The sequence below is a fragment of the Nocardioides caldifontis genome (assembly GCF_008087345.1).
Taxonomy (GTDB): domain Bacteria; phylum Actinomycetota; class Actinomycetes; order Propionibacteriales; family Nocardioidaceae; genus Marmoricola_A; species Marmoricola_A caldifontis.
In genome coordinates, this window is the sequence record NZ_ML701737.1 from 417,210 (window position 1) to 474,322 (window position 57,113).

A 57,113-nucleotide genomic window follows, 5' to 3' on the forward strand; every position below is an offset into this window, starting at 1 on the left:
CGCCTCCAGTGCTCCCCCCTGGCACCCCTCCTCGAGAACAGAGGCGCGCTCGGTTCGCACCGAGCGCGCCTCCAGGCGTTCGGTTTCCCGACCTCCCAGTAGTCGGAAAACCCCTGTGCTGCAGAAGTCGGGGGGTGAGCTCCTGCCGCCGTTCAGTTGTGCGGTGCCGCCCCGAGCGGCCAGTCCTCCCAGAACTGACAACCGTGGCGCTGCCAAGTGTGAACCTGGTCGCACGTTCAGGTCAAGCGACCAACACAAAGTCCCTGGTCGGACGATCTGGACAACCGTCCCACTGCGCTCCACCCCGCGCAAATGTGGACCGGACCACCGGGCTAGAGTGCCCGGCGGTCGTCTGCCCTGAGGGAGGAACAGCATGCAGGTCGAAGGCTCCGCTGCGATCGTCACCGGAGGCGCCTCCGGGTTGGGGGCGGCCACCGCGGCCCGGCTCGCGGCGAAGGGGGCCCGGGTCTTCGTGCTCGACCTGCCTCAGGCGATCGAGAGCGCCCCCGCCGTGAGCGGTGTCGACTACGTCGCGACCGACGTCACCGACCCCGAGAGCGTCCAGGCCGCGGTCGACGCCGCCTCCGCCGGCGACGCCCCGCTCCGCGTGGTCGTCAACTGCGCCGGGATCGGCCCGTCCGCCCGGATCCTCAGCAAGCGGGGCGTCCACGACCTGGCGCTCTACGCGGAGGTCGTCCAGGTCAACCTGATCGGCACCTTCAACGTGATGGCGCTGGCCGCCGAGCGGATCGCCCAGGCCCCCGAGCTCGAGCACGGGCAGCGGGGGGCCGTGGTGAACACCGCCTCCGTCGCGGCGTACGAGGGGCAGATCGGCCAGGTGGCGTACTCCTCCTCCAAGGGCGGCATCGTCGGGCTCAACCTGCCCGCCGCCCGCGACCTGGCGCAGTACGGCATCCGCGTGAACACCATCGCCCCCGGCATCGTCGAGACCCCGATGCTTGCCACCGTCTCGGAGGAGTTCCGCGCCGGGCTGGCGGCCGGGATCCCGTTCCCGAAGCGGCTCGGCCGCCCGGAGGAGTACGCCGACCTCGCGCTGTTCCTGGTCGAGCACGACTACATCAACGGGGAGGTCGTCCGGATGGACGGCGCCCTGCGGATGGCCCCGCGCTGACCTGACCTACCTCCCGAGCCGCGCCACCGCGTCGACGAGCCCCTGGTAGGCGACGTCGCCGAAACCGACCAGCACGGCCTTCGTCACCCTCGTCGGCGTGCTGGTCAGCGTGGAGACCTGCACGTCGATGGCGTCCTCGCGCGGCCAGCCGTAGATGCCGGCCGACACCAGCGGGAACGCCACGGTGAACGACGTCAGCGCGTGCTCCTCGATCAACGAGTCCGCGACCGCGAGCGCGTTGCGGTAGCAGGACTGCAGCAGGTGCCGGTTCCCGCCGCTGCCGTCGTAGACCGGCCCCACGACATGGATCACCCACCGCGCGGCGAGCCCGTGACCGTGCGTCCACCCGGCCTGGCCCGTCTCGAGCCCTGAGGGGAACCGCTCGACGCACTCCTCGAGGAGGGCCCGTCCCGCGGCGGCGTGGATGGCGCCGTCGACCCCGCCTCCGCCGCGCATCCGGGTGTTGGCGGCGTTCACGATCGCGTCGACGTCCAGCCTGGTGATGTCGTCCTGGACGACCTCGAGCTGCATGGGGCCTCCGGACCTGAGCGAGGTCGCCGGCGGGCCTCAGGTCGGGGTGCGGGGCGTCATAGGCTGCGGCGCCTCGATCCTGGTGCTCCCGCCGCGCGCAGTCCGTTCCTCCGCGAGGAGGTTGCCGTAGAGGGTAATCAGGAGCAGCACCATCCAGAAGATCTTGAACTCCATGCTGGACAGGAAGATCAGCGCGAACGCCAGCCCGAGCAGGGACGCAGCAGCCGCGCCCCGGTGTTCAGCGGGCAGCCGCAGCGCCTCGCGCAGCCCGAGCAGCAGCCCTCCGGTGAACAGCAGCGTGCCAACGACGCCCGTCTCGACGAGTGTCAGCAGCCACAGGTTGTGCGGCTGGTAGGACCCCTCGTCGCCGGTGAGCACCCGCGCGCCCGGCACGCTCGCCTGCTGGTCGGCGTACACCTCGGGGAAGGTGCCCCACCCCGAGCCGATGATGCACATCTCCGGGCAGGCCGACAGCCCGACCTCCCAGATGTCGCTGCGCCCCGAGGACGACGTCGCGCTGTCGAAGCTTCGCTCCGTCAGCCCCAGCGGCTCGAAGACCCAGATCGCCCCGGCTGCCACGACGCCGAGCGCGAGCGCAGCCACGAGCCGTCGTCTCGTCCCGCGCGGGCTGGTGAGGATCAGCCCGAGCAGGACCACCGCTGCTCCGAGCGATCCCGTGCGCGACCCGGTCATGAGGATGCCGAGCAGGGCCAGGGCGGCGACGCCGAGGGAGGCCAGACGGGTGGCGCGGCGCGGCTCCACCACGGCCCGCTGGAGGGCCAGGGCCAGGGGAAGGAGCAGGGTCACGGACTGGATGTTCGGACCGAGCATGCCGTTGCCGAACCGCCCGCCCTCCTCGACACCGCCACCGGGCCTGTCGCTGAAGAACCCGCCGAGGACGACCAGCTGGTAGAGCCCGTAGCCGACGACGGCGACGCCCCCCATGAGGATGCCGTTCTCGGTGCGGCGGACGACCTCCCGGTCGACCTGGGCGCAGGCCACGAGGGCGAACACCACGACGAGGGGCCCGAGCACCAGCAGCCCCCGGACCGTCTCGGCACGGTCGACGGTCCACATGCTCGTGGCCATGGCGAGCCCCAGGAACAGCAACCAGACGGTCACCGCGGGCGGCCAGCGGGCTGCTGCCCGACGCCCGGCCAGCAGCTGGCCGGCCACCCCCACCGCGACGAGCAACCCCAGCAGGGACGAGGCGGACCCGTACCGGGACGGCCCCAAGGACAGGGCACCTCCGAACGGGATGACGGCCGCGTACAGCGGGAGCCCCACCCGCAGGGGCTGCCTCACCACCACGACACCGACGACCACTGCCACCGGCGCCAGCGCGAGGACCACCAGCCAGCTCATCTGCGCCCCCGGTTCCGACGGTCGCGGGTCGGGTCGAAGCCCGGGTCGACGACGTCCCAGTACCTCGACGTGAACGGCAGACCGCACAGCGCGTCCGCCGGGACCCTCCACAGCTGCCCGCGGCCCTCCGCCACGGTGTTCTCCAGCTTCAGAGCGGTCGTCCCGCCGGAGTCGCCGATGTAGAAGCCGTACCTCTGGAGGGCGCGGGCGATCACCAGCGCCTCCGGCGGCAGGTCCAGCGAGTCCAGGTCGACCGACGTCCTGATCCGCAAGCGCAGCCCCTGCGGCGGCACGGAGGGGTCGCTCCCCCGGTAGTCCCCGTCCGAGCCGACCATAGGGAACACGAAGTCATGGGAGACCTCGGGGCCGGCGGCGACCTTGAGCACGTGCCGGACCGCGCCCTCGCGCACCTCGTCCCACGAGACCGCGGCCACGGCGCCGTTGTTCCCGCGGTGGGACCCACGGTTGCGTGGTTCGTCCGACCGTCCGGTCTCCACGTGGAGGCCGTTGGAGTCGAGGTAGGTGACCGATGCCCCCGCCGCGCTCCAGGTGTCGGTGTCCGGGTCGTACTCGGCGCCGGTGAGCATCACCACGAACCCTGCGCGCGGGTCGAACACGGTCATGCTGCCGTCGCTGTTCGCGGCGGCGCGCGCACCCACCGGGATCCGCAGCCCATCGAGCTCCGGCAGGTCACCCGCGAAGGTGCTCCGCACGTCGTAGCGGGGGTCCTTGCGCGTCACGGTGTACATCGGCTGTCCCCACGGGCTGTCGCCCGCCCCCGCGAGGACGAGGCACCCCTGGCCGCTCTCGGGAGCGGTGCGGAGGTAGTCGAGGATCCCCTCCGCGTGCGGGTGCAGCGGCGTACGACGCGGCAGGGGCGTGTTCCACCAGGAGCCGTCGTGGAAGGGACGCGCACGGTCGTTGGGGAAGAAGGAGCCTTCCTCGTCGGCCGCGGCGTCCTCCACCGTGTCGCGAGCGGCGCGGAACCCCACGGCGAGCAGGACGAGCGCGGCGACGAGGACCGTGACCACCACGGCCGCCGCACGTCCCCATCGACTCCGACTGATCGCCCTGCCCCCACGCTGCGACGGCGTGTCCAGGGTCCCGAGACGACTCCGCCACCGCTCTCGCGTCCACGATAGGCCGACCGCGTGCCCTGGTCACCGGACGGCACGGCATGGTCTGGCCCTGCGGTTGCGGAGGTCGTGGACGCGGCGTATAACGGCCCCACCATTGGCTCGAGGGTCTTCGATCGGGGGGAGGCCGGACAATGTCCGAGGGGCGGCTGCCGAACCTGCTGGTGATCGGCGTGCCGAAGGCGGGCACCGGCTCGCTCTACGGCTACCTCTCCCAGCACCCTGACATTTGTGCCTCTGACGAGAAAGAAGTGGGCTACTTCAACTACTTCAACCCCGCCCGGAACCAAGGTCCTCCCCCACCGCTGTCCGACTACCGCAGGCACTTCGCGCACTGCACCGGCGCGCGCTACGCATTCGAGGCGACCCCGACGTACTCCTACGGCGGCAGGCCGGTCATCGACGCCATCGCTGCGACGCTGGACCGTCCGCGGATCGTGTTGTCCCTGCGCAACCCGGTCGACCGCCTGTGGTCCGCCTACACCTTCCAGCGCGAGCTGGGGAACATGACCCGGTACCCCCGGTTCGAGGACTACCTGGAGGCCTGCGAGCGGCGAAGCCCCGACGGAAGCGACCTCGTGCCCCGCGACCACCTGCACGGCCTCTACATCGGGCACTACGCGAACTACGTGCCGCACTGGCTCGACGCCTTCGGCTCCGACCTGCACGTCATCTTCGCGGAGCGGTTCCGAAGCGACCCGCACGCCGTCGTCGCCGGGATCTGCCGCTGGCTGGGCATCGACGACGCGGTCGTGCGACGGCTCGACCTCCAGCCCCGCAACACGACCCAGCACCCGAGGAGCACTCGTGCTGCCCACCTCGCCTACTCCGTGAAGCGGGCCGCGGAGCGCCGTGGGTTGCTGCCGCCAAGGCTCAAGTCGTCGCTCCGGGGGGTGTACCAGAAGGCGAACGCAGGCGCGCCTCCCGAGGCCATGAGCGACGAGGTCCGCCGCCACGTGGAGGAGCTCTACCGCTCGTCGAACGAGGTCACGGCCCAGGCCCTGCTGGCCCACGGCTACGCCGACCTGCCGACGTGGCTGCGGGTCTCGGCCGGCAGCAGCTGAGACCGTTCACCGCACGAGCCTGCCGACCAGGGGGAGCCGCTGCAGCTCCGGGAACGTGGCCGAGAGCTGGAGTGCGGGCTGGCTCCCCCACAGCACGAGGAGCGACACGACCGCGGCTGCGACCACGCTGGCGACGATGCCCGGCGCGACGAGCCACTCGAAGGCCGCGAGCAGCGCTGCTCCGCCCACGATGAGCGCGTAGCAGGTCCAACAGCTGCGGTCCACGCACGCCGTCGCGATGCTGCCGCGCAGCGCCCACTGGTTGAGCAGGTTCTGCGACGTGAGCGCGATGCAGTTGGCCGCGGCGATGCCGACCGCCCCGAGCTCCGGCGCGAGTGCGAAGCAGAGCCCGATGTTGAAGACGGCGACGAAGAGGTTCACCCCGACCAGCCACCGGATTCGGCCGCACACCTGCAACGCATAGGTGTTGAACCCCAGCACGACGTTCAGGTAATAGCCCACTGCCAGGACCGAGAGGACGGTGGCCGACCCGGCGTACCGCTCGCCGAACATCGCGACCGTCGTTGCCGGCGCAAGCGGGCCTGTGAGGGCGAAGATCGGGAACGTGAAGACGGCGACGAAGGCCGCCGTGTTCCAGTAGGTGCTGCGCAACCCGTCCATGTCGCCACGGGTGTGCAGCCGCGCGATGATCGGCAGGAACAGGGTCGCGAACGAGGCGGTGATGGACGTGTTGAGCCGTGCCGGGCCGAAGGCGACCCGGTAGTCCGCGACCTCGACCATCGAGTGCAGGTGCGCGAGCACCACCACGCCGCCCATCTTCAGGGAGAGCAGGCTCAGCTCTCCCGTGATGAGCGGGAACGAGAACTCGAAGACGTCCCGGAACGGGAAGACGATCTCGCGCAGCCGGAACTTGCCAAGCAGGTCGCGTTCGCGAAGCGCCGCCACGAACAGCACGACGTAGAGGCCGATCCCCGCGGCGGCCGCGAGGAGGTAACCGACGGCGAGGAACATGACGCTGGCGTTGCTGAGTGCCAGGACGAGCACGACGACGAACCGGAGGCCGGGAGCGAGGAGGTACTTGCGGAAGAAGATGGCTGTCGGCTTGGTGAAGACCGCGAACAGGGAGACGAAGACCTGGTCGAGCGCCTCCAGCGGCGAGAGGAAGATCAGCAGGAGGACGAGCCGCGTCCCGTCGTCGCCGTCGACCGCGGAGCCGATCAGCTCGTCGGGGAAGAGGTAGAGCGCGGCGATGAGCGGGACGCTGGTGGCGACGATCGTGCCGACGGCCAGGAGCATCGCGCCGAACATGCGAGGGTGGTCGCCCTGCTCGTCGTACGTCGCCATGAACCGGCTCAGCAGCCGCCCCTGGCCCAGGCTCAGCAGGATCCGCGCCGATCCCGCAAGGGTGATGGCGTACTCGAACGCACCGAAGTCCGACTTACTGAGCGAGCGGACCATGATGACCTGGGTCGCCAGCGCGATCACCAGCGCGAGCACGCGCCCCAGGACCAACAGCGCGGAGCCGCGGATCTGGCGTTGCTGGGCGCCCTCGACGTGTGCGTCGCCAGCTCCAAGCCCCGGCCCCGCCGCGTCCCCACGCGCTTCACCCATGCACGCCTCCCCGAGATGGAGTACGCCGCACCGGAACCCCACCAGGTCCCGCGACCTGAATCCCGGGAACGCCGGTCGTCGCTCCCTTGACCTCAGCCCCCGTGACGGTCAGCCTCGAACTCTATCCGGCCCTTCCTGCGTTGAGAAGGGACCGATGACGGGCCAAGGAGTGGGGCTATGTCCGACGTCAGCAGGGTTCCGAACTTCCTCTACATCGGCACCAGCAAGGCTGGTTCCACCTGGCTGTTCAACGCCCTGGCGGTGCATCCGCAGGTCGCGCTGGCGTCGGACAAGGGGCTGTACTACTTCGACCAGCACTTCGACCGCGGAGAGAGCTGGTACCTCTCCCAGTTCGCCGGGTTGCCCGATCGTCCGGCGATCGGCGAGATCTCGCACTCCTACCTCTCCTCGCCGGAAGCTCCGAAACGCATCGCAGCGCTGAACCCGGCGGTGCGTCTGCTGGTCTGCCTGCGGGAGCCTGTCGACCGGGCGTTCTCCGACTACCTCGACCTGGTGAAGAACGGCCAGTTCGACGGCCCGTTCGAGCAGGCGCTCGAGGCATACCCCCGGCTGCTCGATCGTGGGAGGTACGCCACCCACCTCGGCCGCTACCTCGAGGTCTTCCCGCCCGAGCAGCTGCTGGTGCAGCTCTTCGACGACCTGCGTGCCGACGCTCAGCGGTACGCCGACGAGGTGACGCGTTTCCTGTCGCTCGATCCCATGGCCCTTCCGGCGAGTGAGCTGCGGAGCCGGATGCCCGCCGGCGTCCCTCGCAACGCGACGGCCGCGTCGGCTGCCAAGGCGGCCTCCCGGCTCGCGAAGAGGGTGGGGCTGCGGCGGTTGCGGTCGCGGGTCAAGCGCTCCGTCAGGCTGCGGAACGCGCTCTACCGCCCCTATCGCGACGACCGGCCGGTCATCGGCCCGGGGCTCGAGGCGGAGCTCCGCCAGGAGATGGCGGACGAGGTGAGCGCGCTGAAGCCCTTGCTGGGCATGGACGTGGCGCGACGCTGGGGTTACGGCACTCGCGAGGCGGACCAGCCCACCGGCGTGTGACCAGTCAGTCCTCGGCGGCCTGGAGCAGCCGGTCGACCTCGCCCCGCAGATGGGACGACGCGAGCCGGAGCGGCCCCCTGCGCAGCCGCCCGAGGCCCGTGCGGGAGGACGCCACGAGGGCCGTCCACTTGTCGATCAGGATGAGCAGCCCGTAGGCGCGGAGCTGCTCGCGCGCGGGATCGCCGTCAGGCGCATAGCCACGGATGACGGCGGTCTCGATCGCCTCGAGGTGGCCCGACGGGTGGGCCAGCCCGTGGCTGTGCAGCGCGAGCCCCGAGAGCCGGAGCCCGACGAGGAAGCGGCAGAGGTCCTCGTGCCGCGGCACCGCCCAGCGGAACAGTGGGTCGAACACCGCGACGCGACCGTCGTCCAGCGCGAAGACGTTGCGCGGCGCGAAGTCCCCGTGGCCGACGGCGAGCTCGAGCGTCGCAGGCAGGGCAAGCGCCACGAACCGGGAGGCACGCGCGACCACGTCTCCGACCGCCCGGGTGCCGAGGTGCTGGTCGAGGAAGCCGCCGCACGCCTCGAGGTGGGCCAGCACCGCCTCCCGGGTCTGCTGCCGTGCTGGGAGACCGTCCGGAGGGACCGCCCGCTGGTGCAGCGCCAGCCAGCCACCGACGGCCGACCAGACCTCCATGGCGGTCGGCTCCGTGGCCCGACGGTGGGCGAGGCGGTGGACCCGGCTCTCCCGGACCAGGCGGTCGCGCAGGGTGTCAGCCTCGACGTACTCCATCAGGACGGTCCGGTGCTCAGGGAGGTGGGCGACCGGCCGAACCGCCGCGAAGCGGTCGTCGCCGCTGACCTGCTCGGCGATGAGGCACAGGCCGTCGTGCTCGAGGGCGCTCAGCTCGGCCGCCGACAGCACGCCCGTGGCGAGCGTCGGCCGGCCGGCAGGCTGGGGCGCGGCGTCGCGACGGACCTTGGCGAGCAGCTGGGGGACCGCCGCGTCACCGACCGTCACCGTGAGCATCCGGCACCGCGGCCGATCACTGAGCTCCCTCAGCCGCACCTCGGAGCCGCCGGCGAGCCCGGGTAGCCACTCGTCGCGGTGCTCGACGACGATCTCGCGGATGGCCCGGTGCAGGACCGGGTCACCGCGACGCCGTTGCCCCGCCATCCGCGCCACGCACCATCGCGTAGGCCTTGCGAAGGTCATGGAGCGAGCGCCCGTGCTGCACCGTGCGGACCGCGTCGGCGAACCGCACCGCCCGACGAGAACGCGCGCGTGCCAACGCCTGCTCGACCTTGAGCAGCCGGCGCGCCAGCTCCACGGGATCACCCTGGGCCATGAGAACTGCGTTGTCGTGGGCCACAGCCGTCGCAGGCGTCGGGGGAAGCTCGAGCTTCCCACCTCGCCGCAGCCAGCGCTGGTCCCCACGGGATCGAGGGAGCCCCCGCACGATCGGCTCCTCGACCGAGTAGCCGAAGCAGGCTGCCAGCTCTGCCACCCGGTCGAGCGACCTGCGGTCCTCGATGCTGATGTCCGACCACCAGTGGTCGGCCCGGCCGGCGTCGATCGGGTCGGTGGTGACCGTGCTGCCCTCGACCGCCCTGGGCGCCCCCTTTTCCGGCTGCACCTCGTGGTGGTTGAGCATCGACGGCGACCAGGGCGCGCCCAGGAACTGGACCAGTTCGTGGAGCACGGCCTCGCCGTGCCGCACCAGGTCCTCGTAGCGCAGCAGCGCGAACCGGTCCCCGACGGCTCGTGCTCCCTCGACCATGCGAGTGTTCGTCGCGCCCCAGTAGGAGACGGCCTCGTCGAAGCCGTAGTGGAACCTCCGGCAGAGAGAGGTCGCCACTCCTCCGGGGTGGCGCACGATCCCCACGAAGAGCGCCTCGGGGAACACCTGCGCCATCTCCTGGACGTGCTCGGTGTGGAACGGGGTCTTCTCCGCCCAGCGCGACTTGCCTTCCTGCCGTGCGAAGCGCTCGAAGATGCCGGCGTAGAAGTCGTGCAACCGGACGTCCAGCTCGGGCTCGGTCCAACCGACCCGCTCGTACCAGCCGCGACCGGACTTCCAGCCGGGTACCTCCTTGACCGCACGCAGCCCACCCATGAACCCAGTCTCGCCTGGGCTCGCGATGTCCGGGTGGCTGTCGAGGATCAGTCTGAGCAACGTGGAGCCCGAGCGCATCGACCCGACGACGAAGATCGGGGCTGTCCCGGCTTCTGACACGGTCCTCACCTCCCCACCAGCGTCCGCGGTCACGAGAGGCACACGGTAACCCCGTCGCAGCGTCACCGCGAGGGCCCTACGGGCAGCCATGCTGACCTCCAGGCCCTTGCCTGGCAACGGCCGGCTGGCCTAGCGTCGGAGGAGCGCCCGCCATCGGGGGCGGGCGCATTCTTGTAGGGGCTACAATCATGCGCCGACCTGCTCGGCTGCCGCTGGTGGTCGCTGGTGCCGCCGCCGCCGCATTCGTCCTCACGGCCTCCCCTGCGCACGCAGAGCTGTCGCCGACGCCTTCGGGCCCGACCGGTTGGACCCCCGACGGCGCGGTGCTGGCGACCGTGGCGACGGGCAGCACGGTCTATGTCGGCGGCGACTTCACCGGCGGCGTCGCGGCGCTCGACGCGACGACCGGCGCCCTGAAGTGGACCGGCTCGACCAACGGTCCGGTGCGTGCCCTGGACCTGACCGACGACGGCAGCAGGCTCATCCTCGGCGGGAAGTTCACGACCGTGGGCGGCGCCACGCACCGGCAGCTGGCGGCCCTCGACGCCGCGAGCGGTGCCGTGGTGCCGAGCTGGCGGGGCGCCGCGGGCGGAGTGGTCCGCGACGTCCTGGTCGTCGGCGAGACGACCTACTTCGCCGGCACGTTCCTCAAGCACGGCGGCATGGCGCAGCGAGGGCTGGGGGCGGTGACGACGAGCAGCGGCGCGCTGGTCACCTCGTTCACCCCCTCCGCCGACAGCGGCGTCTTCGGCCTGGCCAGCGACGGTTCGAGGCTGTTCTTCTCCGGCAAGTTCACGGCTGTCAACGGCATCCCGCGCAACCAGGTGGCGTCGGTGGACCTCGCAACGGGGTCGCTCGACCCGTGGCTCACGTCGCGTCCTTGCACCGGATGCAACGTGTACTGGGACGTGGCCGTCGACGACGACCGGGTCTACGTGGTCGGGCGCAACGCCTGGGCGATCCAGGCCCTCGACAAGGTGACGGGGCTCCGTCGGTGGCAGCAACGGGTCTACGCGAACGGTGACGCGCAGGCCGTCACCTTCGGTGCCGACGGGCTGCTCTACGTGGGCGGCCACTTCGTCACGGTCATGGGCCAGCCACGGAGCCTGTTGGCCGCCCTCGACCCGGCGACCGGCAACCTGCAAGGGTTCTCCGCCCGGTTCGTGACGAGCTACCCCGGTATCTGGGCTCTGGCAGCGAGTCCCAGCCGGTTGTACGTGGGTGGCTACTTCACCGCGGCGGGCCCCGCACCGAACCGGTTCCCGTACTTCGCGATGTTCCCCTGGGTGACCTCCTGAGATGGGGACCGCGCGCCACCCTGCCCGCCGCCGCTCCAGGCTCACCACGTGAGCGCCTTCACCACCCTTCTGCGGGGAAGGCGGGGAACGGTCGTGGCGGGTTTCCTCGGGCTTCTCGTGGTGACCGGGACGGCACGCGTGCAGCTCGACAACTGGGTCCCCCCGCAGGCCGTGCCCCCGCCGACGCCCGACCGGTCAGTGCAGGCCTTCCGGTCCGACTCCTGGTGGAACACCCCATTGCCCGCTGATGCGCCGTCGCACCACGCGTCGGAGGCCATCCTGCACTACCTGTCGACCGGCCCTGAGAGCGGCAACGGCTGTCTCGCCCTCGCCGGCCTCGGCGACAGCCCGTGGGGAACGCCGATCTACTTCGCCGGCCGGGGAGACCCGACGTACCTCGTGCACCGGACGGCGATGCGGCTGCCCCCCGAGCTCGACGAGCTGCGCATCCCGCGCAACGCCCGGCCGTCGGTGCCCGACGGTGGCACGCTGGTCGTCTACGACGTGGACAAGAACTACGTGGTGGCACTGTCCGACGCGGTGTACGACGCCGAGAACGACTCCTGGAGCGCCCGCGGCGCCACCGTGTCGTACCTCGACTCCAACGGCCTCGACGTCCGCACCGGCCAGGCCGACGCCCGCAACACCGGCAACCTGCGGGGCGGCAACGCGGCCGTCATGGTGGTGTCGTGGGACGAGGTCGAGGGCGGGGAGATCGACCACGTCCTGTCGATGTCGTCGGGCCCGACCCTCTCCTCCCGGCACGTCTTCCCGATGGTCGGGTCGGACGGTGCCTACGAGGGCAAGGACCCTGCCGTACCACCCCAGGGGTTGCGGCTGCGCATCAAGGCGTCCGTGGACCTCGCGGCCTTCCAGCTCGACCCGCAGGCACTCGTGATCGCTCGCGCACTGCAGGAGTACGGCGTGGTGGTCGGCAGCTCGGGAGGGAGCACGGCACTCAAGCTGGAGAGCACCGTCGTCGAGGGCCGCGGGGACCTCTGGAACCTGAAGCGCGATGCCCTCTGCCGCTTGCCGTTCTCGCCCCGCTATTGGGACGTGGTCGCGGAGTCGTTCACCCCCGGGGCGCCCTGAGGACCGGCGCAGACCGACTTCCAGGGTTCGGCCTGCGCCGGCGGTTCAGGGGAGGCGGCTCAGGGAAGCGGCGTGAACGCGATGGAGTCCCTCACGACCCCGGCGAAGCGTCGCCCGTCAGAGCCGAACCAGATCCCGGTGCTCGTCGCGTAGATGAACTTCGTGCCCACACCCCGGGTCTTCCCCGGGTTCCAGGACAGAGCCCGGCCGTCGACGGGGTTCAGTGCGGCGATCCCTGGTCGCGACACGGCGCCGACGCTCGCGCTGTCACGGCCGAACGGGTTGTTCATCCACCGCTGGTGGCCACCGACGTACACGGCCGCACCGGTGACCGTGACGGAGTGCAACGTGTCCCCGCCCGTGTAGTTGATCCACACCGGACGCGTCGGGTTGGGAACCGTCGTGTTGAAGCGTGCCGCGGCGTCGCAGATGTCGCGCCCGATCCCGGAGGTCGAGGCGGGGACGTAGCCGGTGGCGGCGATGACGAAGTAGGACCCGTCGGGGCTGAAGTCGACGTCACGCAGCTGTGCGCGGAGTGCGCCGGCAGCGCAGTTGTTGACCAGCGGCTGGTAGTACCAGGGTGCGACGGTGGCAGCCGTCGGACCGAGGTCGGCCATGAACGCCCTCGCCCGTCCCAGGCCTCCGACCGTAGTGAAGTTGCCGACGGCCACGAGCCGTGTCCCGTCCGGTGACACCGCGATCCGGAAGACCTCCGTGGGGCCGGCGCCGTTGACCTTGACCGAGCCGCTGATCCCGAGGGCGATGTAGCCGGAGTCGCGTCCGTTGGCGGGGTCGAGCGCGATGAGCCTGTTGCGGAACGACCCCGCGACCAGCAGGCGGCCGTTCACGAACTCGAGGTCATTGACGACCCCGTTGATCCCCCGCGGCACCCATCCGGCGTCGATGACGGGGGTCGGTCCGTCCACGCGGTAGCGGACGAGCCGGCTGGCCACGCCGTCGGCATCGGTGAACGCACCGCCGACGTACAGGTAGGGCGCGACGTAGAGGGTCCGCCACACCTCGCCGTTCACCGCGGGCGTCCAGTCCGTGGGCGCGCCCGTCGCCACGTCGAAGGAGAACAGGTTGTCCCGGACGAGCGTGCTGCGCCGGTTCGGCGGCTGGACGCTGTGGAACTTCCCGCCGGCATACATGACCGACCCGACCTGCGCGAACGTGTTCACCGCGGCGTTCGCCACCACCGCGTCGTCGATGGCGTGCGGCGTCGACGGAGAGGGCACGGCGCTCACCACGGTCGGCTGCGCTGTCGATGCCGTCGACGGCGCGCCGACGGTGACGAGCGCTGCGGTCAACACCAGGGCGGCAGCACGCCCGTACCTCGACGATCTCATGGGGGTTCTCCTGTTCGTTCTCTACTCGTGGCGGACGCTCAGGCCCGTCTGGTGACCAACGCTCCGACGCCCGACAGGCGCAGGAGCGACGTGCGGAGCCCGCTCGTGCGGCGGACGAGGACGACGGCGGTGGCGCCGGGGATGACGTGGTGCTCGGCGTGACGCACGACGGCACCGAGGGCGGCACCGAGGGGGACGACGATCAGCGTGAACGCGTCCTCGCCCCTGGTAGCCAGCTCGGGGGTCGTGGGGTCGTCGACGATGCGGGGATGCGTGACGGGCTCGCCGTTCGGGAGCCGTACCGGGAGGCTCTGGAAGATCTTGAACAGCTCGGCGACCAGCCGGCGACGTTCGGCGGCTGCCGAGTCGGGCCCCGTCACGAACACGACCCGGGCGTCCTGGTGCAGGAGTCGGTGGCAGACCTGCGCCAGCCCCGGCACCTCCCGGCTGCCCTTCTTCAGCTCCACGCTCGCCAGGACCGGCACCCCGGCCGCCCGCGAGGCGGCCGTCGGCGACAGGACCGGCCGCCGTACCGCCATCAGCAGGGTGACGATGCCGACACCAACCACGACTCCCGCCGCGAGACCGGCGAGCACGAGCGGCAGCCACCGCACGGTGGCCGCGGGCCGGACGGGGACGGCAGCGCTGCGCTGGACCGCGAACGTCCCCATCGGGTCCTCGTACCGGTTGAGCTCCTCGGTGAACGTGCCCGCGGCGGCGTTGGCCGCGTTGGCCGCGGCCTGAGCCGTCTTGCCGTGGCCGATCACCGTGAACACGAGGTTGTCCTGCGGGGCCACGAGCTCGACGTGGTCGGGGACCACCCGTTGGGTGCTCTCCAGCCGTAGCTCCCGGCGGACGGCGTCCTCGACCGCCCCGTTGGCGAACACCGTCTCGCCGGAGCGAGGCAGCGCATCGAGGTTGGGGATCGTCAGTGCCGTGACGGGCCCGACCTGGGCCTGTGCGTCGTAGCGATCCGCGGAGCTGCGGTGCAGCACCTCGGGCACGAGCACCCCGAGCACCACCATCGTGGCCAGCACGATCCACGCGTAACGGCGCAGCCCCCAGCCCAAGGCCGAGAACGCGTCCCCCTCCGAGGCGTGCATTCCGGTGTCCCTCATTGATTCCCCCCAGTTGTCGACCTGACCAGAATTCGGCTGCCACGCGCAGTGGCCCTCAGCACGTCGGCCACGAAAGGCAACGGGTCACGTGCCGACCAGATCGCGTGCGCCTTGTGCCCGCGCATCCACCGGAGCCAGTCACCAGCCGACAGGGTGCCCCGGCGCCGCGCGACTACTGCGGCCTGGAGGTCACGTCGTACGTCGACCCACTTGGCGTCGCCGTAGTGCTGCACCCGGGCTGCGGGCAACGGAAGGCCCATGGCGTCGCGGTAGGCCGTGTCCAGCAGCTCGACACCCCCGGCCTCCGCGATGGCGGCACGGCCCGTCGGGCGACCGACGTTGGGCTCGATGATCACCGCTCGCCCCGTGCGCGCGTCGCACTTCATCTCCAGGTACGCGAATCCGTGGAACCCCAGCCCGCCGAACAGCTTGAGCAGCGTGTCGAGCACCTCGTCGTTGCGGCACTCCTCTCCCGAGGCGCTGGTGCCGACGTCCGGCGGCCACTGACGCACCTTGCGAGCGACGAACGTGACCAGGGGGCTGCCGCCCTCATCGAAGTACGCGTTGCACGAGTACAGCCCGGTCTCCGAGCCACTCACCCACTCCTGGACGAGCAGCACCGGCGTCCAGGCCTCGATCCGGTCGTAGACCGCGAGCAGCTCGGCCGCGTCGTGCACGGGGATGGCTTTCGCGCTGGTGCGAGCGAGCCACCCCGGGGCCTTCATCGGGGGTTTCAGCACCGCCGGGAAGTCATGGCAAGCCGCCGCTCGGACGGCGTCCGTGCGGTCCCTCAGCACCGTCGTCCTCGGCACCGGAAGCCCCGCCGACGCGGCGTGCTCGGCGAACCGCACCTTGTCCAGGAGCAGCTCCACCGTGTCGTGCGACGCGAGCGGGAGGACCATCCCGTGCGGCAGCCGTTCGCGATGCAGGGAGAGGAACTCGACGGCCTCGTCGGTGCATGGCAGCAGGAAGAGCTGCGTCCCCCATCGGCGGGTCATGCCGCGAAGCGCCGCGAGCAGAGGCTCCCCCGACAGCGGGGCCGTGACGATCTCCCGGCAGGAGCGGGTCCGGGTGGCCCAGTGCCGGGAGTCGGCGACCACGCCCACCACCGGCACACCCCTCGCGGCGAGGATGCGCGCGCTCTGGAGGCCGGTGATGCAGTCGAGCCCGATGACGACGGCCGGCGCTGCGGTGCCGCTCATGTCGCTCCGTGCCGACGTCTCATCGAACCTCGGCCTCCTCGGCCTCGATCGCCTCACGGGTGTGGACGAGCTCGAAGATGTGGTCGACTGCCGCGATCGCGCTGTCGACGTCGGCGGCGCGTCCGTCACCTGACAGCTTCGCCAGGGTCTCCTCCATGGCTTGGACGGATGCCCGCATCGGGTGGTTCGCGAGGATGACCATCGCGAACCCCTTCTGCTTGAGCTCGGTCGCGGAGAAGTCAGGGAAGAGCGTCGGGACCGCGACCAGGGGGACGTCCAGCCCGGTCGTGCCCCACGCCTCGAGGAACCCCTCGATCTGCTGCAGGGTCTTGTCCTTGGAGTGGATGAGGATCGCGTCGCACCCGGCCTCGGCGTACGCCACCGCCCGCTCGCAGGCAGCCTCGACGCCGTGCCCGGCGATCAGCGCCTCGACCCTGGCGATGAGGACGAACCCGTCGGTCTCCTGGGCCTGCTTGGCCGCGCGAAGCCTCCTGGCCTGCTCCTTCGTCGGCACGAGCTCCCGGATGGCAGCGCCCTGGTACAGGCTGTTCCGCTTGGGGAACAGGTTGTCCTCGATGCAGACCGCAGCGACCCCTGCCCGCTCGAACTCGCAGACCGTGCGGACCACGTTGCCGAAGCCGCCGTAACCGTTGTCGCAGTCGACGACGACCGGGAGAGACGTGACCGCGTCGATGCGCCTGGTCACGTCCAGCGTCTCGCTCATCGTCACCAGGTTCAGGTCCGGCAGGCCGTAGGCCATCGCGGACACCCCGAAGCCGCTGACCCAGACGGCGTCGAAGCCGCTGACATCGATGAGCCGAGCGCTCATCGCGTCGTGGGCGCCGACCGCGATCAGCGGCTCCTCGCCCACGAGTCCTTCCCGCAACGCCCTCCGCTTCCGATCTGCCGGCGGAACACGCCCCCCGAGCTCAGACGACCAGCTCGCCATCCTGCACCTCCTGCTCCAGCCTCTCGGCCTCGAACGCGTCGATCAGGTCGACGACGCGGCTTCCGATGATCTGCTGCGCCTCGAGCGCCATGGCTCCGATGTGCGGCGTGAGCACGACGTTGTCGAGCCCCGCCAGTGGCGACAGCACGCCTTCCCCTTCGTTCTCGTGGACGTCCAGCGCCGCTCCGACGACCGTCGTGCGCTCCTGGAGAGCCCGTGCCAGCGCTTGCTCGTCGACCACCCCGCCGCGGGCCATGTTGACCAGCAGCGACCCCGGCTTCATGCGCGCCAGGAGGTCGGCGTCGACCAGGTAGCGGGTGGAGGAGCAGAGCGGCACGTGCAGACAGAGGAAGTCGGCCTCGGCCACGACCGTGTCGAGGTCGGTGAGGGTGACACCGCGTGTCGCCAGGGCGCGCCGCGCCTCGTCCCGGGGGTCGGCGACGCAGCCGAGCACGCGCATCCCCCAGGCGTGGGCCATCTCCCCCACCAAGCCGCCGATGCGCCCGGCGCCGACCACCCCGAGCGTCTTCCCCCGCAACATTGGGCCACCCAGCAGCGGCTTCGGCCAGTGGCCGGACCGCAGCTCGCGGTCCGCGACGACGACGTTGCGGGCCAGGGCCAGGAGGAGCGCGAAGGTCATCTCGGCAACGGGCACCGACGACACCCCGTTCACCCGGACGACCCGCACCCCCCGCTGCCGTGCGTGGCCGAGGTCGATGTTGTCGAGCCCGGAGCCGGCGCGCACGATGATCCGCAGGTCGGGGGCGGCCGCCATCACCTGCTCGTTCAGGACGACGCCGCTGCGGACCGCCACGGCTTGCCGGTCCGCGATCGAGGCGCAGAACTCTGCCTCCCCCGGGCTGGGCACCACGCGCAGGTCGTGCCTGCTTCCGAGGAGGTCGAGCGCGCCCGGGTCCAACGGGCTCGCCACCAGCACCCTCATCGGGCCACCTCCCAATGCTGGCACACGGTCCGCACGACGTCGGCGAGCACGACGTCGAAGGGTCGGGTGGCGTCGAGGACCACCATGGTGCGGGACTGCTCGGCCAGCGCGAGGTACTGCTGGCGGCGCTCCTCCAACCACTCGGGATTGGACTCGGGCTTCCGCGCGTGCAGCACGGCGGCCGGCGCGTCGAGGCAGATCGTGAGGTCGGGCTTCGGGTAGAGGTGGAGCAGCATCCACCCGTGCAGGCGAGCGCAGCGGCTGCGCGGCCGCTGCGTCGGGGCGATGTCGGCGTCCCAGTAGTCGGCGACGAAGTGCCGGTCGAAGACCACCAGCCGTCCGCGCCACCGGAACCAGAGCGCGATGGCCACGCGCAGCCACTCCTCCATCGCCCAGACCAGGAAGCGCACGACGTTCCAGGACGACCGCACGAATCTGGCAGGCAGCGGCGAGTCACCGGGCTCGACCGCCCGGAGCGGGCTCGCGACGAGGTCCGGGCGCCCACCGCGCCACCTCTTGACCGCCACGAGGAGGCGCGTCGTCGGCAGCATCAACGAGCTCGCCTCGAGGTTGACCCCCATGTAGAGGGTCCGGACCGGGCCCGGGAGCGGCGCCGCCCGCAGGGCGCGGGTCATCGTGCTCTTGCCGGCTCCGTCGGCGCCGACGAGGGCGACAGTGAGCCCTCGTCGGCGGACGACGGAGACCGCCGCGTGCCAGCCAGGCACCCGTTCGGCGGCATGGAGCCCACCCCCGGTCATACGGGTTCCCGGGAGACGGCGGACCCACCCGAGACGAGGTCCGCAGCTGCCGTGAGCACCGCGTCACCGAGGGCGGCGATGTCACAGGGGTAGGGGTGGGTCACGACGGCGGCGGGGCGCCGACCCATGAGCCGTGCCAGGAGCCGTGCCTCCTGACGGGGTGCCCCCTCGAGCGCGGCGCACCTGCGGTCGGGGAAGGCGAACCGGAACTGACGGTAGTGCGCCAGCAGCGGTGCGCGCTCCTCGCGGAGCGAGGCAAGCATCCGGCGTCCTACCTGCGCCGCCGTGGCCGGGGTGGTGGTGATGGCCTCACCGGTGGAGCTGAGGACGAGAACCACGGCGTCGAGCGAGCCGCTGAGGTCCACCTTCGCCTCGCCCACCAGCCCCGCCGGCGGCACCTGCACGTAGGCCTGACGCTCGAGCACCGGCGCCGCCTTGCGCGCCAACCCCGACGCCGGGGTGTTCGCGGTCGAGGCGACCTGCGCAGCCGTCGCGAACGACCGCCAGGCCCTCACCCGTCGCCGTTCCCCGCGCGACCGCGCGGACCGCACCTCCGGGAGCTGGTCGAGGTGCCAGCCCCAGAGCCGGATCCGCTCGGGCAGCCCCCACATGGTCCCGTCGGGGGTCAGGAACACCCACTCGTCGCCCACGTAGTGGGCCCCACGGGTGGCCGCCGCGAGCAGCGCTTCGGTCTTGCCGCCTTTCGACCACCCGGTGACCAGGACACCGCGCCCGTCCACGTTGAAGGCCGACGCGTGCAGCGGCAGGACGTCCTTGCCCAGCAGCACGAGGTTGAGGACGGCGAGGAGGTGCGGCACGGAGGTCGTCCCGCGCTGGCACTCCAGCATCGGAACCCCGCTGAGCGACTCGAACGGCAGCACCATCCTGGTCGGCTGCCCGCCGTTGCCGCGCAGCACCACGAACGACTCGTCGTCGAACCCGCAGTCCTGGAGCCCCACGTAGGTGAGAGGCCCGGGTGCGACCCGGTCGGCGAAACGCACTACTACGTCCGCCTCACCCTCCGGCGACGAAGGCGGCAGGCCGAGCTGCCGGCGCACGACGGCGACGTCACGCACCGTCGCCGACTCCACCCGGATCCTGGCGAAACCGTGCAGGTCGAAGTCGACCGTGGTCAGCTCGCGCGCCGCCGGGGTCACCGGTCGCCCCTGGTGACGAAGCCGACGGCAGTGCGGAGCAGGATCTTCACGTCGGTCCACAGCGACCACCGCGTGATGTACGCGTTGTCGAACCAGGCGCGCTCGGCGATGTCGGTGTCGCCGCGCAACCCGTTGACCTGGGCGAACCCGGTCAGCCCTGCGGGCACCCTGTGCCGGGCGGCGTAGTGCGGGTACTGGCTGCTGAACTGCTGCACGAAGTACGGGCGCTCCGGGCGTGGCCCGACGAGGCTCATGTCTCCGCGGAGCACGTTCCACAGCTGCGGAAGCTCGTCCAGCGACAGCGTGCGGAGCACCCGACCCACCGGCCCGAGCCGGGGATCACCCTGGATCGACCACTGCTGGGCGGACTCCTCGGCCGTCGTGGGCGTGAGCGAGCGGAACTTCAGGATCTCGAAGCGGTGCCCGTCGAGCCCGACACGGACCTGGCGGAAGATGACCCCCGGTCCGCCCTCGAGGTAGACGCACAGCGCGCACAGGGCGAGCACCGGCGAGAGCAGGACCAGGGCGACGACGGCCACCACCACGTCGACACACCTCTTGAGCCGCCAGGCCGGGCTGCGGTGGGCCGCCCGCCGCAACCGCACCAACGGCAGCGAGCTGACCGTGTGCATGGCGGCGTCGCCGTGAAGCGGGTGCAACCGCGGCAGGACGTAGATCTCACCCGAGCAGCGGTCGCACCTCTGCAGCGCCTCGGCGACCGCGCGGTCGTCCGCCGAGGTGTCGGCGACGACGATGTCCCAGTCGGGGTGGCTCGCCATGAGCGTGGGCAGCTGGCTCAGGTCGCCCAGCCAGGGCAGCGACCGCCCGCGGAGGGGCAGCATTGCGAGCTCGGTGGGGGTGGTGCTCTCGTCATCGATCCAGCCGACCGGCTCGCGGCCGCACTCGGGGTGGTCGAGCATCGCGACCGCGACGTGACGTCCCGCGGGTCCGATCCCCACGATCATCGTGGGGCGCCCCTGGCGAGCCCGACGCAGCCGACGCAGGGCCACGTAACCGACCAGACGCCCCCCGCATGCCACTCCGAGAAACATCACCACCGCGGTGACGCGGAGCGGGCGTCCCACCAGGTCACCAGCCGCCATGCCGATAGCGCTCACCACCAGCACGCGTCCGACCAGGCCGGGCAGCTCGTCCAGGAGTGCGGGCTCCACCGGGTCGCGGTACCGGCCGCCGGTGGCGTTCAGGACGAGGACGCCCGCGAGGACACCTCCCGTGATCCACGATGCCGACGGCATCGCCGCGTAGGCAGCACAGGTAGCGATGACGTCCACGACGACGAGCCAGACCGCGACGCGGCTCCGCCTCCTCGCGGATCGAGCCGGCGGCCGTTCGGACACCTGCTCCGGAGGCGCAGGTGCGAACTGGTCATGCGCCGGCAGCCGCTGCCCCGGGAAGTCAGCGATCGCCGATTCCCTTGACATGACGGTGCCGTGCTTGGGCATCCCGAGAACCCCCTCCGGACGCCACCACACCACCCGTGCCGTGCACGCCGTCCGGCGTGCAACCCCTGCGTCCGCTGCCATCGAAACTCCCGCAGCGTTCGGGTCGCAATAGTCCTCTCGACGTAAACGCCGCGGTGCACGCGCACCGGCCCCCGAGGCTCCGGGGTCAGCGGGAGGAGGCGCGGCGCGAAGCTGCGAGGGCCGGGAGCGAACGCACTGCCAGGTAGGGGCGGGCCAGCTTGATCCGCAGGTGCGCGATGGTGTTGTCGTGGTAGATGCCGACCCGGGGGACGGCGAACCTCCCCGGCTCCTCGCGCTGCTCAGGAAGCGCGAACGCGTGGGTGTACCCCGCGCTTGCCGCCGCCGCTCGAACGTCCCCGTCGTGCCGGCCACGTGGGTAGGCGAGCAGCCTGACCGGGTGCCCGAGCACCTCCTCGAGGACCTCCCGGCTGGCCCGCAGGTCCTCGACGCATTCCGCGAAGCTCAGCGTCGTGAGGTCGTGGTGCCAGTAGCTGTGCGACTCGAACGCGACGCCCGCCTCCTGCATCTCCCGGATCTGGTCGATCTCGAGCGTCGCGAGCGGCTCCGCCGGCGGGCGGTCGACCCAGTCCACCAACCTTCCCGGCTCCACTATTGTGCTTGCAACAAGAAAAACGGTGGCGGGCAGGCCTAGCTCGACGAGTAGCGGGAGGGCGTGGTCGTGCACGCTCGCGAAGCCGTCGTCGAAGGTGAGCGCGACGTCACGCCACCGTGGACCCGCCCCGAGGCCGAGCCGGTCGACGTAGGCGTGCAAGGGCACGACGCGGCGGTGGCGCGCCAACCACCTGGCGTGCTCGGCGAAGACCGCCGGCTCCATCGACATCGGCGCGGTCCAGCCCGGCTGCACCGCGTGGTAGCAGAGCACCGTCATCGCGCACCCACCGCCTCCGCATAGACCTCGCAGATCGCGTCGGCAACCCTGGCTGCCGAGTAGCGCTCCTCCACCCGCCGGCGACCGGCGGCCCCCATGGCACGTGCCCGATCGGCGTCGGACAGCACCTTCCTCAGGGCCACCGCCAGCTGCTCGGGCGCTTGGGGAGCGACGACGAACCCCGTGTGGCCATCCTCCACGAGCCGCGCCACGTCGCCCACGTCGGAGGCCACCACCGGCAGCCCCGACGCCATCGCCTCGAGCACCGACATCGGCATCGCCTCCCACCACGAGGGCAGGCAGAACACGTCGGCACCGGTGTAGACCGCCGGCATCTCCTCCGGCGGACGTGTCCCGAGCAGCCGCGCGTTGTCACGGGCTGCGGCGAGCACCGGTTCGGCCGCGGCAGGCCCCTCGTCCGGGGTGCCGCCGAGCAACCAGAGCTCGTGCTCCAATCCCTCGTCACGGAGGGTGGACGACGCCGACAGCAGGTCGAGGACCCCCTTCCTCGGCGTGAGCAACCCGACGTAGAGCAGGCGCGGCGGGCGGTGGTGTCCGGTGGACGGCGTGAACCGGTGGAGGTCCACCCCGTTCTCGACGAGCCGGACGCGGTCCGACCCCAGGGCGCCGACGAGCGCGACGTACCCGACTGTCCAGACCGCGACGACCCGGTGCACCGGCGCCATGGCGGCCTTCAGCAGCAGTTCGTTGCGGCGGGAGCCCAACCAGGTCGAGATGTTGCCGCCGTGGACGTGCATGACGACGGCGGCGCCGCGCAGCCGCGCGGCGAGTGCGAGCAGCCCGGCACGGGCGACGGTGACGGCGGGCGCGACCGCCGAGTTCACGTGGACCACGTCGTGGTCGCGCGCCATCCTCCAGACGGCGAGGACGTCCCGAAGGGTGCGGGTCAGGTTGCCGATCGTTACCTGGCCTCCTTGCGGAGCGCCGGTGTGCGCGACGTTGAGGAACGTCACCTCGTGCCGCCTGCCGACCTCCCCGGTGCGTAGCTCCTCGAGGAACGTGGGGATGCCACCACGATCCGGAGCGCCCTTGCCCACGAGCAGAACTCGACTCATCTGTCCCCCAAGCGTCGTGCCGGGCAGTCAAGGTAACGCGGCAACGCGTGCGCGGCGACCCTTCGGCTCCGGGTACCTCGCATCTTGCGGAGCGGCACCCGGGCGCGCACGATGAGCGCGTCGGCGCGATCGGGTCTTCGTCGGGGGCCGCGCGGACGGCGACGCTGGAGGGGCACGTGGAATCCTTCGACGCAGGGCGACGAGCGACCACCGAGGGCATCCCGGCGCGCGCACGAGGCAGCGTGCTGTCCCTCGTCGGCGCGGGCCGGAGCGGGTCGACGGTGCTGAGCTCGGTGCTCGGTGAGGTCCCCGGATTCTTCGACGCCGGCGAACTGCGCTGGCTGTGGTCACGCGACCTTCCCCAGCAGCGGCCCTGCGGCTGCGGGCTGCCTCCTGCCGACTGCCCGGTCTGGTCGGGCGCGGTGGAACAGGCCTTCGGCATCCCGCCGCACGAGCAGTCCGGACGCTCCCTGACTTCGGTGCTCGACCCCGTCGTAACGGCGCAGCGGGACACCACCCGGCTGCGCAACCGTCGAGCACTCCTCGCCGGCGCCGACGGTCGCCGACCGGTCACCGAGGCGCAGGCGACGTTGTCGGACGCGACGGTCTCCATGCTTCGCGCACTCTTGGACGTCACGGGTGCGACCACCGTCATCGACGCCTCGAAGCGTCCGCAGGAGGCCGCGGTGCTCGCCGCGACCGGCGCCTTCGACCACTACGTGGTGCACATCGTCCGGGACCCCCGTGCCGTCGTGCACTCATGGAGCCGCTCCAAGCCGCTCCCGGAGTTCACCGGCAAGGCGGCGATGGGTCCGCGCAGCATGCGCCGGACGTTGATGCGCTGGTGGGAGAACGCGGTCGGCGCCGAGGCCCTGAGACACCGGATCCCGCCGGATCGTTGGCTCTTCCTGCGCTACGAGGACTTCGCGCAGCGGCCTCGTGAGAGCGTCCGGCAGGTGCTCGAGCTCGTGGGCGACGCCCACGAGCCGCCCGTCGACGACCAGCGCTCGGTCGTGCTCGGCACGAACCACACGCTGTCGGGCAACCCGGACCGGTTCCGGTCCGGTCCGGTCGTGATCCGTCCCGACGACCGGTGGCGCACCGGGATGAGCCGGCGCGACAGGGCGGTCGTGCAAGCTGCCACCATGCCGTTCCTGCTGCGCTACGGGTACCCGTTGCGCGTGGCCTCGCCCGCCAGCGAAGCGTAGCGCGCGTACAGCTCCTCTGCTTCCGCGAGCAGCCGCTGGGCGTCCGGGTGCGCGAGGTCGGCGCGCACGCGCGCCTTCCCGCCCTCCCGTGCCGGGGAAGGGCGACCGACGTGGGTCTCGACGACCTCCCCGCGGCACTCCCGGCGGTTCATCTCCTCGACGAGCGCAAACGCCGCGGCCTCGTTCTCCTCGGTGGGTCGGTAACGCACGAACCCGGTGCCGAAGCGGCTGTTGACACGCTCGATGACGGCACCGAAGTCGTCGACGACCTGGTCGAAGGTCGCGACGACGAAGTCGTCACGGGCCCGCCACGCCGTCCGATAGGTGTCGAGGTACTCCAGCAACGCGTCGCGGACGGTCAGCGTCGGCCGCCGGACGAGGTACGACGCCACCGCATCCGACGGGCGTCGGATCAGGAGGACCGCAGGAACCTGGAGCCGAGCTGCCCGGAGCAGGTGCGGTCCACCGTGCAAGTGCCGGCCCAGATGCAGGTCCGCGCCGTTGGCCACGACGAAGGCGGCGACGCTGAAGGTGTTGCCGGACCGCAGAAAGCCGTCGATCACCAGGGCGGTGTGCCGACCGGCCAACGTCTGCCGCTTCTCCGGTCGCAACCACATCGCCAGGTCCCACACGTACGGCGTCCGTGCGAGCGGACGCCGCAGGTGGTGACGAACCCTGTCCGCCGCACGACGGGCGTTGTCACTTGGCCGCACGCCGTTGACGCTACACAGGCGATGAGCCGGTGCACCAGCGAGCGAAGGGCCCCCGGACCCGGTCCTGGACTAGCCCGCGGGACCGGCCGTGGCGGCCGGAGGTCCCGGCGATGTCCCAGGTTGTCCGGTCCAGGATGTTCGACGGTTGCTGACCTGTGGCCCCGAGCGCACGATGAGCGAACGACGCTCGAGCACTCGGGAGCAAGGAGTCGGGGCGATGGATGTTGCGCAGTTCAGACCACGGGCTGTCACTTCCGCCGGTGGACGCATGGGTCCTGGAGACGGAGATGGTCCATCCCGGGTTGCTGCCGTCGAGCGCTGGTGGTCCTGAGCTGTGGGGGGCTCGGACCTGGTGACCGTGGTGGTGCCGGCCGCCGATGAGGAACGCTTCATCGGTAGGTGCCTCGACTCGGTGTGCGCCCAGGAGCACACCGAGCTTCAGATCCTCGTGGTCGACGGCGGGTCGACCGACCGCACGGCCGAGGTCGTCCGCCAGCGCGCAGAGCGGGACCGGCGCATCGAGCTGCTGTCCCACCCCCGCCGCAACATCCCGTCGTCGCTCAACCTGGCACTGCGTCACGCGCGTGGACGTTGGCTCGTGCGGGTCGATGCGCACTCGACGATCCCTCCCGACTACGTCGCGCTCGCCGTCGAGCGGTTGCGCGAGGGCCGGTGGGGCGGAGTCGGAGGACGAAAGGACGGAGACGCGACGAGCGCCGCGGGGCGGGCCATCGCGGTGGCGATGGGCAGCAAGCTCGGCGTGGGCAACAGCCTGTACCACCACGGGACCCGTGAGCAGCAGACCGACCACGTGGCGTTCGGCGCTTACCCCGTCCCGCTGCTGAAGGAGCTCGGCGGCTGGAACGAGAGGATCACGGCGAACGAGGACTTCGAGCTGGACTACCGCATCAGGGAGCACGGCCACCGCCTGCTCTTCGATCCACGGATGCGGATCGCCTGGCGGTGCCGGGAGTCCACGGCGGAGCTGTTCCGCCAGTACCGGCGCTACGGCGCGGGCAAGGTCGACGTGGCGCTGCTGCACCCTCGGTCGATCAGCCCCCGGCACGTGATGCCGCCGGCGTTCGTGCTCTACGCGGCCCTGGCGGCCGTGCGCGGCGTTCGGCGGCCCGAGGTGGCGCTGGCGATGGTGGCGCCGTACCTCCTGGCGGTGGGCCTGGAGAGCGTGCGGTGCGGCTCGCGATTGCAGGGGATGCACGAGCGGAGCCGGCTCCCGCTGGCGTTCGCCTCGATGCACTTGGGGTGGGGCATCGGCTTCTGGTTGGGGCTGGTGCAGCGGCTCGGCGTACGCCGGGACGCCGGACAGGTGGGGGATGCCAGTGACCGTCTCGGGACGTGAGAGAGCCAGGACGACCGAGGGGCTCGGCCTCGGACGAGGTAAGGACCGGGCACCGGCGGCCGAGCCCGCCGACAGCGGGCCGGGCGCGGCGCCGGCCCTGCTCGCTACCTGGGTGGCCGCGGCCATCGGTGCGCTGGTGGTGGGGTCGACGCTGGTCGTCGGGGACGCCGCGACCGGCGCGGGTTCGGGTCGCGCCCTGGTGGCCGTCCAGTCCGTCGCTGCCTGCTGCAGCATGCTGCTCGTGCTGCTGCTTCTCGCCCGGGTGCGACGCACCCGCCGGCTGAAGGACTGGCGGCTCGCCACCGGGGTCGCCCTGCTGGGCGTCGTCGGGTGGCTCGTGAAGTACGGCGTGGAGATCGTCGCGCCGCCGCAGGCCACGCGGTTGGCCGTGTGGGGCGCCGAGGCCGTCCGACTGGTGGGGGTCGGGTTCATCGTCCTCAGCGCCGGGACCTCCGCAAGCCGTCGGGTCGGACGGAGCAGGGTGCTCACCGGGGCAGGGCTCACGGCGGCGTCGCTGGCGCTCCTGGTCGCCCTCGGCTGGCTGGTGCGCAGGGCCCTCCCCGACGCGCTCGACTACGGCCCGAGCACCGCCGTGCCCCGGGAGCTGCCCACGCAGCACCCCTGGCTCGAGGCCGCGCTGACCTGCACCGCCGCGCTCCTCCTCGTCGCCGCGCTCGAGTTCGCCGCGCAGTCCCGCCACGGGCAGGACCCCGTGGTCCGCGCTCTCGGCCCGGCCTGCATGCTGGGCGCCTTCGCCCACCTCCAGTACCTCGCCGTCCCCACGCTGTACACGACGTGGCTCTCCTCCGCCGATGCCTTGTGGTTCGCGAGCTGCCTCACGCTAGTCATGGCTTCCGCCGGGGAGGTGAAGCGCTACTACAGCTTGCAGTGCAGGCGCGAGGCGGTGCGCGCGCGGAGGAGCTTCGCGCGGGAGCTCCACGACGGTGTCATCCAGGAGCTCGCGTTCCTGCGGGCCGCCGCCTCCACGCGGGAGACGGTCGACCGGCGCATGGTGGTCGAGGCGTGCGACCGTGCGCTGCTGGAGGCGCGCACGGCGTTGCACACGGTCGTGCCCCGGAGCGACCGCGGGCTGGTCTCGGCGCTCGAGCCGCACGTCCGTGAGCTCGGCGGCCGGTACGGCGTCGCGGTCGGGGTGCGGCTCGACGACGCCGTCGCGGCGCCCCCCGGTGCCGCGCACGACGTCGTGCGAATCGTGGGCGAGGCGATGGCGAACGCCGTCCGGCACGGCCACGCCTCGAGGATCGACGTCTCCTTGCTGGCGCTCCCCGGCGGCCGGGCCCGGCTGACCGTCCGTGACGACGGAGGCGGGTTCACCCGCTCGCAACCAATCGCATCCCCTGGAGCCAGCGGCGGTTACGGGCTGAGCTGCATGCGGGAACGCGCGATGTCGTTCGGAGCCGACTTCGACGTGCGTTCGACGCCCGGCCGGGGGACGGAGGTCGAGATCACATGGTGAACGCGGACGAAGAAGTCCCGATCCTCGGGACGGCCCCCACGACCGTCGTCGTCGTCGACGACCACGCGCCGACGCGCAGCCTCATCGTCGAGCTCCTGAGCGGCACCGGCTTCGACGCGGTCGGACAGGCGGCGACGGCGCGTGGGGCCATCGAGGCCGCGACGCGGCTGCGGCCTGACGTCGTGCTCCTGGACATCGAGATGCCGGGCAGCGGGATCCACGCGGCCCGCGTGCTGAGCCGCTCCCTCCCCGGGACCACGGTGGTGATGCTCACAGCCTCGGAGGAGGACGCCGACCTCTTCGAGGCGGTGCGGGCGGGAGCCAAGGGTTACCTCGTGAAGAGCGCCGGGCTCGACGACCTGGCGGCCGAGCTCCGCGCCGTGCTCGACGGCCGACCGGCGCTCTCACCCGCCCTGATGACTCGCATCCTGAAGGAGTTCCGGCGCCACCGGCACATGATCCCGTCCAGGGCCCGCCTGGACTCCCGGCTCACCGAGCGCGAGCGGGAGGTGATGGAGCTGCTCGCCGAGGGGCGCAGCACCGAGGAGGTCGCCGGGTCGCTCTTCATCACCGCGACCACGGTGCGCGTGCACGTCTCCAGCGTCGTGCGCAAGCTCCAGGCGCGGGACCGCGAGCAGGCGGTCCGCCTGCTGCACCGCGGTTGACCCTAAGAAGGGGGTTCTCCTGACCCATCCGTGGATGCCTGAGCGCGCCGGAGAGTCGAGCACGCCGTTCCCTGTCAAGGTTTCTGAGCGGTCTAGGAACAGGAACCATCGAGCGGAGGACGGCGTGCAGAACGCCACCTTGTAGCGCGCCCTTTTGGGGGTCGAGAAGACGTCATCGAGTCGGTCGAGTTCGACGAGGACGACGGCGTACTCATCGCTCTCTGCGGCCGGCACGTCGAGCAGCTGGGCGGTGCGGGAAATGCCTACGTCGTGCACCGAACTATGACCACGGTGAGGGTCGGCGCCGCTGGCGGGCCTTGGGCCTGGGCACTGTCCCGGTCTGGCTTGAGGCCGATGCCCCGCGAGTGAACTGCCGCAAGCACGGCCCGACCGTGCGGGCGGTGCCGTGGGCTCGCCATGCCGCCGGCCACACCCGTGCCTTCGACTCCCAGGTCGCTTGGCTGGCCACCCAGTGCTCCAAGACCGCGGTGACCGAGCTGATGAGGATCGCCTGGAGAACCGTCGGTGCGGTCATCACCCGGGTTTGAAATGACGTCGATGCCGTCCAGGACAGGTTCGCCGGGCTGAGGCGAATCGGGATCGATGAAATCTCCTACAAGCGTGACCGCTACCTGGTTGTGGTGGTCGACCACGACACCGGCCGCCTTGTCTGGGCGGCGCCGGGTAAGGACAAGGCCACGCTGCACGGCTTCTTCGACGCACTGGCAGCCTCGGGCACGGCGGTCGGTGAGGACCGCTGCGCGGCGATCACTCACGTCTCGGCCCACGGAGCTGACTGGATCGAGGCGGTGGTCCGTGAACGCTGCCTCAACGCGGTGCGGTGCGCGGGCCCCTTCCACATCGTGCGCTGGGCCGCCACCGAAGCCCTGGACGCGGTGCGCCGCGAGGCCTGGAACACCGCTCGACGCGCAGCCGGTGGCAGCCGCTACGTCGGAGCTGCCCACGGCCGGCCTCAACATCAGGCGAAGGGCTACGCCCGCGCTCTGAAGAACGCGCGCTGGGCGTTATGGAAGAACCCAGAGAACCTCAGCAATTACCAGACAGTGAAGCTGGCGTGGATCGCGAAGAACGATCCTCGGCTCCACCGGGCCTACCGGTCCAAGGAAGGGCTGCGGCTGGTCTTCCAGCTGCCCGCTGAAAAAGCCCCCGACGCTCCGGAGGCATGGATCGGCTGGGCACGTCGGTCACGGATCCAGGCGTTCGTCGACCTCCAACGGCGCATCGTCAAACACCGAGAAGCGATCCTCGCCTCCACGAGCACGGCCTGTCCAACGGGCGCATCGAGTCGGTCAACGCCAAGATCCGACTCATCACCCGCGTCGCGTTCGGATTCAGATCACCCGACGCCCTCATCGCGCTCGCCATGCTCAACCTCGGCGGCCACCGCCCCGTCCTCCCCGGCCGGAAATGACCCAGGGATGGGTCAGAAGAACCTAAAAAAGCGGAAGGGCCCCGGAGGGGGGTTCCCGAGACCCTTCCTGGCGCTCGACCACGGACATCCGGGCCGGGCGCCTCCCCACGGGGCTGCGGTGGCCTCAGGAGATTTGGAGCCTTCCGGGTCGAACGGCTCCGCCGCCTCGGACGGCGGAGCCGCCTGCTCGACCCACCCATCGTGGAGCACGCCCCGTTCCGCGTCGGATGCTTTGCTGGTGCCACCTCCGCGTGTGCTCATCCCTTCCCACGACTGTAGGGAGGTCCGCCGGGGGTGCGCCACAGCAGAGGCGTTCAGATCCGTGGACGTCTGGGGGGTTCGATCCCAACACATCGCGCAACCACCTCCGCCAGCTGTCTCGCGGATCGGGGCGGGCGTGTGGCCGGGAGCTGCACCTGAGAGAGTCGTGGACGTGAGAGCACTTCTGTTGGAGAACCTGCACCCCCTGGCCTCTCGAATCCTCACAGACGACGGGATCGAGGTCGAGACTCGCCTCGGCGCGCTGAGCGAGGACGAGCTGATCGAGGCCCTCGACGGTGTCCAGCTCCTCGGGGTCCGCTCGAAGACCAACGTGACGAAGCGCGTGCTCGACGCCCACCCCGACCTGGTGGCGGTCGGCGCCTTCTGCATCGGCACCAACCAGATCGACCTCGCCGCGGCGTCCGGGCACGGCATCGGCGTCTTCAACGCTCCGTTCTCCAACACCCGCTCGGTCGTCGAGCTGGCGATCGCGAACATCATCGCGCTGGCCCGCCGGCTCACCGAGAAGGACCGGGCGATGCACGAGGGCGTCTGGGACAAGTCCGCCACCGGCAGCCACGAGGTCCGCGGTCGCACCCTCGGGATCGTCGGCTACGGCAACATCGGCTCGCAGCTCTCCGTCGTCGCCGAGTCGCTCGGCATGCGGGTGTTCTTCTACGACACCGAGGAGAAGCTCGCGCTCGGCAACGCCAAGCGGTGCTCCTCGCTCGACGAGCTGCTCGAGCTGTCGGAGACCATCACCCTCCACGTCGACGGCCGGGCCGGGAACGCGGGGATCTTCGGCCCCGAGCAGTTCGCCCGGATGCGCCCGCGCTCGCTCTTCCTCAACCTCTCCCGCGGCTTCGTCGTCGACTACGACGCGCTCGCGGAGTCGCTGAAGTCCGGCCACGTCGCCGGCGCCGCGGTGGACGTCTTCCCCGTGGAGCCGAAGACGCGTGGTGACCGGTTCGAGTCGCCGCTGCGCGGGTTGCCGAACGTCATCCTCACGCCGCACATCGGCGGCTCGACCGAGGAGGCGCAGGAGGACATCGGCCGGTTCGTCGGCACGAAGCTCCGCGACTACGTCCGGCTCGGCACCACCACCCTCTCGGTCAACCTGCCGATGCTCGCCGCCCCGCGGTCCGACCACGCCCAGCGCATCGCGCACCTCCACGAGAACCACCCCGGCGTCCTCGCGGCGCTGACCAACGTGCTCGCCGAGGGCGACGTCAACGTCGGCGGCCAGGTGCTCGCCACCCGCGGCCGGCTCGGGTACGTCGTCACCGACACCGACTCCGAGCTGACCCCTGCTGTCTGCGAGGCGCTGCAGTCGATCGAGGGCACGATCAGGCTGCGCGTCATCGACTGACGCGCGCCTCATGCGGCACCCCGGTGCGCCGCCGGATGGTCCGCCCAGGGATCCACACCGCCCCTCCACCTGCTCGGCCATCGGTGCCGGCAGCGGATGCTCCCGTCCGGGAGCCACTCGTGCTCGTACCTCGAGTCGTGCACCCGGCGATGGTGGTGGCCACACAGCGGCGCAGCGTTCTCGAGGTCGGTCGGCCCGCCCTCGGGCCAGGGTTGTCGATGGTGCAGCTCGCACCAGGCGAACGGTCGTTCGCACCCCTTGGCGGGGCAGCTGTCGTGGATCGCCCCCAGCGCCGCAGCCTGCTGCCAGGTGAAGAGCCGCTGCGAGGTTCCCAGGTCGAGCGGGACGGACTTGCCACCCCACACGAGCGGGATGTGCCTCGCCTCGCAGGCGAGCCGACGGACCTGCTCGTGGCTCAGCGTCACTCCGGTGTCCAGAGTGCCGGCGCCGTATCCCTCCCGCAGCTTGTCGGCGTCGATGTTGACGGGGAGCAGGAACTCGGAGCGGCCGACGTGGTGCCCCGTCGTGGGCACGTGCTCGATGAGCTCGCAGAAGGCGAGCCCCATCCGCTCGGCGAAGCTCATGCCGCCGTGGGTGGGGACGGTCGGGTCGATGACGACGTTGCCGGCCGCGTCCGTGCTCTTGCGCCGCGGCGCGCTGAGCCGTTCGCAGGCCTGCTTGAGCATCAGTGCCTGCGCCTCGGGCAGCTCGCCGCGGACGGTCCACGTCCCGTCGCCGTTGTCGCTGACCTGGAGCCAGGTCCGCCGCTCGGCACGCCGCTCCTGCTCGATCAGCTGGTCGCCCTCGTGCTGGTCAGCGAGCCGCTTCGACAGCGGTTCGAGGATCCTGCGGGCAGCACGGCGGAGCCGACGCGGGCACAGCTGCTCCGCCTTGCCGATCAGCTCCTTCTCGCAGCGCTCGAGCTCCTCGACCGGAATGCCGCCGGGCACCAGCTCGGCGACGGACTCGGTAGCCGACTCCGCGGCGCGCACGATGATCGCGGCGTGCTCCTCACTGATCCGACCGTCGACGAGCGCTGCACGGGTCTGGAGGTACTTCTCCTCCAGCAGGTTCGCCAGCCACACGCCTCCCCACGAGCGGGCGCGGTTGCGTCCGGCTGCCGCCGCCCACGCTGCTGTGTCGGTGGCCGCGGTGTCCTCGGGAGCTCCGCTCCGGTCCGCCGCCGCGACCACGTGCAGCCGGAGGCCGCCCACCCGCCCCTCGAGCGAGGCTTGGAGGCGAAGCGTCTCGGACAACTGCTCGGGCAGCATCCCCTCCGCAGTGACCCAGCCGGACCGACGTCCGCGCTCGTCCCGCACCACCGCCTCGTCGAGTGCAGCGTGCGCCGCTCGCAGCGCTGCGAGGAGCGGTGGTGTCTTGGTCATGGAGCTACTCCACCAGCCGGCACCGACAGAGATCGTGCCTCCGAACGGAATTCTGTGGACAACCCAACCGTCGTAGCGACTACCGTTGAGCCCCGTGGCCGGGAGGGCGGCCACCTGACCGACCGGGCGGTCGCATGGACGTCACCCAGCGCACGCGGAACACCGCCGCTCTCGTCCTCGCCCTGCTCCTGGCCGTCGGGTTGCTGGCCAGCTGCGACGGCGGTGGCTCGGACAACGACGACCCACCGCCCCCACGCGCCGCCCCCACCGCGACCCAGACGCCGGAGCCTGCTCCGCCGGAGCCGCCTCCCTCCGTCATCACCCTCGGCTTCGCCGGCGACATCCACTTCGAGCGCCACGTCGCCCAGTGGCTCGAGCGGGTCGACGCCCGCCGCCCGCTCGGCCCGGTGACCGAGCTCCTCCGCGCCCCCGACCTGATGATGGTCAACCTCGAGACGGCGATCGCGACCGGTGGTCAACCGGAGCCGAAGCAGTACACCTTCCGCACCTCCCCCGCCGCGCTCGACCTGCTCGCCGCCTCCGGGGTCGACGTGGTGACGATGGCCAACAACCACGGGGCCGACTACGGACGCTCGGGGCTGCGGGAGACGCTCGCCGCGATCGACGGCGGGCCGCTCCCGGTGGTCGGGATCGGCCCGGACATCGAGGCAGCCTTCGCGCCGTACCGCGCGGAGATCGCCGGCACCAGCATCAGTGTCTTCGGCGTCAGCAGCCGTCCGGAGCACACCGCGAAGCGGTTCGCGGCCACGGAGACAACCGCCGGCATCGCCGTGGCGATCGAGCCGCACCGCCGGCTGCTCTCCGCGGTCCGCCGCGCCGACGAGGCCGGCGACCTGGTCGTGGTCTACCTGCACTGGGGGCAGCAGCACCGCACCTGCGCGGACCCGCGGCAGCAGCGGATGGCGCGAGCGCTCTCGCGGGCCGGTGCGGACGTGGTCGTCGGAAGCCACGCGCACGTGCTCCAAGGCGCGGGGTGGCTGGGCAGCACCTACGTGGCCTACGGCCTCGCGGACTTCATCTGGTACCACAACTACCGGCCGGACACCGGGGTGCTGACGCTCCGGGTGCGTGACGGCGAGGTGGTCCGCCACCGGTTCCACCCGACGCTGATCCAGTCGAGCGGCGTCCCGCTTCCCCGGCAGGGCCAGGACCGCGTCGACGCGCTGCGCGCGTGGGACGCCCTCCGCGGCTGCTCCGGGCTGACGCCGTTCCCGTCAACGCCCTGACGCGGAGAAGTGCTGGTAGTCCTTCGAGCTGTTCCAGGTGCCGCCCCACACCCAGCCGATCCGACGGAACGCGCGCACGGCGGGGTCGTCGTCGCTGATGACGCCGAACCGGGTCGAGGCACCAGCACTCCGGTCGACGTCCGCGAACCGGGATCCCTCGATCGGTGAGATCGTCCCGTCCTTCACGTACGGGTTCTGCACCGGGTTGATGTCGATCGCCTTGCCGTAGGCGTGCTCGGACCAGCGGTCGGTCCCGGCCACCCGCCGGCAGTTGTACGCCGACGTGTTGTTGGCCGACATCGACCGGTCGTCGTCGCCCTCGTACTCGTCGACCAGCACCATCCGCCCGATCGGGAACAGCTGCTGGTAGAGCTCCCGAAACACGGCCACGACGTCCTCCGCCACATCGGCGTGGACGACCATCTCGCCCTGACGGACGTTGCCCTTGAAGTCGATGTGGCTCATCCGCAGGTAGCGCAGGTCGTCCAGCGCGACGGGGCAGCCGTCGCGGTGGCTCCACCGCATCCGCCGCTCGAGCGCGGCATCGATGCGGCTGATCGACGACTCGTACGCCGGGAGTCCGGACTCGGCCGGCGACGGCGAGCCGGACGACGGCGTGGCCGAGGGCGTGGCTGAGGGAGTGGCCGGGGGCGACTCCGACTCATCAGGCGAGTCCGAGGCCGCCGGCGACTCCGACAAGGGTTGCCCGGCACCGGGGTCGGCGCCGTCACCGGACGAGGTGCAGCCGACCACCAGCAGCAGCGCGACGACGCCGAGCACCACCACCCGCGTGGGGGCTCCCCCACGCCCGCGTGCACCGGCCGGCCTCATGGACCGGACGGTACCCGCGGACGACGGTCAGTCGCGCGACCGACGACGGAACGCCCGGAGCGCGAGCGGCGCGATGATCGCGGTGATCAGCAGCGCCCACATGATCGTGAACGGCACTGGGTGCTGGAGCTGGTACGCGGCGGTGGCCGGCGCCTCGGGGCCGTTGCCCCACAGCTCGCGCGCCGCCTGGGTGAGCGCGGAGACCGGGTTCCACTCGGCGACGAACTGCAGCCAGTCCGGCATCCCCTCGGTCGGCACGAACGTGTTCGCGAGGAAGGTGACCGGGAACATCGTGGTGAACATGAATCCGTTCACCGCCTCGACGGAGTCGAACATCGAGCCGACGAGGATCCCGATCCAGATCATCGCGAAGCCGACGAGCAGGAACAGCGCGAAGGCCAGGACGGCGTTGAAGAACCCCTCCCGCATCCGCCACCCGATCGCCAGCCCGGTGATCGCCATGATCGTGATGCCGATGCTGGAGTGGATCAGGCTCGAGAGGCTGCGGCCGACCAGGATCGAGGAGCGCGCGATCGGCAGCGCCTTGAGCCGGTCGACGAACCCCTTCTGCAGGTCGTTGACGAGCCCGATCGCGACGATGAACGAGGAGAAGATCATCGTCTGCGCCATGATCCCGGGGATGAGGAACTCCCGGTAGCCACCCTCCGCGCCCGGCACGGCGATCGACCCGCCGAACACGAAGGCGAACAGCAGCACGAACATCACCGGCTGGATCGTCACGTCGAGCAGCAGCTCCGGCATCCGTCGGATGTGGAGCAGGTTGCGCCGGACGACGAGACCGCAGGCGCCCAGGAACGAGGGTGGCTTGAGCGTCTCGCGTGCGAACCCGGCGTCGGAGTGGACTGCGTGCAGGGTGGTCATCGGACCGCCTCCTCGAGCTCGGGCTGGTCGTCGGTCGAGACGTCCTCCGCGGTGTGACCGGTGAGGTGGAGGAAGACGTCGTCGAGGCTGGGGCGCTGGAGACCGAGGTCGTCGACCTCGATCGCGGCCCGCGAGATCGCGTCACCGATCGCGAGCATGTCCTGGAGCCCGGTCGCACGGACGGCGATCCGCCGTGCCCCGTGGTCGACGTGGACCTCGTCGGTGAACTGCCGGAGGATCCCCTCGGCGGAGCCGAGGTCGGACGCGTGTGTCACGTGGACCACCACGCTCGCCCGCCCCGCCTGGTCCTTCAACTGGGTCGGGGTGCCCTCGGCGATGATCTGCCCGCGGTCGATGACCACGATGTTGTCGGCGAGCTGGTCGGCCTCCTCGAGGTACTGCGTCGTCAGCAGCAGGGTCGTCCCGTCGCGGACCAGGCCGCGGAGCACGTCCCACAGGTCCGTGCGGCTGCGCGGGTCGAGCCCGGTCGTCGGCTCGTCGAGGAACAGCACCGGCGGGGTGGCCACCAGGCTGACCGCGAGGTCGAGCCGGCGTCGCATGCCTCCGGAGTAGGTCTTGGCGGTCCGGTCGGCGGCCTCGGTGAGCGAGAACCGCTCGAGGAGGTCGTCGCCGATCCGGCGTACCTCCTTGCCGCTCAACCCGGCGAACCGGCCGATGAGCCGGATGTTCTCCCGGCCGGTGAGCAGCTCGTCGACGGTCGCCGACTGGCCGGTGAGCCCCATGCTGCGACGCACCGCGTCGGGCTCCTTGACGATGTCGTGGCCCGCGACCCGGCCGGTGCCGCTGGTGGGCCGGGACATCGTGGTGAGCATGCGCACGGTGGTGGTCTTGCCGGCACCGTTGGGACCGAGGACGCCGAGCACGGAGCCGGTGGGCACCGAGAAGCTGACGCGGTCGACGGCGACGTGGTCACCGAACTTCTTCACGAGGTCGATCGCTTCGATGGCTGGTGAGCTGGAGGACATACCCCCACGACAGCAGCCACGTCCGACAATCATCGATCATTTTCCGGGTCGACTAGACCACCGAATCACCCCAATCCGACGCAACGGGACAACCGTCCTCGGCCGTCATGGACATAGGTCCCGAGCCGCCCTAGCGTGAAAAACGCGGCCGTTGCTCGGCCGCGCCTGGCGCGCCTTTGGGAGAGGAGTGCTCATGACCATCGTGTTGCTGGTCCTGGGAGTGTGGTTCTCGTTGCTGGTCGCCTATGTGGCGCTCAAGGCACGTCAGCCGAAGCTGGTCCACCCGACTCCACCACGCCTGGTCGCCCGCAGCACCTCGCGCCGGCACGCCGCCTGACGCCGGCGGTCAGGAACCGGCTCAGGAACGCCGCAGGGACCGGATCGCCGGCCGGACGTCGACGAGGTAGACGATCGCCGCGACGATCCCGACCAGGTTGAAGATGTTGATCGGGTGCCAGAAGAGCATGTGCGCCGCGACTGCCAGGCCGAGGATGATCAGCCACGCCTTCTTGGTGAGCTTGTCGGCGGCGACGTAGGCGTCTGGCCGTTGGGTCACGGCGTCGACGAACGCGAAGGCCTGCGCCACGAACATCGCCAGGCTGATCAGCGACAGGAGGATGTCCGGCGCGGCGAAGAGGCTGCTCACGGAGCACAGCCTAGCGGCGCCGCGAACCTCTGGCGGGGTCCCGCGACGACGACGAACCCCGGCCGTGAGGACGGGGTTCGTCGCTGGAACGCTCGACGCGGTGCGTCAGGCCTTCTTGGAGGTCGCGGCCTTCGACGTCGACGACCTGGTCGACGCGCCGGTGGTGGCCGTCTTCTTCATGGTGGTCCGCTTCGCGGACGCCTTCTTCGGCGCGGGCGCCTTCCTGGCGGCGGGCGTCTTCTTGGCGGCAGCGGTCCCGGTCGTGACCTTCTTGGTCGCACGCTTGCGGACCGGCGGGGCGGGCTGCTCCACGGCGGCGACGCTGGCGGCGTCCTCGGCTCGGGCGGCCGCCTGGGCGGCGGCCTTCTCGACTTCGGCGGCGACCGGCTTCACGGGCTCGGCGTCCTCGCGGATGATCTCGACGTCGCCGGAGAGGGAGTCGTCACGGAGCTTGGCGACGGAGGCCTTGCCACGGGTGACGAGGGTGTCGAACGCCTCGGCCTGCTCGCCGAGCGCCTCGGTGAGGTCGCCGCGGAGCTCCTGGGCCTTCGCCTCCCACTTGGCGACGAGCGCCTTCAGCTCGCCCTGGAGCTCGGTGACCCGGCCCTGGGCGGTGCCGGGAAGCGCGCGGACCTGGCCCTGCAGCTCCTCGACGCGGCTCTGCGCCATACCGGGGAGCCCCTTGAGCCGGGCCTGCAGCTCCTCGAGCCGCGCGGGGAGCGCCTTGACGTCGGCGACGACGGAGCCCTGGAGGGCGGTGACCCGCTTCTGCGCCTCGGCGGGGAACCCGGCGACGTCACCCTGGAGCTCGTCGATGCGCGACTCGAGCCGCTCCTGCGCCGTCTTCGCCTCCTTGACCAGCTCGTCGATGCGCGCGGCGAGCTGGGTGCGAGCCTGGTCAGCGACCGCGGCGCGGTCGAGCCCGGCCACCCGCTTCTGCAGGTCGGCAGCGGCCTCCCGCAGCTTCTCGACGGCGATGTCCCCGGCGCCGACCCACGCGTAGAACGGCGCGGTGACCTCGAGGTTGTACGACGGCACACGGTTCTTGATCGCGGTCCTGGTAGCCATCTCAGGCTCCTTCCTGGTTGGTGTTCGCTGCCCGGAACGACCGGTAGACGTCCAGCAGCGACTGCTTCTGACGTTCGGTGAGGCCGGTGTCGGCCAGGACGGCGAGCTCGACGGAACGCACCTCGCCGTCCTCGGGATTGAGGAAGCCGGCACGCACGTAGAGCGTCTCTGCCGAGATCCGCAACGCCTTGGCGATGGACTGCAGCACCTCGGCCGAGGGGCGGCGGAGTCCTCGCTCGATCTGGCTCAGGTAGGGGTTGGAGACGCCGGCCGCCTCAGCGAGCTGGCGCAGCGTGAGCCGGTTGGCGACCCGCTGCTCGCGCAGGTAGTCGCCGAGGCTCCCGACTGCTCCCCCGATCCGTGTCGCCATGGCCCCACTCTGCTAGCAGGAGCAAGCAGAAGCAAACGCAGCCGTCGTGATCCACCCCACGCCTGCCAACAGGACAACGCAGCAATCGAATGCGCGTCAGCTAGCTGGTGGCATGCATCACGACCATCCCTGCCTGTGCCGCGCACCCGCGAGGCGTCCAGCGCTCCGGCAAGGCCCGACTCGACCCTGGTTCGACGCCGTATGTCTAGCGAGTTAGTCCATACTGGGCCCGGTGACCGCACTGCCCCAGCACTGCCCGACGGCCCGGGAGCTCGACGACCTCGAGCTGCTCTCGACCGGGGCCCTCGGCGACCCTCCCCGGTTCGGCGCCGCCGGCGACCCGGTGACGCTCGCCGTCCCTGAGGACCTCGCTGCTTCGGCCTCCGATGCAGGGGGCGTCGAGCTCGTCGACCCAGAGGGGCTGCCGCTCGCCCGGCTCCACGTCGAGGGGACCTACGCCGCCGGCTCCCTCACGGGCCTCACGGGGCAGGTCCAGCCCCTCCAGCACCCGGAGTACGGCGCGTTCCGCCAGCACTACCTGACGCCGGCCGACGTCCGGGAGCGGCACCGTGACGCGCTGGCGGTGCCTGTCGCCGGCCCGCTCTCCGAGGCGGACCTGGAGCAGATCCGCAAGCAGGCCGACGGCCGCCCTGTCGTGCTGCTCGCGCTCGCCGGCCACGGCACCGCGTCATACGCCGGGCGCGGGCTGAGCGCCAAAGCCATCATCCGGGCCACGCTCGCCGCCGCCCGTCTCCTCGACGACGCGACCGTGGTCGCCGTCCCGCTGGCCTCCCGCGGCCCGGGGCGCGCCGAGGACGACGAGGTGCTGCGGCGCACTGTGGTCGCGGCCTACGCCACCGGCGAGGTCCTGACGGTGACCGGCGAGGGGCCGCTACCGATGGAGGTGGCCCACGTCGTCGACTTCGAGGCTCCGCCGCGGGACCGCCAGGGGCTCGTCCTCTTCTTCACCGGGCTCTCCGGGAGCGGGAAGTCGACGCTCGCGCGAGCCCTGCACGACGTCGTCCTCGAGCGCGGCGAACGCACCGTCACCTCCCTCGACGGCGACGTCGTGCGCCGGAACCTGTCAGCAGGGCTGACCTTTTCCAAGGCGGACCGCGAGACCAACATCAGGCGGATCGGCTGGGTGGCCGCGGAGATCAGCCGCCACCACGGCATCGCGATCTGCAGCCCGATCGCCCCCTTCGACGAGACCCGCAAGCAGGTGCGGGCGATGGTCGACGAGGCTGGCGGGGCGTTCTTCCTCATCCACGTCGCCACTCCGGTCGAGGAGTGCGAGCGGCGTGACCGCAAGGGGCTCTACGCCAAGGCCCGCCGCGGCGAGATCCCCGAGTTCACCGGCATCTCATCGCCGTACGAGGAGCCCGAGGACGCCGACGTGCGCGTCGACACGACGGGTCGGACGATCCCGGACGTACTCTCCGAGATCCTGGCGGCTCTCGACGAGTCCGGCTACCTAACCGAACCCCAGGTGGTTGAGGAGCGAGCGAAGCGAGCGTCTCGAAACCACCAGGAAGGCCCGTGATGGAGCTCCTGGGCGGCGACTTCTTCCCGATCCTGGCCGCCGGCTTCTTCGTCGGCATCATCGTCGGGCTGACCGGGATGGGCGGTGGGGCGCTCATGACGCCGGCACTCATCTTCCTCGGCGTCGGGCACACCGCGACGGTGGTCACCGCAGACCTGACCGCGGCCGCCGTCTACAAGACCGGTGGCGCCCTCGTGCACTCGAGACACGGGTCACCGAACTACGAGCTCGCGAAATGGCTGATCATCGGCTCGGTCCCGATGGCATTCGCCGGGCCGTTCCTGGTCAAGGCGGTCGTCGATCCCGCCGAGGTGGAGTCGGCGCTCCAGTTCGCCATCGGCGTCGCGCTCCTCTTCGCGGCCTCGACGTACGCCCTGCGTATCTACCTGGGCATGCGGCAGCGGGCCCGCGGCAAGGAGCAGACGCGGACCGATGTCGCCGTCCGACCTGTCCCGACGCTGCTGGTCGGCGCCCTCGGCGGAGCCCTGGTCGGCATCACGTCAGTGGGGTCGGGCTCGGTGATCATGGTCGCGCTGCTGATGCTCTACCCGGCGCTCTCCGCGGTCCGGCTCGTCGGGACCGACCTGGTCCAGGCGATCCCCCTGGTCCTCGCGGCCGCGATCGCCAACATCATCGCCCACGGTCTCGACTGGGGGCTCGTGATCCCGCTGATCATCGGCTCCGTCCCCGGGACGATCCTCGGCTCACGGCTCGCGCCGATGGTGAGCCAGTCGATCATCCGGCGTGGCATCGTCATCGTGCTCACCATGAGCGGTGTCGCGCTGCTCGACAAGGCCGGCTGGGCACCGCTCGGCGAGGACGAGACCTACCCGATGCTCGTCGCCGGGGTCGGCTTGGCGATGCTCGTGCTGGTGCCGGTGGTGTGGGGGCTCCTGCGGCGCTCCGAAGGGTTGCCGTTCTGGGGTGCGCCCACCGTGCGACAGATCGAGGAGGACCTCTCGACCCGCGGGTCCTGAGGCTCCTGCAGACTCACCTGCTGGACTCCCCGGGTAGCGGTCACGGGGACAGTCAGCGCCGACTACCATGTCGGTCTACCCACGGAGAGGTTCGCCCACGGGATGACGATCACTACCCACGCCGACTACCGGCTCAGCCAGCTCGACGAGCTCGAGGCCGAGTCGATCCACATCTTCCGCGAGGTCGCGGCGGAGTTCGAGAAGCCGGTCCTGATGTTCTCGGGCGGCAAGGACTCCATCGTGATGATGCGGCTGGCGGAGAAGGCCTTCTACCCGGCCAAGATCCCGTTCCCGGTGCTCCAGGTGGACACCGGCTACGACTTCCCCGAGGTGTTGGCCACCCGGGACAACTGGGTCAACCGCCTGGGCGTCCGGCTGATCGTCGCCAGCGTCGAGCAGGCGATCAAGGACGGTGTCGTCGTCGACGACGGCAAGACCTCGCGCAACCGGCTCCAGATCGGCACCCTGCTGAACGCCCTCGAGACCGAGGGGTTCACCGCGGCGTTCGGCGGTGGCCGGCGCGACGAGGAGAAGGCGCGAGCCAAGGAGCGCGTCTACTCCCACCGCGACGAGTTCGGCCAGTGGGATCCCAAGAACCAGCGCCCCGAGCTGTGGTCGCTCTACAACGGCCGGATCCACGAGGGCGAGCACATGCGGATCTTCCCGCTCTCGAACTGGACCGAGCTCGACATCTGGCACTACATCGGCCGGGAGGAGATCGAGATCCCCTCGATCTACTTCAGCCACCAGCGCCGCGTCTTCCAGCGCGACGGGATGCTGCTCTCCGAGAGCGAGTTCAACCCGCTCCGCCCCGGCGAGACCGTCGAGGAGCGCACGGTGCGGTTCCGCACCGTCGGCGACCTGACGCTCACCGGCTGCGTCGAGAGCGAGGCCGCGACCATCCCCGAGATCATCGACGAGATCGCCATCGCCCGGGTGACCGAGCGCGGCGCCACCCGCGGTGACGACCGGTTCTCCGAGGCCGCCATGGAAGACCGGAAGAAGGAAGGCTACTTCTGATGTCGAGCACCACCCCTGAGGGAAGGCCTTCCATGGACCTCCTCCGCTTCGCCACCGCCGGCTCCGTCGACGACGGCAAGTCGACCCTGATCGGGCGGCTGCTCCTCGACTCGAAGGCCATCTTCGAGGACCAGCTCGAGGCCGTCGAGGCCACCAGCCAGTCGCGGGGCTACGACTACACCGACCTCGCGCTGCTGACCGACGGGCTCCGCTCCGAGCGGGAGCAGGGCATCACGATCGACGTCGCCTACCGCTACTTCGCGACCCCGAGCCGCAAGTTCATCATCGCGGACACCCCGGGCCACGTGCAGTACACGCGCAACATGGTCACCGGCGCCTCGACCGCCGACCTCGGCCTCGTCCTGGTCGACGCCCGTCAGGGGCTCACCGAGCAGTCGCGCCGGCACGCCGTGATCCTGTCGCTGCTGCGGGTGCCGCACCTCGTGCTCGCGGTGAACAAGATGGACCTCGTCGACTACGACCAGAAGGTCTACGACTCGATCCACGAGGAGTTCACCGCCTTCGCGACCAAGCTCAACATCCCTGACCTCGAGGTCATCCCGATCTCGGCGCTCAAGGGCGACAACGTCGTGACCCGGTCCGAGCAGATGGACTGGTACTCCGGCCCGACGCTCATGCACCACCTCGAGAACGTCCACGTGGCCTCGGACCGCGACCTCGTCGACGTCCGCTTCCCGGTGCAGTACGTCATCCGTCCGAAGTCCGACGCCTACCACGACTACCGCGGGTACGCCGGCCGCGTCGCCGGTGGCGTTCTCAAGCCGGGCGACGAGGTCATGGCGCTCCCGTCGGGGCTCACCAGCCGCATCGCCGGGATCGACCTCTTCGACAAGGAGGTCTCCGAGGCGTTCCCCCCGATGTCGGTGACGGTCCGCCTCGAGGACGACATCGACGTCTCGCGTGGCGACATGCTGTGCCGGCCGCAGAACGCGCCGAAGCCCAGCCAGGACATCGACGCGATGATCTGCTGGATGACCAACACCCCGCTGTCCCCGCGGCAGAAGCTGGCCATCAAGCACACGACGCGGACCGGCCGGGCGTTGGTGAAGGACATCCAGTACCGCCTGGACGTCAACACCCTGCACCGCGACCAGGACACCAAGCAGCTCGGGCTCAACGAGATCGGCCGGGTGCAGCTGCGCACGACCGTCCCGCTGCTGTGCGACCCTTACGTCAAGAACCGCACGACGGGGTCGTTCATCCTGATTGACGAGGCGACCGGCGTCACCGTCGGCGCGGGGATGATCAACAGCAATTCCTGATCGCGGCATGAGCACGCGAGAAGACCGGAGCATGCTGGAATCCGAGCAGCGCCCGTGGGGGTCCTGGCACGTCATCGACGTCAACCACGGATACAAGATCAAGCGGATCCACGTGAACCCGGGCTGCCGCCTCTCGTACCAGACGCATCAGTACCGCAGCGAGCACTGGGTCGTCATCTTCGGCGTGGCGACCTGCATCATCGACGGCCAAGTCGTCACCGCCGGCCCAGGAGAGTCGGTAGACGTCCCCCAGGGCGCCAAGCACCGGTTGTGCAACGAGGGCAAGCAGGAACTTGTCATCGTCGAGGTCCAGCACGGCGCATACACCGGTGAAGACGACATCTGCCGGCACGACGACGACTACGGCCGACACGAGTAGGACGAGGCACCCGAGACCCCGCTCCGCGACACCGCAGCTGCCCACCCCGCCCTACCGGGCCAAGAGGGGACGACAGTCCCTTCCAGGGCCGACCACCCGTTGGGACCATTCACCATCGGTGCTGCCTCTTACACAGCGTGGGAGTTCGCTGCAGCCACTGGGGGGATACGGGGAATCCAATGCCAATGCATGCACTACCGCGCACCCTGCGCGCATCCGTGGTCGTCGCACTGACCGTGCCGACACTCGCCGTGGCGGCGGTGTCCCCCGCGCAGGCGGCCACCAACACGGTCATCAAGGTGACCCCGGCGTCGGGCCTGCAGTCGGCGACGACGCAGGGCGTCGAGGGAGACGCACCGACCGGCTTCGGCACCGGCAGCATCCGCGCCGCCGCCACGACGGCCGGAGCCAAGTCGGAGTTCAGCTTCTCCGCCGTGCAGCTCTTCGGCCGCGACGAGGTCACGATGGACGAGATCGCGTCGATCTCCTACCGGACGAAGATGGGCACGGCCCACTCTGGTGCGAACCCGCAGGACTGGTCGCTCGTGCTCTATACCGAGCCTTACGCCGGTGACCTATCGACGGCGACCTGGTACGGCGACCGCTACGGCGCAGAGCCCTACTTCTCGGCGAACCTCGACGACCCGGCCGACATGTGGAACACGTGGTCGACCGACGGCGCGACCAACACCCTCCGCTTCTACGAGTCGACGGCAGGCGCACCCGGCGCCACCTTCGGGGCATACGACGACCCGCACTGGGACGCGTTCAAGGACGGCAGCTCGCTCGGCAGCACCTCCGAGCGCGGCACCCGGGAGTTCTCCGGCATCACGGTCTCCACCGGGTCCGGCTGGGCCAACGGGTTCCAAGGCCAGCTCGACGGGCTCGTCATCACCCTCACCGACGGCTCCACGGCCACCGTGAACTTCGAGCCGGACGGCGCGGCGTGCACGACGACCTGCTACGTCGACGCCGCGAACGGCAACGACGCCAACGGTGGCGCCAGCGCCGACGACGCGAAGAAGACAATCCAGGCGGCGGTCGACGCGGTCCAAGAGGGCGGCACGGTGCACGTCGCGGCCGGCACCTACACCGCCGGGGCGAGCATCACCAAGCCCCTGACGCTCGACGGAGCGGGTAGTGGCTCCACCGTCATCCAGGGCAGCAACTCCGGCAAAGGGCTGCGGATCGGCAATGTCAGCGACGTCGAGGTCTCCGACCTCACGGTCCGCGACTTCGAGGACGGCGTGTACGTCGGACCCGCACCCGTCTCCGGCATCAGCCTCACCGACGTCGCGAGCCTCTCGAACCAGCGGCACGGCGTCATGGTCGAGGCGTTCGACGCCGCCGGGGTCTCCCTGACGCGGGTCGACTCCTCGGAGAACGGCACACCCGGCTCCGGCGGTCGCGGACTCTGGGTGATCAACGGCGAAAAGACCGGCATCTCGGTCCTCGACGGCACCTTCAACAGCAACGCCCTCGTCGGCATCGACATCAGCGACGGCTCGGTGACCGGGCTCCGCATCACCGGCAACGAGGTGCGCGGCAACGGCGACGCCGGCATCAGCGTCTTCGGCGTCCAGGGCCCGGGTGAGAACCAGGTCTCGGGGAACACCCTGGACAACAACGGCCGCTACGGCATCGAGGTCAAGAACGCGACCGGCAATGGAGCGACCACCGGCGGTGGCTCCGTCGTCGTCAGCGACAACATGGTCAGCCGCACGACTGCTGCCACGGACCTCCGGGACCACGCAGGCATCAGCGTGATCCGCCGCGGTCCGCAGCCCCAGACGGCAGACCAGCCGTCGGGTGTCGTGGTGACCGGCAACGACGTCAGCGGGTTCCGCAGCAACGCGACGGGCTCGACGGGCGAGGGATTCGGCATCGTCGTCGAGGGCACCGGCCACGTCGTCGACCACAACACCGTCGACAACAACGACGTGGGGATCCAGGTCCAGGCCGGCAACACCGCGAACGTGCAGGGCACGCCGTACTTCGACCGGGGCGACGCGCACACGAGCTCGGCTCTCGTCAACCGCAACGGGATCACCGCCAACACCGTCGGTCTTCGCAACGTCGGTGACCAGACGACGGACGCCACCTGCAACTGGTGGGGCTCCGCGGACGGCCCGGGAGGCGAGGTCCCGGGTGCCACCACGGACCCGTGGCTGCGCTCCGCGAACCTCGACGGCCCGTGCGGTGCGGTGCCGCCGACGATCGACGTGACGACCCAGCCGCGAGTCAACGAGGGCTCGAGCGCCTGGTTCACGATCCGCCTCTCGGAACGGCCGACCGAGCCGGTGACGGTGAGGTACTCCACGGAAGACGGCACAGCGACGACCAGCTGGTCGGCGATCGGTGGCGCCGACTACACCGCCCGGTCCGGCAGCGTGACCTTCCGACCCAACGGCCCGCTCAGCAGGACCGTGACGGTGCCGACGCGCAACGACAGCGCCGACGAGTCCGACGAGACCTTCGAGCTCCGGCTCAGCGACGCCCAGGGTGGCGAGCTCGGCACCGCGGTGGCCGAGAAGACGATCACGGACAACGACGGCGCGCCGAGGATCACCATCGGCGACGTCTCCGTGGCCGAGGGCAACCCTTCGAACAACAGCATCACCACCGACATGAGGTTCACCGTCCGGCTCAGTGCTGTGTCCGCGAAGGACGTCTCCGCGAGCTGGTCCACGCGCAACGGCACGGCGGTCGGGGGGACCAGCGGCGGCGACTTCGTCTCGGCGAGCGGGACCGTGACGATCCCTGCGGGTTCACGTCAGGCCACGCTGGTGGTCACGATCCGCAAGGACCGTCAGCGGGAGCGCAACGAAGAGCTCGGCGTCCAGTTGTCCAGCCTGGTCAACGCCCGGGCGGGTGACCTCTTCGCCCGGGGCACGATCCGGAACGACGACTGAGCTCCGAACACGCGCGGGTGGCGGACCCCGACGGCCCCCTGGTGGAGGCCCGTCGGGGTCCGTCGCGTCCGGGCCGAGTGGTCAGCCGTATCGCCTCGCGTTCGCGCCTCGCCGCTCGTTCCACGTGACCGCGGCGAGGGCCCCCAGGAACGTGCCCACCGTGTTCGTCGCGACGTCCCACGCAGAGCCGTCGCGCCCGGGGAGGAAGACCATCTGCACGGCCTCGAACGCGATGCTCGCCAGCGCCCCCACGATTGTGATCCGAGCCAGCGACCACCGCGGCAGGAGCGTTGTCAGGACGGCGCCGACGGGAAGGAACAGGACCACGTTCAGCGCCCGCTCCCACAGGGTCTCGGAGGCGAACCAGCTCGGCGCGCCGCCGTCACGGAGGACTGCGCTGATCTTGTGGATCAGCCTGGTCGGGACGTCAGAGGTCGGCTCCAGAAGGATGACGAGCAGCCCGACGAGCACCACACCCCCGGTCACCAGCAGCCCGACGCGCGGGCGCGCCGGCGGATTCGTCACCGCAGCTGCGGTCGCACGTGGAGCCCGACCTCGGGGTCGACCACGACCTCCTGCGCTGCGGGGATGCCGTCGGCGTCGAGCTGGGCGTCGACCGGCACGTTGCGCTTGAGCACCGCGAGCGCGATCGGGCCGAGCTCGTGGTGGCGGGCGGAGCTGCCGACGAAGCCGATCACCTTGCCGCCGAGCTTCACCTCGCCGTGGACCGCCGGCAGCCGGTTCTCGGTGCCGTCGAGGTGCAGCAGCGTCAGCCGCCGCGGCGGCCGGCCGAGGGTGTGCACGCGGGCGACGGTCTCCTGCCCCCGGTAGCACCCCTTGTCCAGATGCACGGCAGGGCCGATCCACCCCATCTCGTTGGGGATCGAGCGGTGGTCGGTGTCCACGCCGAAGCGGGGTTCGCCGCGGGCGATGCGGAGGGCGTCGTACGCCCAGAGGCCGCAGGCCGGACCGGCGGCCTTGGCGTACGCGGCGAGTTCGGCGCGGGGAACGAGGTCGTACTTGCCGGTGGTGGTTTCGACAGGCTCTACCGCCGCAAGACCCTTGGTTTCGATAGGCTCAACCACCCCGGGGCGCCAGGCGACGGCGAGCTCGGCGGTGAGCTCGGTGACCTCGACGCGCATCATGAACCGCATCCTGTCGAGGAACTCGACGAGCGGCCCGACCGTGCCGGGCTCGACGTGGGCGGTGAACGACTCGCCGTCGTCGACGCCGACCAGGTGGTGCTCGACGTGGCCCTGCGGGCTCAGCAGCAGCGCCTGCACCCACCGGCCGGGCTCGAGCGCCTCGACGTGCTGGGTGCTCATCGCGTGGAGGTACGTCAGCCGGTCCGGGCCGGTCATGCGGAGGACGCCCCGGTGCGAGAGGTCCACGAAGCCGTCACCCGCCTCGAGGGTGCGCTGCTCACCGACGAACGACCCGTAGTGCGCCGCCACCGGCGCATCCACCCCGTCGGCCGCCACCGCTCCGGGCAGGTCGAGCAAGGGGCTGGGGGTGACCATCACGCGACCAGTCTAGGCGCCGAGCCTCAGCGCCCCCCACCTCGTGGGAACTCCCCGCCCCTCCCGAGTCGACCGGAACCCCCAGGCGACGCATCACGCAAAAACGAAGAAATCGGACGTCTCGGCGCGCACAATGAGAGAGTGCGCCACTGTCACGATCCTGGGATGCCGCACTCATCGAGGTCATCTGCGGGGCGTTGGGCCACTGTGCTCACCACCGCCATGGCCGTGGTCTCTGTCTTCCTGCTCGTCGTGGCGGCGCCTTCGTCGGCCAGCCGACGTGCGGACACGGGCACGTCCAATGCTTCGTTCGAGCAGTGGTCCTCGAGCGCTCCACGTTGCTGGCACCACGAGCGACCGGCCAAGGGGCGTTCCTCGGTGCGACGGACTGCCGCCGCGCACAAGGGGAAGAGTGCGGCGTCGCTCACCGTCTCGGCCGCTCGAGCGCGCGCGATGCTCATCTCGAACCGGAAAGTCGCGTCGTGCACACTCACGGTGGACTCAGGGAGCCGTTACGTCGTCCGGGGGTGGTACCGGGGGTCCTCACCGCGGCTCGCGGCATTCGTGCGGATCGGCAACCGATGGAAGGCGCTCGGCACGAGCCGCGCCTTCCCTCGCCACACGACATACCGCTCGATGTCCTGGACGACTCCCCGGATGCCTGCACGTGCCCGCGCCCTAGCTGTCGGGGTGGTGCTACGCCGGGGAGCGGTCGTGGTGGACGACATCACCGTCCGGCGGGTGAAACCCTCAGCCGGTTCGACCACCGTTGCTCCTCCCCCACCTTCCTCAACCGAAGCGGGGCTCATCAGGCCCGTACGCGGCATCTACTGGACGAACTGGGGGCGGGACACCCCACTCGACAGCCTCCCGAGCGAGTACAACCTCCTCTACGCGGCCTTCGCCTACGGCGACGGGTCCGGCACGGGCCGGGCCGTCTTCCGTCCGGACGACGGGTCAGGTGTCTCGGCCGCCGAGTTCGCCCGTCAAGTCCGGGTAGCCCAAACTCAAGGCCGACGCGTGGTGCTCTCCATCGGCGGGGCGAATCCCGTCGGCCTACGGATGGAGACTCAGGCTCACGTCGACCAGCTGGTCAGCAGCGTCTCGTCCATCGTCGACACCTACGGCTTCGACGGCATCGACTGGGACCTCGAGCAGGCCGGCACCTTCTCCGCCGACACGCTCACTGCGGCGACGCGCGCCTTCACCGATCGCTACGGGCCGGAGTTCATCGTCACCGCAGCCCCGTCGCCCTCCTCCGCGCCCTACAAAGAGTTCGCGCGCCGGGTGGGCGACGACCTGGACCTGATCACTCCGCAGTACTACGGCTACGTGTCGGCCGACCGCGTCGCCGATATCCGATGGCGGACCTTCGAGCTCATCGAGACTTACGGTGTGGCGCCGTACCGCATCGGGTTCGGCGCCAAGGTCGGCAACGACGCTCTGACCTCGCCCGTCGGGGTCTGGCGGGACGCGGTGATAGCGATGCAGCACCGCTACCCGGATTTCGGGGGTGCCATGGTGTGGGATGCCACCGCCGAACGTCTTGCCGGGAACCCGTTCGCCACCACCGTGTCCCCGGCGTTTCACTGAGCGCGTCAGCCCGCCACCATCACATAGTCGTCGACGGTCAGGCTGCCCTTTCCGCGCAGCGACAGCCCGAAGCTGAGAGCGGTCGCATCCTCGGGCAGGGGCGATGTCTCGTGAAACGCGTGCGTCCAGCTGGTCGACGGAGGCAAGGATGGGCTGGTCTCCCAATACACCCACTCACCGTCCTTGGTTCGATAGAACGTCACCAGGCTGACGGTGCTGGAGGACTCCCCAGTGTGTGGCCACGAACCGCGGTAGGAAGCCCAGAGCCTGTAATGCTGTCCGGCCTCCACGGGCGCGAGGCACGAGGACTCGGAGGCACGTTGACTCAGGACCATCTTGTGGTCACCGGCCTCGTCGACCTCGACCCGCTGGGCAACGCGACCCGACTTGGCGTCGGTGACGGTCTTCCATATCGCCTCGCCGTCCAGATCTGACTGTTGGAAGCAGGTCGGGACGGTACGGGAGACGCGCTCCAAGTCTCCGTTGGAAACCAGGTTGCCCTTCTCGGGAGGCCTCGGCGGCGCGATGGGCACCTGGCCTCCGGTCGCGTCCTCCCGGATCTCTGCCGTGGAGCACAGCTTCGCGTCATTCATGTGGTCCACGATCGGCTGCAATGCGGCTGCCGCGTTCCGGCTGGCTTGCCCCTCGGCGTCGTGCATCGCCACGATGGTGCCGTCGCGCAACCCCCGATAGCGCTCACCGTCGTACGTGTACCCGTGGATCACCCGCTCGGCGATCTCCTCCGGCGAGCTACCCGACCAGTCGTCTGAGTCGAGGATGTTCGCGTCCGGCGCCCCCCAAGGCATGACCAGGCGATAGCCCAGGCGTCGTGCCACAAGGTCGGCGTACGAACTCACGTCACCGTAGGGAGGTCTGTACAGCGTGGGGGCCGGCAGACCAGCTTCGACGATCGCTTGCTTCGTCCGCTCGAGCTCCTCGGTGATCTGCTGCTCTGTGAGAGCGGCCGTACCAGTGGTCGCACCCGTCATCGAAGCGTGGTCATACGTGTGGCTCTGGATCGAGAACCCGCGCGCCGCAAGGTCCCGAACGATCTCGGCTCCCTCGGCCGTCTCGACCTTTTCCCCGAGGACGAAGAAGGTGGCCTCGAGGTCGAGCGCAACCAGCTGATCCGCAACCTCGGTGGTCACAGGCCCGGGGCCATCGTCGAAGGTGAACGCCACGTAGCCGCCCGAGCAATCATTGGCCAACGGCCGCACCCGATCGCCCGCAGACGAAGCCTCGCTGCAGCCGGCGAGCGCTACCGCGATGGCTGCGGTGCCGACGAGCCCGAGGACCCGGGCGCGACTCACGGTCGTGCCTCTTCGAGGCTGCGGGGCTTTGCCATGGGCGCCGTCCTCTGGGCTGGCATGGCCGGCGCGGCGACGACCCGGGTCTGCCATCGGTTGTCGAACAACTTGAAGAGGGCGACGTAGCGGATTGGCATCAACCAGAAGAAGTTGAGCACCGTCGCAAGATGCGTTCCCAGCGCCCACAGCCGGACCTTCTGCCTGAGGCTCACCCCTGGGCGCCCCATCAGGTAAAGCGCCGACGTGCCCATGCGCACCGAGAAGTAGGCAGCCACGTACAGTCCGAGCACCCAGAGGTGGCCGCTGTAGCGATCCCCGTGGGACGTGACCAGGGCGAGGAGGATCCAGATAAGCATCAACGGGGTGACGACGAGCTGGACCAGACCGATCGTGGGCGAGAGGATCTTCACCGGCGAGAGGTTCTTGAAGACGTAGGGCAGCATCCACCACCAGGACCGGGCCCAGCGCAACCGCTGCCGGTAGGTGCCATTGAGCGAAGTCGGCATGTCAGTCTCAACGCCGGCCTCGTAGACGCCGACGACATCGCCCCGCTCGAGCGCACGCAGGGCCAGCCAGCGGTCGTCCCCTGTCCCGCACTCCACCGCGTAGGCATCGAGGTGGTCGTAGAGGATCTCACTGCGGTAGAGCGCCAGAGCACCCGACGTGGTCTCCAAAGCACCGATGGTCGAGCGCGAGGCGCGCATCATCACGCAGCTGATGCCGATGTCCATGTCAGCCGCCGTGGAGACCCACGTCTTGTCATGGTTGCGGACGTAGATCATGCCGGTGGCGGCTTGCACCTTCGGGTTGGACATCGACCGCAGCAGGTGCTCGACGGCGTCCGGGTACGGCGCCGAATCCGAGTCGACCGTGACGATGAAGTCCCACTCATCGGGGCTGAACTGACGCAACACGGTGCACTGCGCTCCACGCTTGCCGGTGTTCTCCTGGCGCATCCAGGTCACCCGTGGGTCGTCGAAGGGCTGGACCGGGTAAACCGACCCGTCGTCGATGACGCAGATGGCGTCCGGTGGCCTGGTCTGGTCGAGCAACGAGCGAACGGTCGTGTGCAGGACATCCAGGTCTTCGTTGTAAGAGGGCACGATCGCCAAGACCCGACCCGAGGCTGGCGGCAAGCTCAGGTATCTCCTGCCAACGACGAACGAGATCAGGCAGTAGGCGATCAGCAGCACGCCAAGCGTCCAGTAGCTACGCAAGGCCAGCTCGGCTGTCCGGTCGTACACCACTACGGTGGTGGCGGCGAGCACTGCCAGCACAGCCGCTACGACCATCCAACGTCTACTTTGAAGCGACACGGGACCACACCTTTGCTGTGACGCGGTACATCGCGATCCCACCCAAGGTGGTGGCGACACCTGACTTGATGACTGCGGCCAGGGTGATGACGTGCCCCAGCACGAGAATGCCGTCGTTCATCTGAATGCCCTTCAGAGCTTCGCGATGTGCGCAGCGGAGTCGAAGCGATTGCGGCAGTCGAGCAGCAGCGGCGAGAACTCGGCGATCTTGCCGTAGTCGAACTCCTCGTGGTCGGTGACGAGGATGACCAGGTCCGTCTCGACCAGCGCGTCGTAGAGGGACTCGAACTCAACCCGCGGGCTTCGGTTCCAGTCGATGACATGCGGGTCGCTGACCCACACCTCGGCCCCCTGGTGAGCCAGGAGCTCCACCATCCGTTCCGCGGGAGACTCACGCACGTCGCTCGTCCCGGGCTTGTAGGCCACACCGAGCACACCAATGCGCGCTCCGTTGAGGCACATGCGGCGACTGTTCAACAGTTCGCCAGCTCGGGACACCACGTAGTCGGGCATGTGATTGTTGATGTCGACTGCCAGCTCGACGAACCGGAACGACTTGTCGAGCTCGGTGCGAACCGCCCATGACAGGTACGCGGGGTCGATGGGCAGGCAGTGTCCACCCACCCCCGGTCCGGGGGTGAACTTCATAAAGCCGAAGGGCTTGGTGGCGGCCGCATCGATGGCCTCCCACACGTCGATCCCGAGATCGTGCGCCAGGATCGCCATTTCGTTGACGAGCGCGATGTTCACGTGCCGGAAGGTGTTCTCCAGAAGCTTCGCAAGCTCGGCGACCTTGGTCGCCGAAACACGCACCGTCGTGGCGACGAGCTGCGAGTAGAAGGCGTCCACAGCATCGAGAGCCTCGACCGTCGTGCCAGAGACGATCTTCGGCGTGGTCTCGAACGTGAACTCGCGGTTGCCCGGGTCGATCCGCTCGGGCGAGAAGCCGAGGTGGAAGTCGCGCCCTGCGCGGAGTCCAGTCAGATCCAGGAGGATGTCCGCCACCAGCCGCTCGGTAGTGCCTGGATACGTGGTCGATTCGAGCACGACCATGGCCCCCGGGCGGAGATGATCTGCGAGCGTCCGGGTCGCGGACTCGACGAAGCTCAGGTCCGGCGCACCGGCGCGCAACGGCGTCGGAACCGTGATGACAGCAACGTCGAACTCGCGGAGTTCATGCACGTCCGAGGTCGGCTCGAACGACGTCAGCTGGGAGAGCCGGTTGTCGCCGATGTCCTCGACGTACGAGACCCCGTGCTGCAGGGACTCGACCTTCCCCTCGTCGGGGTCGTATCCGACTACGTCCAACCCGACCTCCGCTGCGCGAACAGCGAGGGGCAACCCCACGTAGCCCAGTCCGAGCACCGCTACCTTCGTTCGCGCGGCGACGTTGTCGTCGCCGGCGACGCCTGTCGTCCGTTCCATGTCCCCACCCCGAGTGGATTTGGTGACGACGAAACACGCGTCTCCCCCGTGACCGGACCCCTCCGGACAAGCTTGGATGCGGCACCCCTACCGCGAACCCCCGGGACGACTCCCATTCGTCGGTCGGCACACGAGGCCGACATATCCATGGTGCAAGCGGGCAAACCGGTTTTAAATGGGCAATAGGTCCGGTTCGCCGGGGACTATGGGGTCCTGTTCGAGCGTGCCCTTTGGCGACTCTCAGGGGGGGTCGGCCGCTCGCGACCGGGCGTGGCCAGGAACGTCACCACCACCAGCACCGCGAGGTAGAAGGACGCCGGGAGCCGGACGTCCTCCCCGGCCAGCGGCCAGAAGGCCGGGACACCGGGGCCGGAGGCGAGGTCGCGGAAGAGGTGGAGGAGGACGCCGAGGGCGGCGGCGAGGAAGAGGTTCGAAAGGCTCGACCACCGCGACGGGCTCAACCACCTACGTGGTTTCGACAGGCTCAACCACCCCAACCACCCCAGGACGAGGACGAGCGGGGTGGCCAGGCTGTGGGTGAACGGCCGGCCGTCGGAGGTCGACAGGTCACCGAGCTCAAGGACCAGCGGCACGTGGTCCACGTCGATCGCACACGCGGAGACCAGCACCACCACGACGAACCGCCGGTCGAGCGGGCCACGGAGGTGGCCGATCGCGAGCAGCACCAGGGCGGCCGTCGCCAGGTGCGCGCTCTCGTCGAGGACCCCGGTCAGCAGCAGCTCGAACGGCATCCGCGCCAGGACGTGGTCGACCACGACGACCACTCCGAGGAGCAGGGGCGCGAGCCAGCGCCTCCCGGCGAGACCGGTCACCGACGAATCGTGTCAGACCTGGAGCTGCGGCTCGCGCCGCCGGCCGGCCGCCTCGCCCAGCAGCCGCAGCGTCGCCGCCGTCGAGTGGCGCCAGTCCCACCGCTCCTCCGCGGCCGCACGCCCGGCGGCCCCGAGCGCCTCGCGGCGCGCGTCGTCCCGCAGCAGGTCGACCAGCTCCGACGCCAACGCGGCCGCGTCACCGGGCGGCACCAGCACGCCGTCGACGCCGTCACGGACCACCCACGGGATGCCGCCGACCCGGCTGCCGACCACCGGCCGGCCGCAGGCCATCGCCTCCACCAGGGCCATCCCGAACGACTCCGACTCGGTCAGCGACGGCAGCACCACCACCGAGCCCCGCTGGTAGGCCCGCACCAGCTCCGCCCCGGTCAGCGCCCCGCGCCACTCCACCGAGGCACCGATCCCGAGCAGCTCGACCCGGTCACGCAGCGCAGGCACGTCGTCGCCGTCGCCGACGAGGACCAGCCGGGCGTCCGGCACGGCAGGCAGCAGCGAGGCGAAGGCGTCCAGCAGCACGTGGACCCCCTTCCACCGCGAGGTCCGCTGCATCCTCCCGACGTACAGCACCGTCGGCGTCGCCGGCGGCGGACCGGGCACGAACGTCGCGGTGTCCACCCCCGGCGGCACCAGCGCCGCCCGCCCCGTCGCGAAGGTGGAGGCGACGGTGGAGACGGCGACCAGCCGGTCCGCGCGGGCAAAGACACGCGGGAGGACCGCCCGTTCGTACGTCCTCAGCACCAGGTCGACCGGCCCGCCGACCCCCTTGACCAGCGAACCGGAGTGGTAGGTGAGGACGACCGGGCGGTGCCCCGCGACGTAGGTGGCGACGTCGGCGAGGTACGGCGTCGGGGCGTGCGCGTGCACGACGTCGATCCGGTGGCGGCGGAGCAACGCACGCAGCTGCACCGGCCACCAGCCGCTGACCGGGCTGTTGGAGAGCTTGAACCACGGGGCGAGCCGGACCACCGTGACGCCGTCCTCGACGGTGACCTGCGTGCGCCGCGACGTCCCCGTCGTGATGACGACGGCCTGGAAGGCGGGGTCGGCGTGCAGCGCGCGGGCGACCTCGTGGGTGTAGCGCTCGAGCCCGCCGACGCTGGGCGGGTAGTACGGCGTCACGAGCCCGACCCGGACCACCTCGACCGGCTCGGCCATCTCAGGAGCCGACGGAGCCGTGCTGGAGGTACGCCAGCCTGCTGACCTCGTGGCGCGCCTTGCGCATCCCGTCGAGGATCAGTCCCGCGGTCATCGCCAGGCAGGCCACGATCCCGAACCCGATCGACGAGGCCAGCGTCGGCATCCGCGGGACGAAGCCGGTCTCGACGTACTGCGCCAGCACCGGCACGCCCAGCAACAGCGCGAGCAGCAGGCTGAACCCGGCGATCACGCCGTAGAACGCCATCGGCCGCTCGTGCCTTGCCAGGCTGAGGATCAGCGCGAGGATCTTGGTGCCGTCGCGGTAGGTGCGCAGCTTGCTCTCCGTGCCGGCGGCCCGCTCGCGGAAGCCGACCGGGAGCGTCACCGTCGAGGCCCGCATGCTCAGCGTGTGCACGGTCAGCTCGGTCTCGATCTCGAACTCGCGCGAGACCGCCGGGAAGCTCTTCACGAACCGTCGCGAGAAGACCCGGTAGCCGCTCAGCATGTCGCCCACGTTGGTGCCGAACACCAGCCCCACCACACGGTTGAGCACCCGGTTGCCCCACTCGTGGTTGGGCCGGTAGGCGTCGCCGACGAGCTGCTGC

52 protein-coding genes and 1 pseudogene (1 of these 53 only partly in view) are annotated in these 57,113 nt (G+C 70.5%); 20 read left to right on the plus strand and 33 right to left on the minus strand.

Annotation, left to right across the window (positions count from 1 at the left end):
• The first annotated feature begins 373 nt into the window (after window positions 1–373).
• Window positions 374–1,132, plus strand: coding sequence for an SDR family oxidoreductase (locus tag FIP57_RS07780; protein WP_148572942.1), 759 nt, complete (start codon window positions 374–376; stop codon window positions 1,130–1,132).
• A 6-nt stretch (window positions 1,133–1,138) separates the two neighbouring features.
• Here FIP57_RS07780 and FIP57_RS07785 read toward each other — a convergent pair whose 3' ends face one another.
• The 3 genes from FIP57_RS07785 to FIP57_RS07795 are packed head-to-tail and all read right to left on the minus strand — an operon-like array spanning window position 1,139 to window position 4,062.
• Window positions 1,139–1,663: a macro domain-containing protein gene (locus FIP57_RS07785; RefSeq protein ID WP_148572943.1), complete on the minus strand. Its 525-nt coding sequence runs from the start codon at window positions 1,661–1,663 to the stop codon at window positions 1,139–1,141.
• 36 nt (window positions 1,664–1,699) lie between these two features.
• Window positions 1,700–3,028, minus strand: a complete 1,329-nt coding sequence (locus FIP57_RS07790) for an O-antigen ligase family protein (protein ID WP_148572944.1) — start codon at window positions 3,026–3,028, stop codon at window positions 1,700–1,702.
• On the minus strand, window positions 3,025–4,062 hold the full coding sequence (locus tag FIP57_RS07795) for a hypothetical protein (protein WP_148572945.1): 1,038 nt from the start codon (window positions 4,060–4,062) through the stop codon (window positions 3,025–3,027). Before FIP57_RS07795 ends, FIP57_RS07790 begins: the two co-directional genes overlap by 4 nt.
• A 236-nt stretch (window positions 4,063–4,298) precedes the next feature.
• On the opposite strand from FIP57_RS07795, the gene FIP57_RS07800 reads away from it, so the two are divergent.
• A complete protein-coding gene (locus FIP57_RS07800) occupies window positions 4,299–5,228 on the plus strand; it encodes a sulfotransferase family protein (RefSeq protein WP_148572946.1) in 930 nt (309 codons plus the stop codon).
• A gap of 6 nt (window positions 5,229–5,234) precedes the next feature.
• Here the strand turns inward: FIP57_RS07800 and FIP57_RS07805 are convergent, their stop codons facing one another.
• Window positions 5,235–6,800 carry an oligosaccharide flippase family protein gene (locus tag FIP57_RS07805; RefSeq protein WP_148572947.1) on the minus strand — a complete coding sequence of 522 codons (1,566 nt, stop codon included), beginning with the start codon at window positions 6,798–6,800 and terminating at the stop codon, window positions 5,235–5,237.
• 177 nt (window positions 6,801–6,977) lie between these two features.
• Between FIP57_RS07805 and FIP57_RS07810 the strand changes: the two genes are divergently transcribed.
• Window positions 6,978–7,853: a sulfotransferase domain-containing protein gene (locus FIP57_RS07810; protein ID WP_148572948.1), complete on the plus strand. Its 876-nt coding sequence runs from the start codon at window positions 6,978–6,980 to the stop codon at window positions 7,851–7,853.
• A gap of 4 nt (window positions 7,854–7,857) precedes the next feature.
• Here the strand turns inward: FIP57_RS07810 and FIP57_RS07815 are convergent, their stop codons facing one another.
• Window positions 7,858–8,979, minus strand: coding sequence for a phosphotransferase family protein (locus tag FIP57_RS07815; protein WP_162529708.1), 1,122 nt, complete (start codon window positions 8,977–8,979; stop codon window positions 7,858–7,860).
• Window positions 8,945–10,030 (minus strand): sulfotransferase family protein, encoded by a 1,086-nt coding sequence (locus FIP57_RS07820; protein WP_162529709.1) that lies wholly within the window; start codon window positions 10,028–10,030, stop codon window positions 8,945–8,947. Before FIP57_RS07820 ends, FIP57_RS07815 begins: the two co-directional genes overlap by 35 nt.
• Window positions 10,031–10,218: 188 nt before the next feature.
• Between FIP57_RS07820 and FIP57_RS07825 the strand changes: the two genes are divergently transcribed.
• Window positions 10,219–11,328 carry an outer membrane protein assembly factor BamB family protein gene (locus tag FIP57_RS07825; RefSeq protein WP_148572951.1) on the plus strand — a complete coding sequence of 370 codons (1,110 nt, stop codon included), beginning with the start codon at window positions 10,219–10,221 and terminating at the stop codon, window positions 11,326–11,328.
• 48 nt (window positions 11,329–11,376) lie between these two features.
• Window positions 11,377–12,420 carry a hypothetical protein gene (locus FIP57_RS07830; RefSeq protein WP_148572952.1) on the plus strand — a complete coding sequence of 348 codons (1,044 nt, stop codon included), beginning with the start codon at window positions 11,377–11,379 and terminating at the stop codon, window positions 12,418–12,420.
• Window positions 12,421–12,479: 59 nt separating this feature from the next.
• Here FIP57_RS07830 and FIP57_RS07835 read toward each other — a convergent pair whose 3' ends face one another.
• The 10 genes from FIP57_RS07835 to FIP57_RS07880 all read right to left on the minus strand — a co-directional run bounded on the left by FIP57_RS07835 (window position 12,480) and on the right by FIP57_RS07880 (window position 23,345).
• A complete protein-coding gene (locus FIP57_RS07835; protein WP_148572953.1) occupies window positions 12,480–13,769 on the minus strand; it encodes a hypothetical protein in 1,290 nt (429 codons plus the stop codon).
• 38 nt (window positions 13,770–13,807) lie between these two features.
• Window positions 13,808–14,887 (minus strand): hypothetical protein, encoded by a 1,080-nt coding sequence (locus FIP57_RS07840; protein WP_148572954.1) that lies wholly within the window; start codon window positions 14,885–14,887, stop codon window positions 13,808–13,810.
• Entirely contained in the window at window positions 14,884–16,089 is a 1,206-nt protein-coding gene (locus FIP57_RS07845; protein ID WP_148572955.1) for a carboxylate--amine ligase, read from the minus strand. Before FIP57_RS07845 ends, FIP57_RS07840 begins: the two co-directional genes overlap by 4 nt.
• A gap of 19 nt (window positions 16,090–16,108) precedes the next feature.
• A complete protein-coding gene (locus FIP57_RS07850) occupies window positions 16,109–16,960 on the minus strand; it encodes an isocitrate lyase/phosphoenolpyruvate mutase family protein (RefSeq protein ID WP_162529710.1) in 852 nt (283 codons plus the stop codon).
• 58 nt (window positions 16,961–17,018) lie between these two features.
• Window positions 17,019–17,981: an NAD(P)-dependent oxidoreductase gene (locus tag FIP57_RS07855; RefSeq protein WP_148572957.1), complete on the minus strand. Its 963-nt coding sequence runs from the start codon at window positions 17,979–17,981 to the stop codon at window positions 17,019–17,021.
• On the minus strand, window positions 17,978–18,739 hold the full coding sequence (locus FIP57_RS07860) for a nucleoside/nucleotide kinase family protein (RefSeq protein WP_148572958.1): 762 nt from the start codon (window positions 18,737–18,739) through the stop codon (window positions 17,978–17,980). The genes FIP57_RS07855 and FIP57_RS07860 overlap by 4 nt, the downstream gene beginning before the upstream one ends.
• Window positions 18,736–19,896, minus strand: a complete 1,161-nt coding sequence (locus FIP57_RS07865) for a phosphoenolpyruvate carboxykinase (ATP) (RefSeq protein WP_148572959.1) — start codon at window positions 19,894–19,896, stop codon at window positions 18,736–18,738. The genes FIP57_RS07860 and FIP57_RS07865 overlap by 4 nt, the downstream gene beginning before the upstream one ends.
• Window positions 19,893–21,188, minus strand: coding sequence for a sugar transferase (locus FIP57_RS07870; RefSeq protein WP_203231111.1), 1,296 nt, complete (start codon window positions 21,186–21,188; stop codon window positions 19,893–19,895). The genes FIP57_RS07865 and FIP57_RS07870 overlap by 4 nt, the downstream gene beginning before the upstream one ends.
• Window positions 21,189–21,525: 337 nt before the next feature.
• Window positions 21,526–22,269: a polysaccharide deacetylase family protein gene (locus FIP57_RS07875; protein WP_148572961.1), complete on the minus strand. Its 744-nt coding sequence runs from the start codon at window positions 22,267–22,269 to the stop codon at window positions 21,526–21,528.
• Complete coding sequence (locus FIP57_RS07880) at window positions 22,266–23,345, minus strand: glycosyltransferase family 4 protein (RefSeq protein WP_148572962.1); 1,080 nt, start codon at window positions 23,343–23,345, stop codon at window positions 22,266–22,268. The genes FIP57_RS07875 and FIP57_RS07880 overlap by 4 nt, the downstream gene beginning before the upstream one ends.
• 176 nt (window positions 23,346–23,521) lie before the next feature.
• Here FIP57_RS07880 and FIP57_RS07885 point away from each other — a divergent pair, with 176 nt between their 5' ends.
• A complete protein-coding gene (locus FIP57_RS07885) occupies window positions 23,522–24,553 on the plus strand; it encodes a sulfotransferase (RefSeq protein ID WP_162529711.1) in 1,032 nt (343 codons plus the stop codon).
• On the opposite strand, the gene FIP57_RS07890 is transcribed toward FIP57_RS07885, so the two are convergent.
• On the minus strand, window positions 24,508–25,266 hold the full coding sequence (locus tag FIP57_RS07890; protein WP_148572964.1) for a hypothetical protein: 759 nt from the start codon (window positions 25,264–25,266) through the stop codon (window positions 24,508–24,510). The two genes, FIP57_RS07885 and FIP57_RS07890, sit on opposite strands and share 46 nt — an antisense overlap.
• Before the next feature lie 334 nt (window positions 25,267–25,600).
• On the opposite strand from FIP57_RS07890, the gene FIP57_RS07895 reads away from it, so the two are divergent.
• From FIP57_RS07895 to serA, 5 genes and pseudogenes are all read left to right on the plus strand, one after another.
• Window positions 25,601–26,623, plus strand: a complete 1,023-nt coding sequence (locus tag FIP57_RS07895; protein WP_148572965.1) for a glycosyltransferase family 2 protein — start codon at window positions 25,601–25,603, stop codon at window positions 26,621–26,623.
• Window positions 26,598–28,100: a sensor histidine kinase gene (locus FIP57_RS07900; protein ID WP_148572966.1), complete on the plus strand. Its 1,503-nt coding sequence runs from the start codon at window positions 26,598–26,600 to the stop codon at window positions 28,098–28,100. Before FIP57_RS07895 ends, FIP57_RS07900 begins: the two co-directional genes overlap by 26 nt.
• Window positions 28,094–28,765 carry a response regulator transcription factor gene (locus FIP57_RS07905; protein WP_148572967.1) on the plus strand — a complete coding sequence of 224 codons (672 nt, stop codon included), beginning with the start codon at window positions 28,094–28,096 and terminating at the stop codon, window positions 28,763–28,765. Before FIP57_RS07900 ends, FIP57_RS07905 begins: the two co-directional genes overlap by 7 nt.
• Window positions 28,766–28,919: 154 nt before the next feature.
• A pseudogene (locus FIP57_RS07910) lies at window positions 28,920–30,197 on the plus strand (ISL3 family transposase).
• 433 nt (window positions 30,198–30,630) lie between these two features.
• Complete coding sequence (gene serA, locus FIP57_RS07915) at window positions 30,631–31,827, plus strand: phosphoglycerate dehydrogenase (RefSeq protein WP_203231112.1); 1,197 nt, start codon at window positions 30,631–30,633, stop codon at window positions 31,825–31,827.
• A gap of 8 nt (window positions 31,828–31,835) precedes the next feature.
• Here serA and FIP57_RS07920 read toward each other — a convergent pair whose 3' ends face one another.
• Window positions 31,836–33,212: an HNH endonuclease signature motif containing protein gene (locus tag FIP57_RS07920; RefSeq protein WP_148572969.1), complete on the minus strand. Its 1,377-nt coding sequence runs from the start codon at window positions 33,210–33,212 to the stop codon at window positions 31,836–31,838.
• A gap of 134 nt (window positions 33,213–33,346) precedes the next feature.
• Here FIP57_RS07920 and FIP57_RS07925 point away from each other — a divergent pair, with 134 nt between their 5' ends.
• A complete protein-coding gene (locus FIP57_RS07925) occupies window positions 33,347–34,459 on the plus strand; it encodes a CapA family protein (protein ID WP_148572970.1) in 1,113 nt (370 codons plus the stop codon).
• Here FIP57_RS07925 and FIP57_RS07930 read toward each other — a convergent pair.
• From FIP57_RS07930 to FIP57_RS07940, 3 genes are read right to left on the minus strand one after another with little or no spacing between them, the layout of a single operon-like run.
• Window positions 34,448–35,290, minus strand: a complete 843-nt coding sequence (locus tag FIP57_RS07930) for a M15 family metallopeptidase (RefSeq protein ID WP_148572971.1) — start codon at window positions 35,288–35,290, stop codon at window positions 34,448–34,450. The genes FIP57_RS07925 and FIP57_RS07930 overlap by 12 nt on opposite strands.
• Window positions 35,291–35,317: 27 nt before the next feature.
• Complete coding sequence (locus tag FIP57_RS07935) at window positions 35,318–36,172, minus strand: ABC transporter permease (RefSeq protein WP_148572972.1); 855 nt, start codon at window positions 36,170–36,172, stop codon at window positions 35,318–35,320.
• Window positions 36,169–37,158, minus strand: a complete 990-nt coding sequence (locus FIP57_RS07940; RefSeq protein WP_148572973.1) for an ATP-binding cassette domain-containing protein — start codon at window positions 37,156–37,158, stop codon at window positions 36,169–36,171. Before FIP57_RS07940 ends, FIP57_RS07935 begins: the two co-directional genes overlap by 4 nt.
• 193 nt (window positions 37,159–37,351) lie before the next feature.
• Between FIP57_RS07940 and FIP57_RS23130 the strand changes: the two genes are divergently transcribed.
• Window positions 37,352–37,495 carry a hypothetical protein gene (locus FIP57_RS23130; protein ID WP_162529712.1) on the plus strand — a complete coding sequence of 48 codons (144 nt, stop codon included), beginning with the start codon at window positions 37,352–37,354 and terminating at the stop codon, window positions 37,493–37,495.
• Window positions 37,496–37,516: 21 nt separating this feature from the next.
• On the opposite strand, the gene FIP57_RS07945 is transcribed toward FIP57_RS23130, so the two are convergent.
• From FIP57_RS07945 to FIP57_RS07955, 3 genes are all read right to left on the minus strand, one after another.
• Window positions 37,517–37,804, minus strand: coding sequence for a DUF2516 family protein (locus tag FIP57_RS07945; RefSeq protein WP_148572974.1), 288 nt, complete (start codon window positions 37,802–37,804; stop codon window positions 37,517–37,519).
• A 105-nt stretch (window positions 37,805–37,909) separates the two neighbouring features.
• A complete protein-coding gene (locus tag FIP57_RS07950; protein WP_148572975.1) occupies window positions 37,910–38,872 on the minus strand; it encodes a hypothetical protein in 963 nt (320 codons plus the stop codon).
• Window position 38,873: 1 nt separating this feature from the next.
• Window positions 38,874–39,242, minus strand: coding sequence for a helix-turn-helix domain-containing protein (locus FIP57_RS07955; RefSeq protein WP_148572976.1), 369 nt, complete (start codon window positions 39,240–39,242; stop codon window positions 38,874–38,876).
• A gap of 232 nt (window positions 39,243–39,474) precedes the next feature.
• On the opposite strand from FIP57_RS07955, the gene cysC reads away from it, so the two are divergent.
• The 6 genes from cysC to FIP57_RS07985 all read left to right on the plus strand — a co-directional run bounded on the left by cysC (window position 39,475) and on the right by FIP57_RS07985 (window position 47,356).
• The gene (gene cysC, locus FIP57_RS07960; protein WP_148572977.1) at window positions 39,475–40,785 is read left to right on the plus strand and encodes an adenylyl-sulfate kinase; all 1,311 of its coding nucleotides are present in this window, start codon (window positions 39,475–39,477) and stop codon (window positions 40,783–40,785) included.
• Window positions 40,785–41,762, plus strand: coding sequence for a sulfite exporter TauE/SafE family protein (locus tag FIP57_RS07965; protein WP_203231125.1), 978 nt, complete (start codon window positions 40,785–40,787; stop codon window positions 41,760–41,762). The genes cysC and FIP57_RS07965 overlap by 1 nt, the downstream gene beginning before the upstream one ends.
• Window positions 41,763–41,864: 102 nt before the next feature.
• Window positions 41,865–42,782 carry a sulfate adenylyltransferase subunit CysD gene (cysD, locus tag FIP57_RS07970; RefSeq protein ID WP_148572979.1) on the plus strand — a complete coding sequence of 306 codons (918 nt, stop codon included), beginning with the start codon at window positions 41,865–41,867 and terminating at the stop codon, window positions 42,780–42,782.
• Window positions 42,783–42,814: 32 nt separating this feature from the next.
• Window positions 42,815–44,065 (plus strand): sulfate adenylyltransferase subunit 1, encoded by a 1,251-nt coding sequence (locus FIP57_RS07975; protein WP_148572980.1) that lies wholly within the window; start codon window positions 42,815–42,817, stop codon window positions 44,063–44,065.
• Window positions 44,066–44,096: 31 nt separating this feature from the next.
• Window positions 44,097–44,444 (plus strand): phosphomannose isomerase type II C-terminal cupin domain, encoded by a 348-nt coding sequence (locus FIP57_RS07980; protein ID WP_148572981.1) that lies wholly within the window; start codon window positions 44,097–44,099, stop codon window positions 44,442–44,444.
• 218 nt (window positions 44,445–44,662) lie between these two features.
• A complete protein-coding gene (locus FIP57_RS07985) occupies window positions 44,663–47,356 on the plus strand; it encodes a Calx-beta domain-containing protein (protein WP_162529713.1) in 2,694 nt (897 codons plus the stop codon).
• Between the two features lie 81 nt (window positions 47,357–47,437).
• On the opposite strand, the gene FIP57_RS07990 is transcribed toward FIP57_RS07985, so the two are convergent.
• Together FIP57_RS07990 and ygfZ are read right to left on the minus strand one after the other, a co-directional pair.
• On the minus strand, window positions 47,438–47,881 hold the full coding sequence (locus tag FIP57_RS07990) for a VanZ family protein (RefSeq protein WP_148572983.1): 444 nt from the start codon (window positions 47,879–47,881) through the stop codon (window positions 47,438–47,440).
• Window positions 47,878–48,876, minus strand: a complete 999-nt coding sequence (ygfZ, locus tag FIP57_RS07995) for a CAF17-like 4Fe-4S cluster assembly/insertion protein YgfZ (protein ID WP_148573057.1) — start codon at window positions 48,874–48,876, stop codon at window positions 47,878–47,880. Before ygfZ ends, FIP57_RS07990 begins: the two co-directional genes overlap by 4 nt.
• Before the next feature lie 714 nt (window positions 48,877–49,590).
• Here ygfZ and FIP57_RS23135 point away from each other — a divergent pair.
• Window positions 49,591–50,469, plus strand: a complete 879-nt coding sequence (locus FIP57_RS23135; RefSeq protein ID WP_162529714.1) for a glycosyl hydrolase family 18 protein — start codon at window positions 49,591–49,593, stop codon at window positions 50,467–50,469.
• A 5-nt stretch (window positions 50,470–50,474) separates the two neighbouring features.
• Here FIP57_RS23135 and FIP57_RS08005 read toward each other — a convergent pair whose 3' ends face one another.
• The 7 genes from FIP57_RS08005 to FIP57_RS08030 all read right to left on the minus strand — a co-directional run.
• The gene (locus FIP57_RS08005; RefSeq protein WP_162529715.1) at window positions 50,475–51,779 is read right to left on the minus strand and encodes a polysaccharide deacetylase family protein; all 1,305 of its coding nucleotides are present in this window, start codon (window positions 51,777–51,779) and stop codon (window positions 50,475–50,477) included.
• A complete protein-coding gene (locus tag FIP57_RS08010; RefSeq protein WP_203231113.1) occupies window positions 51,776–53,053 on the minus strand; it encodes a glycosyltransferase family 2 protein in 1,278 nt (425 codons plus the stop codon). The genes FIP57_RS08005 and FIP57_RS08010 overlap by 4 nt, the downstream gene beginning before the upstream one ends.
• Before the next feature lie 22 nt (window positions 53,054–53,075).
• Window positions 53,076–53,213, minus strand: a complete 138-nt coding sequence (locus FIP57_RS23140) for a hypothetical protein (protein ID WP_162529716.1) — start codon at window positions 53,211–53,213, stop codon at window positions 53,076–53,078.
• An 11-nt stretch (window positions 53,214–53,224) separates the two neighbouring features.
• Window positions 53,225–54,517 carry a nucleotide sugar dehydrogenase gene (locus FIP57_RS08015; protein WP_148572987.1) on the minus strand — a complete coding sequence of 431 codons (1,293 nt, stop codon included), beginning with the start codon at window positions 54,515–54,517 and terminating at the stop codon, window positions 53,225–53,227.
• 203 nt (window positions 54,518–54,720) lie between these two features.
• On the minus strand, window positions 54,721–55,350 hold the full coding sequence (locus FIP57_RS08020) for a metal-dependent hydrolase (protein ID WP_148572988.1): 630 nt from the start codon (window positions 55,348–55,350) through the stop codon (window positions 54,721–54,723).
• A gap of 12 nt (window positions 55,351–55,362) precedes the next feature.
• Window positions 55,363–56,526, minus strand: a complete 1,164-nt coding sequence (locus FIP57_RS08025) for a glycosyltransferase family 4 protein (protein ID WP_148572989.1) — start codon at window positions 56,524–56,526, stop codon at window positions 55,363–55,365.
• A 1-nt stretch (window position 56,527) separates the two neighbouring features.
• On the minus strand, window positions 56,528–57,113 hold the 3' portion of the coding sequence (locus FIP57_RS08030; RefSeq protein ID WP_148572990.1) for a glycosyltransferase. 455 nt of this gene lie beyond the right edge of the window; only the last 586 of its 1,041 coding nucleotides appear in the window; the start codon falls outside the window, past its right edge; its stop codon occupies window positions 56,528–56,530.

Excerpts from the sequence above, each read along its gene's own strand:
- FIP57_RS07780 (WP_148572942.1), top strand. The coding sequence starts at position 374 with ATGCAGGTCGAAGGCTCCGCTGCGATCGTCACCGGAGGCGCCTCCGGG.
- FIP57_RS07785 (WP_148572943.1), bottom strand. The coding sequence starts at position 1,663 with ATGCAGCTCGAGGTCGTCCAGGACGACATCACCAGGCTGGACGTCGAC.
- FIP57_RS07790 (WP_148572944.1), bottom strand. The coding sequence starts at position 3,028 with ATGAGCTGGCTGGTGGTCCTCGCGCTGGCGCCGGTGGCAGTGGTCGTC.
- FIP57_RS07800 (WP_148572946.1), top strand. The coding sequence starts at position 4,299 with ATGTCCGAGGGGCGGCTGCCGAACCTGCTGGTGATCGGCGTGCCGAAG.
- FIP57_RS07805 (WP_148572947.1), bottom strand. The coding sequence starts at position 6,800 with ATGGGTGAAGCGCGTGGGGACGCGGCGGGGCCGGGGCTTGGAGCTGGC.
- FIP57_RS07810 (WP_148572948.1), top strand. The coding sequence starts at position 6,978 with ATGTCCGACGTCAGCAGGGTTCCGAACTTCCTCTACATCGGCACCAGC.
- FIP57_RS07825 (WP_148572951.1), top strand. The coding sequence starts at position 10,219 with ATGCGCCGACCTGCTCGGCTGCCGCTGGTGGTCGCTGGTGCCGCCGCC.
- FIP57_RS07835 (WP_148572953.1), bottom strand. The coding sequence starts at position 13,769 with ATGAGATCGTCGAGGTACGGGCGTGCTGCCGCCCTGGTGTTGACCGCA.
- FIP57_RS07840 (WP_148572954.1), bottom strand. The coding sequence starts at position 14,887 with ATGAGGGACACCGGAATGCACGCCTCGGAGGGGGACGCGTTCTCGGCC.
- FIP57_RS07845 (WP_148572955.1), bottom strand. The coding sequence starts at position 16,089 with ATGAGCGGCACCGCAGCGCCGGCCGTCGTCATCGGGCTCGACTGCATC.
- FIP57_RS07855 (WP_148572957.1), bottom strand. The coding sequence starts at position 17,981 with ATGAGGGTGCTGGTGGCGAGCCCGTTGGACCCGGGCGCGCTCGACCTC.
- FIP57_RS07860 (WP_148572958.1), bottom strand. The coding sequence starts at position 18,739 with ATGACCGGGGGTGGGCTCCATGCCGCCGAACGGGTGCCTGGCTGGCAC.
- FIP57_RS07875 (WP_148572961.1), bottom strand. The coding sequence starts at position 22,269 with ATGACGGTGCTCTGCTACCACGCGGTGCAGCCGGGCTGGACCGCGCCG.
- FIP57_RS07880 (WP_148572962.1), bottom strand. The coding sequence starts at position 23,345 with ATGAGTCGAGTTCTGCTCGTGGGCAAGGGCGCTCCGGATCGTGGTGGC.
- FIP57_RS07900 (WP_148572966.1), top strand. The coding sequence starts at position 26,598 with ATGCCAGTGACCGTCTCGGGACGTGAGAGAGCCAGGACGACCGAGGGG.
- FIP57_RS07905 (WP_148572967.1), top strand. The coding sequence starts at position 28,094 with ATGGTGAACGCGGACGAAGAAGTCCCGATCCTCGGGACGGCCCCCACG.
- FIP57_RS07920 (WP_148572969.1), bottom strand. The coding sequence starts at position 33,212 with ATGACCAAGACACCACCGCTCCTCGCAGCGCTGCGAGCGGCGCACGCT.
- FIP57_RS07925 (WP_148572970.1), top strand. The coding sequence starts at position 33,347 with ATGGACGTCACCCAGCGCACGCGGAACACCGCCGCTCTCGTCCTCGCC.
- FIP57_RS07930 (WP_148572971.1), bottom strand. The coding sequence starts at position 35,290 with ATGAGGCCGGCCGGTGCACGCGGGCGTGGGGGAGCCCCCACGCGGGTG.
- FIP57_RS07935 (WP_148572972.1), bottom strand. The coding sequence starts at position 36,172 with ATGACCACCCTGCACGCAGTCCACTCCGACGCCGGGTTCGCACGCGAG.
- FIP57_RS07940 (WP_148572973.1), bottom strand. The coding sequence starts at position 37,158 with ATGTCCTCCAGCTCACCAGCCATCGAAGCGATCGACCTCGTGAAGAAG.
- FIP57_RS23130 (WP_162529712.1), top strand. The coding sequence starts at position 37,352 with ATGACCATCGTGTTGCTGGTCCTGGGAGTGTGGTTCTCGTTGCTGGTC.
- FIP57_RS07950 (WP_148572975.1), bottom strand. The coding sequence starts at position 38,872 with ATGGCTACCAGGACCGCGATCAAGAACCGTGTGCCGTCGTACAACCTC.
- FIP57_RS07955 (WP_148572976.1), bottom strand. The coding sequence starts at position 39,242 with ATGGCGACACGGATCGGGGGAGCAGTCGGGAGCCTCGGCGACTACCTG.
- FIP57_RS07965 (WP_203231125.1), top strand. The coding sequence starts at position 40,785 with ATGGAGCTCCTGGGCGGCGACTTCTTCCCGATCCTGGCCGCCGGCTTC.
- cysD (WP_148572979.1), top strand. The coding sequence starts at position 41,865 with ATGACGATCACTACCCACGCCGACTACCGGCTCAGCCAGCTCGACGAG.
- FIP57_RS07975 (WP_148572980.1), top strand. The coding sequence starts at position 42,815 with ATGGACCTCCTCCGCTTCGCCACCGCCGGCTCCGTCGACGACGGCAAG.
- FIP57_RS07980 (WP_148572981.1), top strand. The coding sequence starts at position 44,097 with ATGCTGGAATCCGAGCAGCGCCCGTGGGGGTCCTGGCACGTCATCGAC.
- ygfZ (WP_148573057.1), bottom strand. The coding sequence starts at position 48,876 with ATGGTCACCCCCAGCCCCTTGCTCGACCTGCCCGGAGCGGTGGCGGCC.
- FIP57_RS23140 (WP_162529716.1), bottom strand. The coding sequence starts at position 53,213 with ATGAACGACGGCATTCTCGTGCTGGGGCACGTCATCACCCTGGCCGCA.
- FIP57_RS08015 (WP_148572987.1), bottom strand. The coding sequence starts at position 54,517 with ATGGAACGGACGACAGGCGTCGCCGGCGACGACAACGTCGCCGCGCGA.
- FIP57_RS08025 (WP_148572989.1), bottom strand. The coding sequence starts at position 56,526 with ATGGCCGAGCCGGTCGAGGTGGTCCGGGTCGGGCTCGTGACGCCGTAC.